This is a genomic window from Photobacterium sagamiensis (genome assembly GCF_050337085.1).
Taxonomy (GTDB): domain Bacteria; phylum Pseudomonadota; class Gammaproteobacteria; order Enterobacterales; family Vibrionaceae; genus Photobacterium; species Photobacterium sagamiensis.
Map to the genome: position 1 here is coordinate 1 of NZ_JAKJSP010000059.1, position 44075 is coordinate 44075.

Consider the following 44075-nt stretch of genomic DNA (forward strand, 5'->3'; position numbering starts at 1 on the left):
CTTTATGCCTCTATCCTAGAGGTGTCCCTGACTTCATCCTGAAGTGGTCCATTTGTCTTCCTGACCAGTAAGTATCCTACTTACTATTAACCAATCCTTCGGTTGTTCCCTTCACAGTCCATGTTCGATACATCATCCTGACATACCGGCCTCATCCTGAGACTGCCATAATCCTTGGCTATTTCCTGTTCCGTTCCGGTCAGTTCCTTCCGACACCAATAAGATTACCCTTTTTCCGATTCTGAACAAGGTAGGAAAATCGCCTTTCTGATAAACAGTTAAGAAAAAAGAATGCACGAAAAGCACAAGTTACTGATAATAAACAAGTAATCTATTTCACTTACCATAATGACCACCAATCAAGCCGAGTATCTCCTACGCCTTTGTAAGAGATCTCTTACAAGAGCGGCAGACATCAGGTCGACTTGTTGCTTGAATCCAGCCTCACTATACTTATCTAGAACCACTATTCACTCAAATGGCTGCCGTAACAAAAGCCAATGAATTCTCGCTGAACTCTGCAGCTTGAGGTGGTTTGGGTATAATATTAATTTGCTGAGGGAATAATAATGGAAACATTCAATCACAATTTATCAAGTCTTTTCAGTCAACTAGGGTTAAACAACTCAAAAGAATTTATTGAAAACTTCCTCACAGAACACCGTCTTGAACAACACGAAAAATTAATTGAAGCCAATTTTTTACAACCATCTCAGCAACGTTTTTTAAAAGAATCCCAGGAACAGGATGCAGACTGGTGTGAAGTCATTGATCAACTCGATGCTTTGCTACGAAAATAGCCCATATACATGTAGCCCACAGGGATCCAGGATAAAATGTCAGACATCACCCAAGCATTAGAACAGGTTATTACGTCACTTATCGCAGAAGGCAAAGAGCCCTCTGTCGCCTTAATCAAATCAAGACTGGCTGAGCCGCTGCCAATGCCTGTGATTATTAAAGCGCTGCAAGCATGGAAGAAAAATGCCAAAGTCCCGAATATTCAAAAAACAGAGCCGACACTCAATACCGAAGCGCGCATCAAACAGCTTGAACAGCAAGTCGCCGAACTAACCACCCGACTAGCGCGTTTAGAGAACAATTAAAACAAGGGCACTGAAAGGTGCCCCCTCTGTATAGCTGATGTTATCTAGCACCTAAACACAATGAAAATGATTGATTGCAACGGTCAAAGTCCGTCATCCCAGAAACCGCCAAACACTGAACTTGCTGGCTTTCTCAAAACTCATCAGGCGGTTATCAGGGATCCATCATGCACGGAAGGTTCAGTGGACTGTGGATCCCCGATAATCGCTACTGTAAATCCAATCGATAATGAAAAGATCAACATTAAGCGATTTCGAGGATGACGACTGTTTAGCTTCATCGATAAAGAATTAATATGCTCAATCAATCATAATTAATGAGTCAAGGTACTAGGTTGATATTATTGCAAGTCCCACAACAGGTTAGAGACAATTCGGCAGTCATCACATTTGAACTGGAAGATACCATATAGAGGTTCATCCAACCGCCAGTCGCCGCCCACCTGATATTGATAATAATACGTCGGTATTTTCATGATGTATTCGATACGGCCACGAAGATCCCAGCCTCGGCAGAACAGAGCGCTGTCAGCATCATAGACTTCATGCAAGATCGCATGTTCAGCCTTGCAACCACAACCCATTAAAATTTCATCACAGGCTTGCCACTCGATGGTGTGATTTTGTTGCGAATCATGCGTACTGATTTGCCTCAACTCTGGCAAATTTATGATCGAAGACTTCCAATAATGAGCGTTGCTATCAAGTGGCTTTTGCCCCTTTCCCACTTAGGGTATTGCTCACTCACATCCTGTTCATCTTGATTTTCAATACTTGAACTAATGTAGTGATGGTGATCGTTCGTGGCAGGCAGCTAGCTAGCTAACTAACTAGCTCAGTAACTCCCAATAACGAGCGTTGCGTAAAATTCTAGGTACTCTTTCTTGCTATAGCTCTTTGCTCGCTATCAGCAAAAGCGTGTGTCGATGCCTAAGTCGATTTCGTCCCCATATCAAGTTACAAGCAAGTTTCAGTATCACCAAGTAATTATGAGATTGAGATACATTTTAAGAATGCCGAACATCTTAGAATTAAGCGACTACCTCTAATCCCCGGAGGCCAAATTCACTATAACAATACAAAACGAACCGGTCGCGTTGGTTGGCCAATGCTATGGGATGGATGGTTCAAGTTACAAACCATCCTTGAAGGTTACCTGTTGATAAATTTTTTCTACATTATTTAGAGGACACCAGTTTCCACGGTAAAAGTCCGAACCCCTCCAGTTTCTAACACAATCAAACTGCCAGACTCTTTTGCAGCAAGATATCCTTCAGGCCTGCATGTCGCAGGTAACACATAGGCTCCCACCTTCTGATCCCCATTGTACAGAATCCAACGGGTGGCGAAGTTGAACTCAGATGAGTTGAATTTAGTGATTAACACCCTGCCATCTTCAAGTTCCATTTTAAATTCAAGATTCTCTGAGTATTTGCTCAAATCATCCATGAAATATACAATTTCAGGGTCATAAAATTCAGGTGTGTTGAGACAATTTATCGGAGTCGATGATTGCTTTAACGTCTGATTAAAATCAAGCCAACTTGGTGTTGGTTTAACATGTGCTGGAATGGATTCACGTAGCTGAATTGCGCGGTTAGGTATGTTTTGCGAGAGTGTCGCATTTTCAAAATATGCGGTGTTCATGTGGCACATATATTGTAGTGGCATTGGCACGCTGGCTAAGTTCTTAACCGTCATACAAATTTTAAAAAGTGATGAGTCCTGCGCCAAAGCCACACTTGGAGATGCTAAGTAATGGTCACCAAACCCCATTACATATTCATACTCTCCTTTAACAGACACTTTATCCCCATCAATTTCCAACCACGCTTTATCCATTGCGGCACAGGGCATTTCGCCATGGAGTGGGTGATCATCTTGTGGTGATGGGCAACCATTTCTAATTATTCCGGAGTGGAAAGCAAAGCATCCGTAAGTTTCAATAATGGTATTTTTAGCTTTGGGTTCGCTAAACATGTTCTCCATGCACATATCGATACCTTTGAAACGAGCATCCCAAATCATTTGTCCGACATAAGGTAAGACGATTAGGTAGCCTTGAGAGTTCTCAACTTTTAGGGCCTCCACGCCAGAGTTATATTTAAAAGCCGAAACTTTTACTCCATTTGTATCCAGCAGCATCTTTGTTTCACGAGTGAATAATTCTTTATAAAGCGGAAAATAAATCATTTGTGGAATCTCCAATTAGTAGCACCAAAGCGGTAACTTTGGTGCTTCTTTATTTAGTTTGTTACTGGTTCTGGGTTCGCTTCTTTTTTAACGGATAGCTCACCATAGAAATAAACACCCACGTATACAAAGCACAACATAGATACTAGGAAAGACATCTGCATACCAACTAAGTCAGCAATATAACCTTGGATAGCAGGAACAACCGCAGCGCCGACGATAGCCATAACAATCACAGCACCAGCGGTTTCGGTATATTCGTTATCAACCGTTTCCAAAGTGCCAGCATAAATGGTGGCCCAGCATGGTCCAAACAATACGCTGACAGCTACGGCAACATAAACTGCACTGAAGTCGCCGACTAAAGAAACATAAGCTAAGAATGCGGCTCCAATAATAGAGTAAGCAACCAGAACTTTATCTGGGGAGAATTTGGTCATCAGGATGTTTGCGACAAACTTACCGATAAAGAAGCAAACGAAGCTATATACCATAAAGTTCGATGCACCTCTTTCATTCATATCACTGAGTTCAAGTGCCAGTCGAATAGTGAAAGACCAAACCGCAACTTGCATGCCAACATATAGAAATTGAGCTACGATACCTTTCTTAAATCTTTTGTTAGTTGAAAGGTATTTAAGTGTTTCGCCAATTGAAGGTGCTTTCGTACCGGCTTTAGTTTGAACCTTACATTGTGGGTAGCTTGTCATTACAAAAAGGAACATCACCGCCAATAGAACAAATATGATGTAACGATAAGGTTCAAGCGTGTGCTGTAGCATCTCTAGCTTAAATGCATGAATTTGCTCTGGATTCATTAGAGCCATTTGTGCTTCTAAACTCGCACCGTCTTGGAAAATGAGATATTTACCTAAAAGAATGCCCGCAATAGCACCAATAGGGTAGAACGTCTGGCTAATATTTAGTCGAAGTGTTGCCAATTGACGAGGGCCGATCATAGAACTATATGTATTTGCAGCCGTTTCCAAAAAGCTCAAACCTATAGCTATGGCGAAAATAGCAGCCAAGAATATGGTATAAGTGGCCATGGTTGATGCTGGGAAGAACATCATACATCCACCAATATAAAGCGTGAGACCCGTAAGAATTGCAAATTTATACGAGGCTTTTTTAATGACTAAAGAAGCTGGAATGGCAATTAAAAAATAACCACCATAAAATGCACTTTGAACAAGTGCACTTGCAAAGTTACTTAATTCAAAGACCGTTTTAAATTGAGTGATTAATATATCATTCAGTGATGCTGCGCATCCCCAAAGCGGAAATAAACATGACAATAAAATAAATTGGAATATTGGTGTTTTATTGAGGTAGCCATCAGCTTCCTGTTGTGTATTATTCTTTATCATAATGTAATCCTTTCATTAGTAGGTAAACAGTATTACAAGATATATTTCTTCTGGAATTCATCAAATTGTTCGATACTTGGATAAGATGCCTGAGTGCCTTTTCCGGTCACACTGAAGCCAGCAAATACAGATGCCATTCCCATAGATAATTTAATGTTATTGGTTTTTGAATAGTAATGAGCAAAGCAGCCGATAAACGCATCTCCGGCTCCACTCGTGTCTTGGGATTTCACTTTCACTGGCTGAACTACATCAATGTCGCCCATGTTGTTCATCCAAAGTGAACCTTTCTCACCCATTGTCACGATCAGATTTTTCAAACCCTTGCGAAGAAGTATTTTTGCCGCGGCTTTAATGTTATCTAGAGTATCAACCGGCATGCCAACCAAAATTTCAAGTTCAGTTTCATTTGGAATAAAGAAATCACACTTACAGGCATACTCTAAATCTAGGTCCGGCAAGGCTGGGGCTGGGTTTAATAAAACGGGAATATTATGTTTATTTGCAAAATCAATTGCGTAATAAACGGTTTCTGTCGGGATTTCTAGCTGAAGTATTATCAAATTACACATTTTCAAAACTTCTGATGCTTTATCGATATCCGCTGGCAGCAAGAAGTCGTTTGCACCTTTGATGATCAAAATGCTATTTGAAGACGATGGGTTAACAAAGATTGGAGCAACTCCACTCGATGTTTGTGGCACTTTTTCTACATGGCGAGTATTAATGCCATACGATTGAAAGTTACGAATTGTGTTATCAGCAAACAAGTCATCACCGACCTTACTGACCATTGTTACGTTAGAACCCAATTTTGCGGCTGCGACAGCCTGATTTGCTCCTTTGCCACCACAACCCATTTTGAATGACGGCGCCGCAAGAGTTTCTCCTTCTTTTGGCATTCTGTCTGTGTAGGTGATCAAATCAACCATATTGGAACCAATTACTGCAATCGACATACTAGCCTCCTAATTAACGTTCGATGTTATGAAAGTAACATTAACATTGAAGTTGATGATGTTTTGTGACGTTATCGACATTAAAAGAATGCCGACCCCCTTCACAATCAGTGTTGAGGTGCGATTCATTGGGTGTTAGGATTCTAACATTGCGGCATTGTTAAACATTGAAGGAGCTAGAAATGAATAACATGATCGACCACACGTTGTTGCTATCAACAGCGACGACAAGTGATATTGAAACATTGTGTAAAGAAGCTGTAGAAAGCCATTTTTTTTCTGTTTGCGTGAACCCATGTCATGTTAAGGCAGCGTATCAAGCACTAGAAAATACGTCTGTTAAGGTATGTACAGTGATAGGATTCCCACTTGGCGCTAACACAACAAACACAAAGGAATTGGAGACCAAAGATGCGATTGCTAACGGAGCGTCAGAAATTGATATGGTCGTTAACATTGGTCACGTACTTGAGCATTCATATACGAAAGTGGAAGAAGAAATAACTGCGATCAAAGAAGCATGTACGCCTTATTTACTTAAGGTTATCTTTGAAACATGCTTACTGACCGATGAAGAGATAGAAACACTCTGCCGTATATGTAAAAAGATTGGTGTTGACTTCGTTAAAACGTCGACAGGGTTTTCTAATGGAGGCGCTACAGTTAAAGCTGTGTCGTTGATGCGTAAAACTGTTGGTAAGGAGATAGGTGTAAAGGCGTCTGGTGGAGTGAGAACGAAAGAACTTGCTGATGCCATGATTGAAGCAGGCGCTAACCGAATTGGCACAAGTGCCGGTGTGGCTATTGTCAACGGAACAGAACTAACTGGAAAAGAGTATTAGATGTTTGATATTATTCGCCCAATTGGTTTTGGGCGAATGTAAAGGAATAATATGGTTACAAAGCAGCTAGAGCGCCTAAGACGCATTGAAGCATTACTCGCTCACTCAGATCGAATCCACCTCAAAGAGGTTTCTAGAACGCTTGAAGTCTCGGAAATGACGGTGAGACGAGACCTAAACTCTGACGCTGGTAAACAAACTCCGCTCGACTATTACGGCGGCTATATAACATTAAAGACAAAAGTTCAGTACGAGCATAACCACCGGCCTCTGCAAGAATTTTCAAACGATGAAAATCAGTTAATTTCATCACTGGCATCCTCTATTGTTGAGGATGGTGATTTTGTGTTTTTTGATGATGGTAAAGAAATCCCTGATATTGTCTCCTCCATTTCAGAACAACTAACTTTCACTGGTGTTTGTCACTCACTACAAACATTCCTAGCTCTCAGAAATAAGCCAAACTGCAAAGCCATCCTTATCGGCGGAGCATATGATCCAACAACTGATTGCTTTGTCGTTGCTTCAGGCGATCCCTTTGAGAAATACGTTTTTAATAAAGCTTTCATCTCCGCATTAGGGATTGATAAAGAATTTGGCGCGACATGCAATCACATTAACAATGCAATTATAAAATCAGCGGTAATACGTAAATCAGTAAAAAAATATTTAGTAGTGGGCACAAGAGCTATAGGCGCGATTAAACCAGCTCAAATAGGCAACCTTCAGGACTTTGACTTTCTTGTCACCAACGATGAGATACCCAAAGATATAATAACAGCTTGCAAGCAAGCCAATCTGAGAATCTTGTAGCCAATCCGAAAAAAGCCTCGAAAGATGAGGCTTTTTACCATTATTATATAAATAACTATAGCTTGATAACACACTAATACTAAAAACGGCGGCACTGCTTGAAGAGTCTCCAGTTTCACATATCAAAACCTGCTTGAGTGTTACTCGTACGCTCGCTAATTCCCGATTGCGAGTGTTTCACCGTGTACGACTATGACAGTGGTAATGCAGTGGCATTAGGTGATTCGGGATACTTCTCTTTATCCGAAATGCCCGAGTTAAAGCATAAGCTCTAACGCGGTTTTGTTCCAAAGCTCTTCAGAGCAGCTATCAATAAAATCTATCGATAGCCACCTGTTTTACTGCTGTCGAGAATGTTTAATCCTTAAAATCCCACGACAGGTTAGTCACCAAACGGCATTCGTCGCATTTAAAATCAAATATCTCATGCAATGGCTCGTCCAGTGCCCAATTACCTCCGCAAACAGGGCAGACACGTGCTTGCTCTGATTCTTTACTTTCACCACCAACGCGATAGATATACAGGTAGGTAGGGATATCACTTACCACCTCCATACGGCGACATAAATCCCAACCTCGGCGAAACAGAGTGCTTTTACTGGAGCTGATTTCAAGCAACGTAGGGTGCTCAACCACTGAAGCATTCATTTGGAGTTGATCACAAGCGCTCCAGTCCTCCTGCCATTTGATCAATTGCTTCTGATCGCCATTTTCGAGTGAAGGTAACCGATATAGAGGTACAGGCTGGAAATGTTCACCACAGCGGATCGGTGAGCAGGTATGCAAGTGACTGGTGTATAAAATCTGCCAACTGGGCTTTTCACATTCATCACTGGGATCAGAATTCATATCTTCACCGATAACTTTCACTTTCGGTCGTAATAATCCAGATTTGCTTAGCTGGTCGAAAGCCAGTTTAACCTGAGGGCTATGGAAGTCAGGATGAAGACTGTTCGCCTCAGGGCAAACAACTCTGGCAACAAAATTGCCACCGTCCATCGCTATTGGGAGTTCACGACCAATAATTTGACCGCTGTAACGCAGGCAGTCCAAACAATAGTTGATCGCTTTTTCAACGGCCCCCAGAGAGGTGTCACAATAAACCTCAAAATCCAGTTCAGTTATATACATGGATCAGGCCTCTTTTACCACGGGCTCTAACTGACGCAGAAAGCTTGCGACATCTTCCGCCAGAACCTCAGGTATATTTTTGCCCAAGGTCTCCAATACCACCTGGCCGGTCATATTACAGATAGCGATGACTTTATCTTCTTTTTCTAATGCGCCGATAAATACGGTCGGTTTGAGTTTCAGGCGACGCTGGGTCACTAAGTGGCCAAGAATATTTTCCTGCAAACGCTGCACATCTTCATTACTGAATGCCTGAAGCAAGTCAAACTCTATATCGTGACCTTCCCCTTGGAACCTGGCAGTCATATCACCGCTAAACTGCGCACCGTAAAAAGCGGTAATATCCTCATGCAGACACAGCTCAATCCCTTTTTCTACCCCGGCAAGATCCCCCATCGGATTTCGGGCAACCGGAGTCCAGGTCACTTCGTAGCCATCATCGACCTTTACACATGGTGAGACCAAGCCGACCAAGTCACCACTTCGTGGAAAACCTTGACCGGCATCACACCATGCTTGCAAAAAACGGGTGGAAAATTCAGATAAAGCGACCGCAACCGGATGATTCATTCGCAACCTCACAAAAGATTAAGTAAACTTTGCCTATTCTAATCCAAGTGTGTCCAGGACAGTATGAGCAAATATCAAGACGCGAAAGAATTAGCCGGTTTAACCCTAGGTCAGGGTACGGAATACAAAGACCAGTATGATCCCTCTCTTCTTCAGCCTGTACCACGCAGCCTGAATCGTGATGATCTGGCACTTGGCGAAACATTGCCATTTACTGGTTATGACATCTGGACACTCTATGAGCTTTCATGGTTAAACAGCAAAGGCCTACCCCAGGTTGCCATTGGTGAAGTTCGCCTACCGGCCAGCAGCCCGAACCTGATTGAATCGAAGTCATTCAAGCTATATCTAAACAGCTTCAACCAAACTAAATTTGCAAGCTGGCAGGAAGTGGCTGATGCGCTTCAGAAAGATTTAACCCAGTGTGCCGATGAAGATGTCGATGTCACTATTCAACCTTTAGCCGATTTTGATGACCAGCCGATTGTCAATTTCAGTGGCGAATGTATCGATGATCAAGATATTGAAATTACCGATTATGAATTTGATGCCAGCTACCTTGAGGGTGCGGCTGAAGAAGAGGTTGTGACCGAGGAGCTAAATAGCCACCTTCTTAAGTCCAACTGTCTGATCACCAGCCAGCCCGACTGGGGCAGCGTAAAGATCTCATATAAAGGCAAGCGTATTAATCGCGAAAAACTGCTGCGCTATCTGGTTTCTTTCCGCAACCACAATGAATTCCACGAGCAATGCGTTGAGCGTATTTTTACGGATATCATGAAGTTCTGCCAGCCAGAATTACTGACCGTTTATGCACGTTATACCCGTCGTGGCGGATTAGATATCAACCCATACCGTACCAATCAAGGCAAAACGCCAAGCGATAACTTCCGCTTAGCTCGTCAGTAATTACCAGACGACGGGATTTGAGGCAATAAGTCCAGCAAAAACGTGTACTTTGCTGGACTTGATTCCCCAACCCAGTAATATTAGACCACTGTGTTTATTGTGGTTTAAGAGATAGTATGAGTTTTCGCCGTTGGCTGCTAAGTATAATAATTATCCTGATTGCTTCCTTTAGCGCGAATGCAAAAATCTATACTACGCCAATTCTGACTGACGCTAGTGAGCTATTACAAACCAGCCCGGAAAAATCTCTGGAAGCCGTCAATCGTTATTTAAGCCAACGTCGCTTAAGTGAGCCAAAAGAACCGTCGCGCGTTCATGTTAATGACGAAACCGACCATACGATTCGCACTCCCCTCAATACAATCAATGCGCTGCAGATCAAAGCGCAGGCATACTCGCTGTTAAACCAGCCAGAAAAAGCCATCAGTACCATTAAGTCAGCGGAAGCGTTGGCCACCAACAATGGGCTCACCTATACCATTTTTGAAACACGCCTTCTTCATGCCAAAATGTACTGGGACAACCTGAAAAACAGCGCCATTGCCCTCAACATGTTGGATCTGGTTGATAACGATATCAGTCAGTCGCAGCCGCTTAAACTCACCAAACAGATTAAAGTGCTGCAATATCAATCGTCGATGCAGCGTGCCGTCATCGAATCCGCTCTTGATAATAATGACCAGGCCGAAAAACTGTTTGCTCAAGCCAAACGTTTTTTGAATGATCTGGACGATCAGGAAGAGCTGATCACTTATCAACTCACGATAGGCCATCACTACCTGCAACAGAAGCACTACGATTTAGCGTTAGACCGCCTGCTTAGTGGTTACTGGCTGGCTGTAGAGAGCGAAAACAAAGCAAAAATAGCGCTCGCAAACTACGAGCTTGCAATGTTATTTGAACAGCGCAATGTCTTTGATAAAGCGTTGGAGCACGCCACCCAGGCGGGTGAATTTTTCGAGCATTTCCAACACACTCAGCCTCTGGCCAAAACATTAGCGCTTATTGCTTCCATCTATGAACAACAAAATCGTTACAACCTTGCTTTGGTGCATTATTTCAATGCATTAGATCAGGAGAATAAACTGCGGCATAATATTCGTTCAGCCCGCCTGCGACTGAGTATAGCCCGGGTCTATCTGCATCTATACAACTACCCGAAAGCAGAGCAGTATCTTCTGCAAGCCCGTCAACTTACTCAGCAAGCAGGCAATGAAACCATCCAGGCCGAAATCCAAATCCTGCAAGGCAAGCTTGAATTAGCCGAAGGTCGGCTCGAAGAGGCCATTTCAACGCTGCAAGCAGGTCTGATTTCAGCCAGTCGCACAGGACAACGGGAACTTCAGCTGCAAGGAGAGTCTATTCTTTCTGAGGCCTTCGAAAAACAGCATGACTACTACAATGCCTTGTTAAGCCAGCGACGATATGAGCAGCTTTTTGCCAGCCAGCAAGAAAGCCAGACCAAAAGTCATGTTGAGGTATTCAAGCAACAGCAACGGATGCTGGAGCGTTCTTTGCAGCTTGAAGAAATGGAACGTCAGCAATTTGAAAATGAAAAATCGATATACAAACAAAAAATAGTAAGTCTGTTTTTACTCAGCTTAATTGCGTTACTGATCATTTTTCTAATCCGCCGCCACCGGATAGTTAAGCAACTGCAAAAAAGACTGGGGGTTTTACGTACTGAATTCTATACCCACACTCGTAGTGGGTTACGCAACCTGCGGATGCTCAATGCACGCCTGTCAAATTCGCTGCAACAGAGCAGTGCTAACTTTGAACAATGGCATTTAGGTGAAATTATTAATGAGCCGCTGAGTGATCGCCTGCGATTTGCGTTATTTGAAGTCCCTTTTTTGAAGCACCTTTACCTGCAATACGGCTACCAGCACGGATTAGAAGTCGAGCGTCAATTTGGTGATTATCTGAAAGAGCAGGTCTGCAAGCCGGCACGTCTCTACCACTTTTCAGACGCGATGTTCCTGTATATAGAGCCTAACTCGCGCTTAAATACAGAGCCAAAACAGTTAGCGGATTCAATCCAGCAACTGGTCGATAACTTCCTGATTGAACGCCAACTCGATTCACGAGTTCGCATCGGTATGGCCGAATACCCCTTTTTGCCTCGTGCTTACACTGCCATCAATGATCAGGAGCTGATTGATATCCTGCTGATGGCCGCTAACGCTGCACGTCTTAACAGCCAGGTTGAGCAAGGTAGCCAATGGGTACACCTGAGTGCAATTGATGCCGCGCCGGCAGCGAGTTTCGCATGTGATAATATTCGTAAAGCCTGTATTCAGGGCATTGATAACGGACTGGTCAAAGTGCAGAGCTCATCGGCAAAAGAATTCAACTGGAACAATGATCACGATTCAGACAAAAATGTCATTTAAACTAATAGAGTTATCTATCATCACGCCGATAACAGCTAAACGGCAAGCTCGTTTTTTGTTAACATGAACCGAATACGCCTGAGTAAATGACTAATTAAAAAGGTTAATATTATGTTTTTGGGTAATTAATAAACAAAGTGAATGATATTAATGCCGTTGCTTCGGAAGTGAGTAAATTGAAGCAGCGCTTAGACCAAGCTCAATTGTCTTATCGCGATGCTTCGCTGAAGTCTCGCCGTGAGATTGTGATATTAAAACGCTTGATCACTCGTTTATCTGTCGCTTGTCGCGGACTGGACAATGAGCTTGACACTAAGCTGACTGAACTTCGCACTGAGCTCGACCAACCCAAAGACATCAGTAAACTCATTCCTCGCCTGGCTATTATTGAACGCTTAGTTACCCGGCAAGCCGGATTCACTGAAAAAGAAAACCATCGTCTCGAACAGCAGATCCACCAGAGTGGTGAAACGCTAAAACGGGTTCACGGTTTACCGGCTCAGCTGAAACGCGAACTGCGCAATATTCTCAGTGCAAAGTCTGACAGCCTCGCTCACAACCACCAACGTATTCTGCGCTTGCTGGAATTGTATGAGCGCTCTCTGAAGCTGATATCAACATCCAATGATAATCTGGTTCTTAAAGACACCCTAGATCATGATTTGCAGCTTCAGCTGACCAATGAACTACAGCATTTGATCACCGAGCTGGATTTTGACGGCGAATCCGGTGATAAACTGCTGACCATCCGTAACCGCTTATTGATCGGTGTACCACCACAGACATTGATTGAGTTGTCTCTGGAAGTCTTGCGCCTGGTACTTAATGGCACCCACCAGGAACGTCGTTCATCACAGAAATTCTTAGATTCGGTGAACAGCGATCTGGCGACACTGCAAAAAACCACCAATCAAAATGTTGGCCAGACATCCGCCTTATACGAACATCACGGCGAACTCACCACGGAACTGGCGACCGTCGTCAATACCGTCAAACAAGGCCTGCAAGATCAAAAAAACCTGGAAAACTGGCGCCCGACATTAAACGATCTGACGAAAGAGTTACAGACTCTGGTCGATCGCAACCGCGCGCTGGAAAAACGAGAAAAGATGCTGATTGAGCAGCTCAGTTATAACGAGAATAAAGTCACCACCTTGTTTGAGCAAACTCTGGATTACCGTCAGCGCCTCAATGATCAGGAACGTAAAATGTTTCTTGATCACCTGACCAAAGTCTATAACCGCGCAGCACTGAATGATCGCCTTGAACATGAGTATCGTCGCTGGCTCCGCTATCAGCATCCGTTATGCGTTGCATTGATAGATCTCGATGATTTCAAGGACATAAATGACAGTTACGGCCATTTGGCCGGTGATAAAGCATTAAAGATCATCGCCCGCACTATCCATCAGTGTCTGGAAGAAACCGACTTCATCGCCCGTTTTGACGGCGATGAATTTGTCGTGATCATGCCTGATGTTAATGAGGAGGAAAGGGTTAAACGTCTTAACAAGGTCCGCGAGTCGATTTCCCAATTGCCTTTCCGCTTCCGGGATCAGAATGTCACTATTTCAATATCGATTGGTGCCACCTTATTTGAAGGTAACGATACGCCAACCGATATCATTGAGCGTACTGAAAAAGCCCTCTACAGTGCTAAAAGTGCCGGCCGTAACCGCATGATCTGGATTTCATAACCGTAATACCAATTGGGATAAAACTAATTATCACTGATATCTGGTCAAATCCTTTATCCCTGTGTATGGTGAAAGTAACAGATTGATTGTTAACAGTCTGATAATAACCTTTATACCTATTTGATACTTATATCCATTGGTATTATATCTTCAGCAGACTCCTGCCACCGTCCAACTTGCCGCTATTTCGTTCTGGAGCAGATAGAAAGTACGCTATTACTGACAAAAAAATATAAGTATAAATGGCACTTTTAATAATGGTATTAGACATATAAGCAACACACTGAGTACAAATGCCGATTGGTATTATTCTAAGATTTTATCTTACGACGTAACCAACGCCGTTTCATCGTGACCAGGGAGGTAACTATGATTACTCATATCAGTCCAGTCGGAGCCATGGAGCTGCTTTCGCAACTCGAAGTCGATCGACTGAAAGCGACGGCATCCAGTGATCTGTATCGCTTGTATCGAAACTGTTCACTGGCAGTCTTAAACTCCGGCAGCCATACCGATAACTCAAAAGAACTGCTAGAGAAGCACAAAAGCTTTGATGTCAATGTCATGCGTCGTGAGCGTGGTATCAAGCTCGAACTGATCAATCCACCAGAACATGCCTTTGTTGATGGTCGTATTATCCGAGGTATACAGGAGCATATGTTTGCGGTACTGCGTGATATCGTCTACGTCAACATGCATGTACAGCAGCGCAATGACATCAACCTAACCAGCGCCATTCACATTACCAACTTTATATTCAGTATCTTACGTAACGCCCAGATGTTACATTCCGGCGAAGATCCTAATATCGTTGTATGCTGGGGCGGCCACTCGATCAATCCGGTCGAATATCAGTACACCCGAGAAGTGGGCCATGAACTGGGCTTGCGCGAACTGAATATCTGTACAGGCTGCGGCCCCGGTGCGATGGAAGGGCCAATGAAAGGCGCGGCTATCGGTCATGCTCAACAGCGTTATAGCAACAGTCGTTTTCTTGGCATGACCGAGCCGTCAATTATTGCCGCTGAACCACCGAATCCGATTGTTAACGAGTTAGTAATTTTTCCGGATATCGAAAAGCGTCTGGAAGGCTTTATCCGCATAGGGCACGGCATTATTATTTTCCCGGGCGGAGCAGGTACGGCAGAAGAGTTGCTCTATATTCTGGGGATTTTAATGCACCCGGAAAATGCCGATCAGCCAATGCCTTTAGTACTGACCGGACCAAAAGAAAGTGAAGCGTATTTCCGTACCCTTGATTCCTTCATCAAAGACACCTTAGGGGCAGAAGCCCAAAAACATTATCATATTATTATTGATGATCCGGAGAAAGTAGCCCAGGTCATGAAGGCATCAATGCCATTGATTAAAGAGCACCGTTTGGCAACTGGCGATGCTTACAGTTTTAATTGGTCACTGAAAATCCCACCTGAATTTCAGTTACCGTTTGAACCAACCCACGACTCAATGTCAACATTAGATCTACACACAAATCAACGTCCGGAACACCTTGCCGCCTCTTTACGACGCGCTTTTTCTGGCATTGTTGCCGGTAATGTGAAGGAAGAAGGGATCCGTGAAATTGAACGGAAAGGGCCATTTAAGATCAATGGTGATCTCACACTGATGAAACGTATGGACAAACTGTTGAAGCATTTCGTTGAACAACAACGGATGAAGCTACCTGGTACTCAGTATGAGCCTTGCTACGAGATCATCACTGCCCGGACAAACGGGAAATAATCCACACAGCGGTTACACTCTCTCGCACCTTGAGGTGGTTTGGGTATAGAATAAGGGCCTGTATCGGCCCTTATTCTTATCAAAGTCAGTCACTTTTATGTCTATCCATCTTGTTGTTATTGATGCCCTAAACCTTATTCGTCGTGTTCATGCAGCCCAACCCGGCGAGCCGGATGTACACAACACTGCCCGTGTTTGCTGCCAGGCATTAGGCAAGATCATTAAGAGCAGCACCCCTTCGCATATTGTGGCGGTATTTGACCATCATAGCGACGATCGGGGGTGGCGTGCCGAGCTCCTGCCTCACTACAAAGAAGGCCGCAAGCCGATGCCGCCTGAACTGGTTGAAGGTATGGAAGTGATACAGGATGCCTTTATGGCGATGGGGATCGACTCACTGTTATCAGATGGTGATGAAGCCGATGATTTAGTAGCCACTCTGGCACTGAAAGTCGCCGACAGAGGTGAGAATGTGACCATTATTTCAACCGATAAAGGCTACTGCCAGCTCTTGCGCCCGACATTATATGTGCGTGATTATTTCCAGCAGCGCTGGCTCGATAGCCCCTTTGTCGAAAAAGAGTATGGGGTTAAGCCAGAACAGCTTACCGACTACTGGGGCTTGGCAGGGATCAGCTCCAGTAAAATTCCCGGCATTCCCGGTATCGGCCCGAAAGCAGCCATAGAATTACTGTCACTCTACCCGAACCTTGATGCCATTATTGCCGCCGATGATCTGCAGCCTAAGTGGAAGAAAAAAGTCGATGAACACCATGATCTAGCAATCGCATCGAAACAAGTTTCCACGCTGAAAACAGATCTGCAGCTTGGCTTTAACCTGCAGGATATCCGCTACCGGCCACAACACTGATCATTACCGCTTTCATCAATATAAAAAAACGCCATCAGCGATGATGGCGTTTTTTGTATTTCAGCATTGTATATCCGAACTCACTTAACACTCGTTATACGAAATTCCCGCTTTAGCAAGAATAACGAGTATTGTTTAGTCTCAACATCAATGTGCAGAACGGTTGTCCAAACGCTGGATGTGTACCGTGATTTCTTCACGGTCATGATACAGGTGCTTCGCCTGCAGATTGAATTTCACACCATTTTGGATCAGGTAATGCTTCAGGTTTTCAATATCTTGCAGCACTTCATCGTAACGGCCTTTCATTGGCAGTTTCAGGTTGAAGATGGCTTCTTTCGCCCATGCCTTGATCAACCAATCACCCATCAGGTGAGCAACTCGTGCTGGTTTCTCAATCATGTCACAGACAATCCAGGTCACGTTCTTACGTGGCGGCTCAAACTTGAAACCATCCACTTCGTGGTGCTTAACCTGACCGGTATCCATCAGGCTCTGCGCCATCTGTCCGTTATCGATCGCATGTACAAACATCGAGCGCTTAACCAGCTGATACGTCCAGCCACCCGGGCAAGCACCCAGATCAACGCCCCACATACCGGAAGCCAGACGCTCATCCCACTCTTCGCGAGGAATAAATACGTGGAAAGCTTCTTCCAGTTTTAGCGTTGAACGGCTTGGCGCATCGGAAGGGAACTTAAGACGCGGAATACCCATAAAGAACTGCGAGTTGTTGTTGGATAGCGAGTAACCCACATAGCAGCAACCTGGTGCGATAAAACAGACATGAAGCACTGGCTTCCATCCATTATCTTTCGCATACAGCACTTCTTTTTTACGCATCGCCTGGCGTAGCGGCACCGTGAACTTACGGCAGAATTTCAACAGCTCTTTGGCTTCATTGGTATCTGGCGTTTCAATACGCAGATCACCACAACGAGGGAAATCTTTAACCGCTTCAAGGATCGGTGAAATACGATCGTCTTGAGGTAAATCCGTTAATAACGTTGTTGCCGCAAACATCTGGCGGGCAAAGATTAACGAAGAGAAAGGCTGTAGTTTAATGAATTTCTCGGCATCACCCTGCTGATGAAATTCAAACACCACGTAACCGGTATTGTTTTTCGTCCGAGGAAAACCATATAACTCCAGTTTGTTCGCTTTGTCTTGAACTTCACCGGCACATTCTTTTTCAAAGCCTGGACGACAGTACAATATAACTTGATTCACTTTGAACCCTCAAGCTGAACGCCAGGCAGCCACCGCAAGCGCTACCCAACCAATAATAAAACACGTGCCCCCCAGCGGAGTGATGGGGCCGAACCATTTAATTCCCGTCAACGCCAGCGCATACAGGCTGCCGCTAAAGAGCAAAATACCCACTGCAAAAAACAGGGCTGCGTATAATACCGCTTTTGTCGGCATAATGCGTGCCCATAATCCACATCCGACCAACGCGAGCGTGTGCCAGGCCTGATATTGTACCCCGGTTTGAAACACATCGAGTAAATAAGGTGGCAACTGAGCTTTCAGGCCGTGAGCGGCAAAGGCTCCCAACGCCACCATGACGGCACCGCTTAACGCTGCGAAAAGTAAGATAATTTTAACTGGCACCCACACATTCCTTAATAAAAGTAGCTAGCTGCTCTATCGCTAATTCGCGGTTTCCCTGCTCGGTATACCCCGACGCTTTTCGCGGCTTAAGGCTGTGGTCACCATCGGGTAAAAAACTGACAGAAACTGATTTTGCATACTGCCAACCTTCAACTTCAGCTCGGGTACCAAAGGTATCTCGCTCACCCTGCAGAATTAACGTCGGTAAAGTGGCGACTTTTAAATGCTCACCTCGAAAGTTCTCCGGCTTGCCGGGCGGGTGAAAAGGAAAACCTAAACACGCCACCCCCTGCACGTTCGCACTGCAGTTTTCCACATCCGGTGATCCAGCCGCAATGTCACTCACTATCAGGCTGGCCATTCGACCGCCCATGGATTTACCACCAATCACCAGTTTACCGTCAGCAAACTCATTGATGTACTTTTGGAAATCCAGCAACAGCTTAGGCTGGCGATCTGGCGGACGTTTTTTACCGTCTTCCCGGCGTTTGACCATGTAAGGGAAATCAAACCGTATAACGCGAATATCATGCTTTGCGACGCCTTGAGCAATAGCCGTCATATATTCGTGATCCATCCCGGCCCCGGCACCATGAGCAAATAAAAAGGTCGCTATCGCCTCTTCGCCTCGCTGGGGGCCGTCAATAAGGTATGTCGGTAATGCAGATGCTTGTTCAACATCAGGTCCCGTATTAGCCATCAGCAATGTCCTCTTGCTCGCTGGCTGCTTTTGCCAGTACCCAGTCACGGAAAGCCTGGATACGTCCGGTCTCCGCTTGTTTTTCCTGACACACTAAATAGAACGCGTTTTTACTCATCAGGATTTCATCAAATGGACATACCAGACGCCCGGCGTCTAATTCTGGTTGCGCTAACACATTATTTCCCAACGCAATGCCCTGACCGTGTACGGCGGCCTGAAGTACCATGGTTGAGTGGCTAAAAATCGGCCCATGGTTAACGTTCATACCGGAGAGTTCAAAATGGCGGACATAGCTTTTCCACTCTTTACGCGAGGTATCGTGCAACAAGGTGTGAAGCTTGAGATCATCGAGCGTTCGCAGCGGTTTGGATCCCGCGAGCAACATAGGCGAACAGACAGGCAGCAGGTATTCCTGATACAGTTTATCTGCCCGTAATCCCGGCCAATTACCACGGCCGTAATAAATCGCGACATCAACATCGTCTGTTAACGATCCTTCATCCAGATCAACGGCTTTAATTCGCACATCAATCTCGGGATGGTGCTCATTAAAATCAGCCAAACGTGGTACCAGCCACTGAATAGCAAAACTAGGAGGTAAACTAATGGTTAACGCCCCTTTTGCCCCCCGTTCAAGCACCTTATCTGTTGCATCTGAGATAGCAGAAAAAATGTCTTTTATATCGAGAAAATAGCTCTGCCCTTCCTCGGTCAGTAACAATGACCGGTTACGACGGCGGAATAATTTTAGCCCGAGAAACTCCTCAATGGCTTTAATCTGGTGGCTTACAGCCGCTTGTGTGACAAATAACTCTTCCGCTGCCCGAGTGAAACTCAAATGCCTGGCTGCAGCTTCAAAGACCTTTAGTGAATTGAGTGGTGGTAATCGTCTAGACATAGTTTTCCGGTACTGGCCAACACATTAGTTTTTTTAATGGTGAACATTATAAATTGTCCATTGTTCAAGTGCTATAGAAACCCTATGATTCTCTGCGCAACAAAGGCTTGAACATCTGATATTTTGCTCTCTAGCACTTATCGACAAGCCAATGCTGCGATGTTGTGTTTGCATATTGTCCGGGTTGTGCCGGACAGGTAGTCAATCTACCAATTTACTTCCTGTTTTTTTGACCTATCCGTCAAAGTTTTTATTGTTAGCACTGTGTCTCAACACAGTGCTTTTTTTTATTCCCGCCTTTCTGGCAACGACAAAATCACTTCTTGAGTATAATTATCTGGTGGAATAGGGATAATCACTTGCCCTCAACGCCAATAATTAGCATGATCGCCCCCTACAATTAACCCAATGTGACTCACCATGACTGCCCAATTTGATATCAACCAAATTTGCCCACAGTTTCCGGCTTTAGATCAAGACTGTAATGGTCAACCTCTGGTTTATCTTGATAGTGCCGCGACAGCCCAGAAGCCTCAGGTTGTCATTGAAACCATCCGGCAGTATTACAGTGGTCACAATGCCAATGTGCATCGTGGCAGTCATAGTCTGACGGCAACGGCGACAGCACAATTCGAACGCGCCCGCAGCACGGTGCAGCAATTTATCAATGCCCGCTTTAGCAACGAAATTATCTGGACCCGGGGTGCCACCGAAGCACTCAACCTCATAGCTCAGACCTATGCGCGCCAGAACCTGCAAGCCGGCGATGAAATTCTCGTGAGTGAACTGGAACATCACGCCAACATCGTGCCCTGGCAAATTGTCGCGGAGCAGACCGGGGCAAAGGTCGTCAAGATCCCAATGAAACCCGATTGCACGCTGGATATGGATGCCTTTCACCAGTGCTTAACCGACAACACCAAAATTGTCGCCGTCGCTCATATCACCAATGTGACAGGTACCCGTAATCCGATTGAACAAATCATAGCCGCAGCCCACCAGCAAGGTGCTGTCGTCGTCGTTGATGGCGCTCAGGGTATTGTTCATGAAACGGTTGATGTTCAGGCGATGGATGCCGACTTTTATGTCTTCTCCGGCCATAAACTCTATGCCCCTACCGGCATTGGCGTGCTCTATGGCAAGCAAGCCATTCTAGATGCCATGCCACCCTGGCACGGGGGCGGAAAAATGGTGGAAAAAGTCTCTTTTGCCGGCACCACATTTTCAGCCCTGCCGGGTAAGTTTGAAGCCGGTACCCCAAATATTGCGGGTAGCCTGGCACTGGCCACTGCGATTGACTGGTTGCAATCACTCGACCGGGAAGGTGCCGAACAACACATTCAGCGGTTACGGCAGAAGGCGATTGATGGCATCGCCGATATTGAAGATCTTCGTATTGTCGGCTTGCAACCCCATGCCAGCCTGTTTTCGTTTGTTGTCGAAGGCGTGCACCATCAAGACATTGCAACCTTATTGGATCAACAAGGTATCGCCCTGCGAGCAGGCCACCACTGTGCCCATCCGATGCTGGATGCACTAGGGCTAACAGGCACTCTGCGGGTATCATTAGCCCTGTATAACACAGAACAAGACATCGAGCGCTTTATTACTGCGCTCCACAAAGCATGTAGCTTGCTATAAGGACTCTCATGACAGAAGCGACACTACCTCAACACCCATTCGGTACTGACATTACGGCTGACGATATTGTGGCGCAGATGCAAGCCGCCAAAGGCTGGGAAGACAGATACCGCAATGTCATTCAGTTAGGTAAGAAATTACCGGCATTGCCTGAAGAGTTAAAACAAGATCAGTTAAAAGTCAGCGGTTGTGAGAGTCAGGTTTGGCTAACCCATGAAGCGCAAGGCAATTGCTTTCATTTCGCGGCAGACTCTGATGCTCGTATTGTTCGCGGTCTGATCACCTTGGTACTCGCCGCGTATGAAGGAAAAACCGCCGAGGAGATCCGTGAATTTGATATCGATACGTATTTTGACCAGCTCGGTCTGATTGCTCACCTCAGCCCATCACGAGGCAATGGTTTAAAAGCCATTGTCGAGCAGATAAAAGCGTTGGCGGAAGGCTAACGCTTCTGTAAAAGCAGAGAAAAGTAGAGAGTGGCGAGAAACTAGACTCTCGCTACTCGGATCTCACGTCTACTTGCTATGCTTCTCAATCAGTTTGGCAATGATGCGCGATACCGCGACAAAGCCAAAAGTGGCCGTTACGACAGTCGACGCTCCGAAGCCGCTGGCACAGTCCATACGTTTTGGTCCATCCGCCGTGGCTTTCACATTACACACCGAGCCATCAGCCTGCGGGTACTTCAGCTGCTCAGTCGAGAACACACAGTCGATACCAAATTTACGCTTCGGGTTCTTTGGGAAGTTATGATGACGACGCAAGGTATCACGCAGCTTCTTGGCTAATGGATCCTGAATGGTTTTCGTCAGATCAGTAATTTGAATTTGCGTCGGATCCAACTGGCCACCCGCACCACCGGTGGTGATCACTTTGAACTTATTACTCTTACAATACGCCAGCAATGCCGCCTTTGGTTTCATGCTGTCTATGGCATCAAGCACATAGTCAAAACGGCTGTCGATATATTCCGGGATGTTTTCCGGCGTAATGAAGTCATCAATCAGATTCACCTGGCATTCCGGGTTGATCAACTTGATACGCTCGGCCATCACTTCAATTTTACTCTGACCAACCGTACCCGTCATCGCATGGATCTGGCGGTTGATGTTGGTAACGCACACATCATCCATATCAATCAGAGTCAGCTCGCCAATACCTGAACGTGCCAGCGCTTCCGCAGCCCAAGAGCCTACACCACCAATACCGATCACACACACGTGTGCGGCACGCAGAATTTCAACGTCACTGTTGCCATACAAACGGCGGGTGCCGCCAAAACGCTGGTTGTAATTGTCTGAGGCTGGTTTTTCTAATTTACGCATAGTAATTCACGTATAACTTTTAGTCGTTCAGATAAAGAATGAGCGCGTTTTATACGCGCTCTGATCTTGATTGTCCAGTCTCCCCTGTTCCCGGCGAGCTATTAATTCATCGCCGCCGGAGACAGCCATGGGGCTTCCGTCTCGCTACCTTGTAAGCCCAGCTTCCATACCCGACCAAAATGTTTATAGTGGCCAGCATCAGTACCCGCCTGCGCCCCCATACCATGATACAGATCGAGGTGATTTTTCTTCACCGCGCCTCCCGTATCCAGCGCCATTAATAGCTTAAGAACATGCTGGCCGTTCCAGTTACCTTCGCTGTCGAGCTGAGGCACTTCTGCCAGCAACACGCTCCCCATTGGTAAATACTCACGATCCGCTGCGACCGATGCATGTGCTAACAGCGGGATACCGGCCGTTCCCATCACATCGAGACTCTCTTGTGGCAGAAAAAATACATAAGATGGGTTTTGCTCTAACAATTCACGCACGGTGGCTTCATCTTGCAAAGAAACCCATTCTTCAATCGCCTTTAGTGACATCTTCTCACGAGGTACTTCATCGCGCTCAATCAAAATGCGACCAATACTGACATAAGGGTGGTCGTTCTTGCCTTTATAGGCGAAATACTGCAACTCATTGTTATCATCAAAGTGAACAAAACCGCTGCCCTGTACTTCCATCATAAACACATCAAGCATCGATGCACTATAGCCAAGCTCCAGCCCTTGCCCTTCCAATGCCCCCTGATAGATCTCTGCGCGGGTCGGGCAAGTCTCATCACATTTCGGCATGCCGTAAACAGGGTAATGAAAAACCTCATCAGGCTGATGGCGTAATTCTATAATGGGTGAAAAATAACCGGTGAACAGTACATTGCCATTTTCATCACCGCCCCCCATTTGCGCAATCTGAATACCATATTGACCTAACTGGCTGGGATCGCCGCTCTGCTCCGCCCAATTGTCAATCTGACGGTATAGCGCCTGATATTTGCTTGTCATCGACGAAGATCGTGCTATCACCTGCGCCATCTGTTCAGCAAACATATTGTAATCACGCGGTTTATCTGACTCTACCGTAGGCACTTGATTCAAGACCTGATCAAAATTGCCATCTACATATTGCTGACCTCGATCAGTCGGCTTAGCGCACCCTGCCAAGCCAATAATTAACATTGCGATTGTAACTTTACGAAACACGGTAGAGACCTACTATAGTTTGAAAAAGAGCCTGACGGCTGAATATGTTTGATGTTAGCAAACACTCACCTGCAGGAAAGCGTTATCTTCATGAGAAATTAACACTTTGTGTAAGGCTTTGTGTCAAGGCTTTGTTTTATTTGCGGAATAAGGTGAATAGTAACGACAGAGAAAACAACACATTACTTACTGTGCTTCCCCCTAACGGCTAAAAGTGGAAATATAATGCGCGGGCTTTTGCCGAACCAGACTCTCAGATAAATAGGTATAAAGATAAATGTCATCACCCAGGCGATACTTTAACGTACTGCCATCCCACTCAAAGTGAGTACTTACCTGACGCCCGTGAATAAACACCCCTGCCGGGCGGATCTCAAAACGGTCTGCAACATACGGAGCCACTTCCTGCTCAACCCAGGTACCATAAATTTGAGCAACCGGCTCTGACTTGAATAAGTCTGCTTTAACCAGCCCTATTACCAGTGATGCCGCAAAGATAAGTCCCGTCGAAGTGAACAACACCAGACTGAGGCTTTGTAATGTTTGTAACTTCGCTTTTTTCATCGCCATTCATAGATCATTGATAACCTCGGTAATATACCGGATCCCCGCCACCTTTCAGGAAGATATTAACGACCGATATTCAATAACGGGATCTTGTAGCAAAAAAAAATATTTCGTTACTATCTGTACAATTGGGGAAATTCATTTATTTTTTATGAATAGTTACTTACGACATGGATGTAAAATATTGAAGCTTCGTAGTACCGCCCTGGTCAAAGGCTTTCGCCAATCGGCCCCATATTTGAATGCCCACATTGGCAAGACCATTGTTATCATGCTCGGTGGTGAGGCCATCGAAGATCGTAACTTTTCTAATATTGTCAATGATATCGCACTGCTAAACAGCCTTGGGCTGCGGATTGTGGTTGTTTACGGTGCCCGTCCCCAGATCTCACATTTATTAACCAGCCAAGGGTATCCAACCCCTTATCATAATGGTGTACGGGTTACCGACGAACGGGCCTTAGAACTGGTTAAGCAGGCCGCTGGACAGCTACAGCTCGATATCACAGCCCGTTTCTCGATGGGACTAAACAATACCCCAATGGCCGGCGCACAAATTAACGTCGTCAGTGGCAACTTCATTATCGCGCAGCCACTCGGTATTGATGAAGGCGTCGATTATTGTCATAGCGGCCGTATTCGCCGGATAGATGTTGATGGCATCCACCGCCAGTTAGATCAGCGTTCCATCGTCCTGCTCGGCCCTGTCGCCAGTTCGGTGACGGGTGAATGCTTCAATCTCACCTCGGAAGAAGTTGCCACTCAATTAGCGATTCGATTAAAGGCCGATAAGTTAATTGGCTTCTGCTCTGAACAAGGGGTGCTCAGCGATGAAGGTGAAGTGGCATCTGAGCTATTACCCAATGAAGCCGTAATGGCTTTACAGCGCCTGGTGGACGCCAATGACGATGATTGTGGTACGGCACGCTTTTTACGCGGGGCGATCACCGCATGTCATGCTGGCGTTCCTCGCAGCCACCTGATCAGCTATAAAGAAGATGGCGCTCTGATCCAGGAGCTGTTCTCACTTGACGGGATTGGTACCCAAATTGTGATGGCCAGTGCCGAAAAGGTCCGCACGGCGGGCATTGACGATATTGGCGGTATCTTAGAGCTCATTTATCCGCTGGAGCAAGGAGGGATCCTGGTACGCCGCTCCCGCGAACAGCTGGAGCAGGAAATTGAGCAATTTACCATTGTTGAACGTGACGGTCTGATCATCGGTTGTGCCGCGCTCTATCCTTTCCCGGAAGAGAAGATGGCCGAAATGGCCTGTGTGGCGGTGCATCCCGATTTCAGAGACGGCGATCGTGGCGCATTGCTGCTTAACCGGCTTCGCCTGCAAGCCAAAGAGCAAGGCTTAAAACACCTGTTTGTTTTAACCACACGCAGTCTGCACTGGTTCCGTGAACAGGGCTTTATTGAAACGGATGTCGAGCAGTTACCAATGGCGAAAAAAGCGCTGTATAACTTCCAGCGCAAGTCAAAGATCTTAACGTTAACACTCTGAGCGTCCCGGGTTTCTCGATAAAAAAAACAGCCAGCATACACTGCTGGCTTGTTGTTTTTTCGCCTGAAAATCAATTAGGCCAACAACTGCGCCAATCCGCTCGCCCGCTCTGTACGTAAGCGCACAGCTCGATTGACCACATCCTGCTGAGCAAAAAGATGCAGTTTTTCTTTGGCACGGGTAACGCCGGTATAGATCAACTCACGGGTCAATATCGGACTGAAATCTGCAGGCAGTACCATCAAGGTATCAGCAAACTCCGAGCCCTGAGATTTATGGATCGTCATTGCATATACCGTCTCATGCGCAGGCAGACGGCTAGGCAGCACGCTACGTATCGAGCCGTCAGGCATCTCAAAGTAAACCCGTAAATGCGGTTTCTCAGGAGTCACCTTATGATCAACCATCGCTATACCGATATCACCGTTATACAAGCCTAAGCCATGATCATTACGGGTGATCATAACCGGGCGCCCCGCATACCAGGTCTCATCCGTCGGGCGAATTTTTCCAATACGAACCAGTTCACGTTCAATACGTTGATTTAAGCCAACCACACCGAAATCACCTTCTCGCAATGCACACAATAACCGGACTTTAGAAAAGGCTTTCAGGACCTCTTTCGGGTCTTGTTTCTGCTCAATCGCATCTAAATAATCACGATAGAAAGTCACCGTCATATTAATCATGGTCTGGTAACTTTCAGCACTCAACGGGTAGTTATTGATATCTTTAAAGCCTTGTTGGCACACTTTTTCAACATCATATGGCTTGCCTTCGTTGATGGCTTTCGCCAGCTTACCAATGCCTGATTCGGCATGAAAACGGTAGCTTTTACGCAGCATACAGAGGCTATCAGCCACTTTACTGACGGCGCCAGCCTGGATCGGCGATAAATTAAACCCCGTCAGGTGGCTCAGCAGCCGGCCTTGTTCCTGGCTGTATCCCTGGTGCGAAAAGGCACAGATATCCCCGAGTACGGCCCCCGCCTCAACCGATGCCAGCTGATCCCGATCACCGAGCAAAATCAGTTTGGCATGCGGTGGCAGGGCGTCGAGCAAACGTGCCATCATAGGCAAATCCACCATTGAGGCTTCATCAACGACCAGTACATCAAGGTGCAGCGGATTATCCCGGTGATGACGGAAGTCGACCTGATTAGGCACCGAGCCTAACAAACGATGTATGGTACTGGACTGAGTCGGAATACGCTGACGCACTTCCGGCTCAACAGATAAAGACTGTACTGCCAGACCAATCGATTCGGTTAAACGGGCAGCGGCCTTACCCGTAGGGGCAACCAGTTTAATGTTTGGTACATGTAATTCACCGTCTGGGCTGGTGTGCTGTGCCTGCTTGACCAGCGCGGCCAATAACTTTGCTACTGTCGTGGTTTTACCCGTGCCCGGCCCCCCCGAAATAACCGAAAACTGACGAGTGATCGCCGTCGCAGCTGCGACTTTTTGCCAGTTAAGGCATGCACTCTGCGGAACGAGATCATCGAGTGGGTTCAGCTCTTCCGCTCTGCCGGCCGACAGCAACACCTGATCGATGGCCGCCCAGTCGAGTTGTTCGGCGTGCACAATATCTAGCTTATCGCACACTTCATTGTGGCGACTGTCAGCACAATCTGCTTGCCGGCCCCTCCCTCTCTTCAGCTGCTGCAATGCCTGATACAAATAGGTATAGGTACGCGGAAACAACTCATCCAACACGGTCGGCATGATTGCGGCCGGCTCAATAGATTGCGCGCTTTGATGAAGCTTCTCTGCCACCAGCTTTTCAAAATTCCAGTAGCGATGTAAGTACAACCGCCCCTGTTCGAGCACTAATGGGGTGGCCTGCCGGGCACCGAATTCCGACGCATCCGATACCGCAGGCAACGACTTCAGTTCCGCGGCCCATTGTTCAGGTGCCGGTAAGCCCTCTAACAACGCCGCCGAAACTCTGAGGGGTAAGCCAAACAGTGGGTGGTTATCGATTTTATTGAGCATCAGACACACATGCCCTTTGCCTAACTCATGGCTCACTAAGGCTGCCACCAACGCCAATAGCGAAGAATGTGGCTCGGGGGTACGCTGAGCCAGAAATTTAGCAAATTGATAATCTAACGGACGCAGCACACCTTGTTTGGTGAGATCTTCTAAACGCTTAAGCATCAATCTGCTCTCCATCAATTAACAGGTCTAATTCAGCCAGCAAGGATTGGGTCGGACGCGCATAAAAAATACCGCTGTCACTGCCGGCTTCAATACCGCGTAAGAAGAGGTAATAGACCCCGCCAAAATGCGTTTCATAGTCATAGTCAGGAATGCGGCTGCGCAGAAAACGCTGCAAGGCCAACGCATAAATCTGGTATTGCAGATCGTAGCGGTGATCGCGCATGGCCCCGATCAGCTGATCCCCCCGGTAGGCATTAGGATCATCGCCCAAATGATTCGATTTCCAGTCCAGCACGTAGTATTTGCCCTGATGTTCAAACACTAAGTCAATAAAACCTTTCAGCATCCCGCTCACGGTAGCAAAACCTAACTCACCGGCCCGGGCTGAGACACTATCATGCCTGGCAATCACTTTGTTCAGCATCGCGGAAGAGAGCAATTCAATCGGCAGCAAAAACTCCATCTCCGTTAAGCGCTGGGTGGCATTTTTATCAACCAACTTAAGATCATTGCCATCCAACGGGCAATAAAGGACATCTTCAATCAGCTTCTGCAACACTGGCAGCCAAGCCGCCTCGTAATTTTCCCGCAGCAGTAACTCAGTCAGGATAGTGACGGTTTCAGGGCTATCTACCGGTGCAGTGAAGTCAATTTCTTCAAATACGGTATGTAAAAACGTACCCGGACGCGCACCGCGGGGGAAGGTATAAATGGAGTACTCAGGCTCAAGCTCAATGATCGCCTCTTCACCGTCCTGCACTTTTTCTGCCGCAGAATCGATATCAAAACCGGGCAGATCCAAGCTGCTGTCGTGATAGGCCTGATGGCCCTGTTTGACCAGGCTGGAGTAACTGGTCATCCACCAGTTACGTTCAATTCTTGCGTTAAATTCACTAGGCTGCAGTGTCGGTGCATCCTGCTCGACCGGTTGCCATTTGCTATCCGGCAAAACTGGCGGCCCGGCCACTGTGATTGCAGACTGGCTTTCAGCCAGTTTAGCCAGGGCAAGCTCCAGAGCCGCGATACTGCCTTCCTGACCATTTTGCACCAAATGCCCCATGGCAGAATGGTGCAGGCCGGTAGGCTCTTTGGTACTGCGGCCATTACGGATCGGTGCCATGCCAACATAGCAACCGTAGACCGCTCGCGTTAGCGCTACGTAGATCAAGCGTAGATCTTCCGCCAGACGTTCTTTATCGGCTTTTTCTATCGAATCATCTTGCTTAGTAATATCAAGAACGGTGATATTTGCCTGTTCATCGTGATACTTCACTTCGCTTTTCTTATCGACTTCGCGATAGCTACAGACAAACGGCAGGAATACCAGATCGTATTCCAGCCCTTTCGATTTATGGATCGTGACGATCTGAACCAGGTTCCGCTCTGACTCCAAACGTAAAACCTGATCTTCTGCATTACCGTTAGGCTCGGCAATGTGTTCGGCTAACCAGCGTAGCAGACCGTAATCACTGTCTAAGGTCTGGCTGGCTTCCTGCAGCAATTCACCAATATGCAGTAAATCAGTCAGACGCCGCTCGCCGCCCTCTTCCGCTAACAAACGTTCAGCAATGGTCGATTTAGCCATCACACTGCGCAGCATTGGCATTACACCACGGGTTAACCACAATTTACGGTAGTCTTTAAATGCATTAACGGCCGTTTCCCACTCGGTTTCATCACTATTGAGCTTGTCTAAATCGACTGCCGTTAACGCAAAAAGACTGGAAGCTAACGCCGCACGCAATGCGCGATCATCTTCTGGTGTTAATACCGCCTGCAATAAACGCTGCATATCAGCGGCTTCAGGAGTGGAAAATACACTATCGCGATTCGATAAATAGACACTGGCAATACCCTGCTCAGCCAAGGCCTGACGTACCAGTTTGCCTTCATTGCCGGTTCTGACCAGAACAGCAACATCACTCGCCTGAATGGCTTTCTTGTGACCTTTATCCTGGAAAAAGGCACTACCTTGCTGGGATTGGGTGAGAACTTTCTGGATCTGGGCTGCCGTCGCCTCGGCCATCACTTGCTGATAACTGCCTTTAGTAACGGGTTTGCCATCCAGGCTATCCTGATGCCAGAAGGTCAGCGCATGCTGAGCCTGATTATCGAGCCACCAGCTACGTTCCGGCGCTTTGGGGCTATGGTTCACCGACAGGAACTGAATGTCCTGATCGTAAATAAACGGGCTATCCGGCTGTTCAAAGACCCGATTGACCGAGGCAATCATGTCAGCCGTTGAGCGCCAGTTAGTGCCCAGGGTGTAATGATCACTGACCTGACGACGCGCTTGAATATAAGTGAAAATATCAGCACCGCGAAAAGCATAGATCGCCTGCTTAGGATCGCCGATCATAAACAAACCACACTGCGCCTGCTCTGCACTTTCGGTGGTATAGATGTTGCTGAAAATACTGTACTGGAGGGGATCGGTATCCTGGAATTCATCAATCATCGCCACGGGATACTGGCTGCGAATGCGCTCAACCAGCAGATCGTCACGATCATTATCGATCGCCGCAGATAGCTGAGTCAGCAAGTCATCGAACGATAACCAGCCTTTGCGCTCTTTGGCTTTCGCAAGCAGGACGCGGCATTCTTCTATCGCGTGAGCCATTAGGGGATCGCGCAGATTGGCCGGGTTATCCAGCAGATCAGCAACAGCAACAAACACCTCATGCTCAGGGGCGTCACCTTTTGCCGTTTTTTCGATCAGGATCTGCTGATGGAAGCGATCAAGCTTATCCGGCAAATCATAGCCCAAGGTTGGCAATGCCGCCCACAGGCTCACCTGTTCTAACCAGGTCGGCAAACTCTTTTTGGTATAGCTGCGCTTGTTCACACCGGAATTGGCTATCAATGCTTCCAGATCCGCTTCATGTTCACGCCATAACGCTTTAAAACCTTCGATACGTTCGAGGTTTGTATTGTGCAATTCCGCCAGTGAATCGGTCATCGCCTCGACGCTTAACTTCACTGGCGCTCCGGTTAAACTGCCACCAATATCTTTCAGTAACGCCGTCGGCGAAGACCATACGTCTCGTACTTCAATCGCCAGGCTATGCGGCAAATGATAGAAATTACGACGCCAGTAGTCGGCCGCGACTAAACTTTTCAGCTGGCTTTCATCGGTCACGAATTCATTATTAAAACGGCTGCCCGACTCAAAGGCATTTTGGGTCAGCATTCGCTGACAGAAACCATGAATGGTATAGATCGCCGCTTCATCCATCTGACGCTCGGCCTGCAGTAAAATCTGCGCCGCCGTCTGATGATCGCTAATTTCCTCAAGCAACGGCTGGATCACCGGATCGTGACTGACACCCCGGCTAAATGCTAATCGGGCATCATGGATTCGGGCTCGAATGCGATCTCTTAATTCGGCGGTTGCCGCTTCGGTAAAGGTTACAACCAGAATTTTATCAACGGTCAGCTCGGTGGCATGTCGCGTTTCTGCACTGCCATGGCCCAGCAGCAAACGTAAATATAAGCTGGCAATCGTAAAGGTTTTACCTGTACCCGCAGAGGCTTCGATCAAACGAGCCCCATGCAGTGGAAAAGTCATTGGCTGCAGGGTTGCTGCACCGACTGATTTCGGCRTCAAATGTGTTCCCGAGTCTGACTGCGAATTACATTCGGAGTCTTGCGTTATTGCTTGAGTCATCAGACATCACCCAGTTTGATTCAGAGACCAGATACGTTAGTGACAATGATCACATTACTTTCGTGATCCAGTGCTGGTAACGGGTTTTCAGTATCTGGAATAACATTTTATTCTATTTATGTGAGAGTTTACTCACGGTTTACCGATCATAGTTTGGTTAGTATCACGGCCAGAAACTTGGTCTACCTCTGGACCTGTGGTCGTACAGCGAACACCCTACAAATAAGAATGATTTGCTGGCGACCACACTACACCCCTACGATTCTTCCACTGTTTCGCTATGTAAAACGGCAGCCTGTAATATTCGGCTCGCCATTTGTGACGCCTCATTCGCTAGTGTTTCGTTCCATTGCGGCCAAACCCGGGCAATATAATTGTCGGCCCCTTCGCCCGGATAGAGATAGCCGTCATTAAAGCAATCAGCCATCTTCTTGAGTGATTTTTCCAAGGTATCGGCATCATCTTTCCAGCTGCCGTCCCGGCCAATACACGCATTAATACCGGCAAGGGCCGTTTTCGGAAAATACGGTAACGGCTTATTCAAGCCCTGGTAATACAGACTCACCGCTTCTTTGAGGTAAGTATTTGCCTGCTCAGGTTCAACCTTAAGTAAGGTTAAATGATCATCGGTGCCAATCAGGTGAGTGATCTGGCTCTGGCCTCCCGCCGCCAGACAAAGGTGATCGAACCATGCGATTAATAAATCCTGCGCACGAATTTTGCCACTGCGATAACGCACCAGTCCGGCTTGATAACGCTGCTTGAGCCAGCCCTGCAACTGAATCTCTTGCCCTTCGATTTGAAAAGCAATATCCACTTCATGATCATCAAGCGGGCCCGCCAGTAACGGCAAAATTGAATCCGCCAGTGCAATCACCTCGATTCGTGTCGCTTCCAGCTCTAACTCGCCAAACGCCGCTACAGGGACATTTCCCGCCGCCTTCTGCTCTGCTGAAAATTGTCTGAATACGTCATCGTCATTTTGCTGATTCAGTTTGGCATCAAGCAACAACGCCAGTAATTGATCGCGCATCAAATAACTGTCTAAACCGTTAAGCACAAAGGGTTCATCGTCTTCCATCACGCCCATAGGCGGTTCAAAGAACACTTTTAAACGACGATTAAAGAAATAACGCACAGGTAAACGCCAGAATCGCTGTAGTTCAGCCAGATCCAGCACGCGGGTTTGCTCCGCGTCAAGTGACTCTTCATCAAGGGCTGCCAGCTGGAAATCTTTTCCTGCCTCTCCGCCGCGTAAGGCCGCGGGCAACCATTCCACCGCATAGCTGGTTTGCTCCCCCGTAAAGGCATCAGGGCTGAACGGGACTAACGGGTGGTGATGAATTAACTGAGCTTTTATTCGCTCCGCAGAAGCATCGACTGGGAGAGATTCATCACCAGCCACGCAATAACCTTGCTGACAATATTCCACCAGCTCACTGACCAGTACCGACGGCACTTTTTCACTGTTATCCTGAATCGAGCGGCCCACATAACTGATATAAAGGGTTTCCTGTGCCGATTGGATCGCTTCGAGGAACAGGTAGCGGTCATCATCACGACGAGAGCGGTCACCCGCTTTGGTGCGGCCATCCATTAAATCAAAGCCTTCCGGCGCAATATTTCGCGGGTAAGAGCCATCATTCATGCCCAGCAAGCAGACCGCCTTGAAAGGAATAGAGCGCATTGGCATCAGTGTACAGAAGTTAACCTGGCCCGCTAAGAAGCGCTGACTCACCCGCTCGCCCGATAGTTTATCTTGCAGGTACTGGGTCAGAACTGCGGGGGGGATCAATGTTTGATACCCGGCATCATCAAGCTGTTCATGTAAGCGATGTAGGCTGTCACGGATCGATTTAAGGATCAGTTCACCTTCCAGTTCGACCGCTAAGAAATCATCCAATAGCTGATTTAATCGCTCCGTCCAGGCAGTAACCGATTGCGGCTGCGCCAGCTGCTCACGGTAAGAAATCAGGCTATCAATAAAGCTCGCCAACTGACCGGCAAGCTCGGCATCTAATCCCTGTACCTGCTCGTAAGCCGAAATCCCCTCAAATAAACCGGCATCATGAGGCATGGCATAACCCAGCAACATACGCTGAATACCAAACAACCAGGTATTCTGATGTTGCTCCGGCAACTCAAACTGACAGGCTGTCTCTTTATCTAATCCCCAGCGTACACCGGCTTCTTCAATCCAGCGCTTAACTTGCTCAAAGCTATTACTGTCAAAACCAAACTTGCTCATCACCGCCGGCACTTCGAGCAATTCCAGTAATTCAGATGCGTGACAACGACTTTCAGGTAACGTTAGCAAACGCAGGAAAGCCAGCAGAACCGGGTTTTCCTGCTCCGCGGTTCGGTCAGATATGGAAAATGGAATGTAACGATTACCGGGCGCATTACCAAATACCGCCTGAATTGCAGGCCCGTAGGCATTGATATCGGCTACCATCACAATCACATCACGTGGCTTGAGGTTTTCATCAGCATCAAACATGGCGAGCAGTTTGTCATGCAACACTTCGACTTCCCGCATCGGGCTATGACAAGCGTGAATAGACAGGGAAGGGTCATTCGCAGCAACGGGCAACTTATGGTCGCTGGAATCTAAAATATCGTCATTTTGACGATTCTCTAAATTAAGAATATCGGCCTGGATTGAATGCAGCAGCGTATCTGTTTCAATATCCACAAACGCTTCAACTTCCCGGGCTTGCATCTCTGACAACAGATAGAGGTTATCCCGTCCCAGCTTGCCCATTGAAGCCAGCAGACTGTTGCCGACAACATCATTGTGCATATCATCATGTATATTGTCTTCAACGCTGCCTTTAAGCTGCTCGGCTAACTCGCCCTGCTCACTGTGATCATCTAACCATTTCACTTGTAAACGCTGCTTGGCGGCAAGTCGCGCCAGATATTTACGGTCACGGACATCGCCCCAGTAATAACGACAAGGGTTAGTAAACATCAGATGGACATCAATATGCTCGCCCATCGCGGCTAATGCATCAAGGTAGCGAGGGGGTAACGACGAGATACCAAAGACAAACAATCGTTTAGGAAACCCTTCAGGCAAGGTTCCGCTGTGAGTGTAATTCTCAAGTGTATCGATAAAATGCTCATACAAATTGGCACGATGATACGGCGATTGTTCTAATGTTAAGGTATGATCATACAATGCTTGCCACAAAATTGGCTGCCACGGATGTTCCCCCTCTAATTCAGAAACGACTTCACCCGCTTCCCACTGTTGGATCCACTCAGGGCGGTACACTAAGTACTGGTCAAAAATATCTGCGATTTTTTCTGCCAGCTGATAACTTTTCAGACTGTCTTGATCGTGTTCTAAATACCGTTTTAGCGGCTCAAACTCCGGCTTATCCAGCTGCTCAGGCAATACTTCCATCAACTTCCAGGTCATCGCTTCTTTATTGAAAGCACTGCGCTCGGGCACGTCAGCCAACACCTGAGTAAACATTTTCCAGATGTAGGTTGCTGGCAGAGGGAATTCGAGGTTTGCCGCGACACCAAATGATTTCGCCAGCTCCATCTTCAGCCATTGCGACATGCCGGGGCTTTGCACCAGAATTTGTTCTTGTTCGAATGGGTTATCAAGAGGATTGAGGCGGATCAGTTCAACCAGAAGCGATTTCAATAAATCCAGTTGGTTTGAGTGATAAACAGTAAACACGCAGATATCTCACAAAAAGAGAAAGTTACCCTGATTGTCTACCATGATCTTGTTAGCTGCAAACCTAAATTACAAATACAAAAAAGCCCGGCATAACCGGGCAAATCACACTCGCTAAACTTGTAATCTTTAAGCAATCCGCCTAAAAAGCTCGCCAGAACAGTACGGTACACATGAGACTGTACCAAGCGAGACCCGTACGACATTACGCGCTATGTGGAACAGGACTAAAAAGACGTGAAATCGGACGGTAGAAGGCTAAATAACGCAGCGCGACATAAGACACAACGGCCGTCGATACATACAGTTCAATAGTCGCAAGCTGGGAAACTTGATTAACATATTCTTGTGCTACTCCATTTGTTGCCATCCAAGCGGCGGTTTTGAACAGTGCTGTCGCACCAATCACCATTGGGAAGGTAAAAGCGGCATAACCTGGACTGAAGTCTAGGCGCAGCAATCGATAAAACGCCACATAGATAACAAACGTCATCAGTACCGCAATACCTGCCAATAAACCAATGATCACCGGCGATGGACTCTGCTCCACAGTGAGATATCCGGCAAGAGAAAGGCTTGCTGGTGCCGCCATTATCGCAATGGTTGGTTTCGCTGCATCGGGAATTTCGTGGCTAAAGATCAAACGATAAATCATGACCGGTAGCATCACCGCGTATACACCCATACCAAAAATCAACAAGCCTTCAGCGAGCGGACGCAAGACACCACCGGGAAAAGCGACATCCGCCACGATAATGCCAATGGGCGGAACAAACCAACTTGGCACCATATGGTGAAGTTTGAATTCAATCGCACGGTGATAAACGAATAACAGCAGGAAGATCATGTGCAGTATTACCGCAAATAGCCACATCGCTTGTGCAAAATAAGGGGCATACATACCCACGGTTTTTGATACCACCATGATTGCCATGGCAAACGTCGGTACAACGCTACCGACAACAGGGTGAGTCAGATCATTCCACAAGGATTTAGGATGGAAAATAAATTTCGTAATAAGGATCAGTAGCAGTACCGATGCGATGGCGGCTCCAGCCACTTGGCCCGTACCGTTTAGGTCTGCGACATTTTCCCAACACCAGCCAAGACTACCAATACCCAGTGCAAGGCCTGCCATTGGAATGGGGGCACCTGCGACTCTGTGTTTCGTTGCGTTAATCATTATATTTTCTCCGCACTCACCCCAAATATCATGTGTAGCGGTGTAACCGCTTTGGGCTGAAAGCATTAATCTCTGAACACCGGAAGAGTGTATAAAATTTGAAGCATTTATAATAATTGAATATATTTAACTGCACTTTCAGTTTTGCTTAACTTGTTTTTATTACCGATATTAACCAAAGAGATAAAATGAATATTGCGCTGAAGCAACTCAGGGTCTTTGTCACCGTTGCCCAAGAAAGAACGATCACTGCTGCCGCCGAAAAACTGTTTTTATCAAAGCCTGCAGTGAGCATGGCGTTAGCTGAGCTGGAAAGGCAGCTGGATCATAAGCTGTTTGATCGCAATAACAATCGTCTGATCATCAATGAACAAGGTAAGCGCTTGTTACCTTTAGCCGATGAACTGTTGGCTCGCAGCCACGCGATCGAAAACCTATTTGACCAGGCCGGACCGGTCACCGGAAAATTAAAAGTGGGATCCAGTGATACGGTCGGTAATCAGGTAACCCCTTTCCTGCTCCGCGATTTTCGTGCCAGCACCCAACATGCGGATCAGTCGCTGTTTATCTCCAATACGGCACAGATCTGCCACAAACTCAGTGAATTTGAACTTGATGTCGGTCTGGTTGAAGGCAAAGTACAGCAAGCCGATCTGATCACCAAGCCCTGGTTAGACGATGAAATGGTCGTGGTTTGCCATCCGGATCACCCGCTGACTCATATAGACAATTTACGGTTGTCAGATCTGGAAAACTCACAATGGATTCTGCGTGAGCCGGGATCGGGCACTCGTGAGTTTTTCCTTAATCGCATCTCACCGCGGCTGGAGGAGTGGCATCAGGCATTCGAACTCAATACCACTGAAGCGATCATTAACTGTGTGGCGGCCGGATTAGGGATCACTTGCTTATCAAGGCTCGCTATTCAGCACGCGGTCAATGACAAGCGACTGATCTTGCTGGATTTACCTATCGATATGCGCCGCCAGTACTGGTTGATCTACCACAAAGAAAAATACCAGAGCCCGTTATTGACCCTGTTTCTCGACTTTTGTCTGCAATGGCAGTTAAATCCGGCATAAAGAAGAACTACATTCGGTTATCACCAGAGCTGAAAGCAATGATCTGGCTGATCTGACACAGGGGACGGCCCGTTTCCTGCTGCCAGTCATTGAACGCCGCTTGCGTGGCCAAAAGCGATTTTTGCGTATCGCGGCCACCATCAATGATCCCGGTATTGCGTAAATAGGCTTCTACGTCGTGACTCAGAATAAAGGTATCTTTACCCATAACGCGTAGCGTATAGGGGCCGGTATTCCCCCCAAGGCGTTTACCATTACGTTTCAGATAACGCCACAACCCGATAATATCCTCTTGTGGCCAGTCAGCGACCATGGTGGCAAATGAACCATGTGCCAGAGCTGCTTCATGGATCATCTGAGCATTTTCCGGAATGGTCATGACCTTACCTAAATGACGAATAATGGCAGGATCCGTCGCTTTGCGTTCCCACATGTCATTCGGGATCAAGAGCATCTTCTCAATATCAAACTCAAAGAACACCTCTTCAAAATTTGGCCACTTATTGCGAACGACACGCCAGCTCATACCACACTGAAACACTTTCTGAGTAAATGCCGCCAGCCAGCGAGCATCAGAAATTGTATTTAATTCCTGACGACTCAAAGGGGTAGCGAGTAAACTCTCAAGCTCAGCCTCACCTCCCTTTCTTTCTGCTGCTCGGGCATAAATCTGAATAAATTTTTCTCTCACCATCACATTAACACGCTTATCACTGGACAGAAGCCTTTATGCTACTGTATAAACAGCCAGTAAATCAATTTCGGGAGAGGGTGACCATGGCTGTTATCGTCAAATATGTAGTTGAGCGCAACGGAGAAGAAAAGATGACTTTCGCCTCTAAATCCGAAGCCGACGCATACGACAAGATGCTGGATATGGCTGACGATATGTTTACTTTACTAAGCAAAAGTGAACTATTCGAAGATGAAGCTAAACAAGAAGAACTTTCACTGTTCTTAGCACAGAAACGTGAAGAAGTACTGGTTGCATTAGGGGCTAAAAAAGCGAAAGCTGCACCTAAGAAAAAAGTGGCAAAGCCTGAAGTGGTTGAAGATGAACCACAGGAAGATGCTGCTTAATCATCGTTGATGATGACGTCGTTAAGAATAGCGCCGTTTATAAGTACTTCAACATGAATAAACCTCCGAGCCGGAGGTTTTTTTATGCATGAAAAGTACGTTTTCAGCTAATACCAATTCCATTAATTATCTAACTATTCCCGGTCAAAGAGTGAAATTAGTCATAATCTCGTCATTTTTGACTGATTGCTTAGTCAGCCCTTCTATATCATGCCAACTGTCTTTATGATGGTTTTCTATTAATACTTAACGATGAGCTAATTATACAATCTGTCAGATTTACAGATTAGCTTTGAAATTTTTAGGAACGGAGACGATTGATAATGGCTAGCTTTTCACTTGCCTTAGGTACTGCGACTCAAAACCGCGATGGTAAAATCATTGAAGCCTTTTTCCCAACGCCGGCGCTTAACCCGTCAGAAGAACTGGTTAAAGCAGTCGCTGCCGTTGTAGATTACAAAGAAGGCAACCAGGCTATTGAAGTGACTCCTGCTCAGTGCGCAAGCCTTGCTACTGCATTCGAATCTGCAGGTGACGAGAAAAGCGCGCAGTTTGCAGCTAAAGCCGCTCTCTCTTCACAACCATTGATTCTGGTTATTCTTGCGACTGATTCTGCACCGGCATCTGTCGCTGAAGGCTTCCTGAAACTTCAGCTGATCTCTCACCGTTTAGTGCAGCCGCACGGCGTCGTGCTGGATGGTATTTTTGGTCTGTTGCACAATATCGCATGGACCAACCAAGGCCCTATCGATCTTCCAGAGCTGGCAGAACGCCAGATGGAAGCACGCCTGAACGGTGAAGTGCTAACCATCGACTGTGTCGATAAATTCCCGAAAATGGTTGATTACGTCGTACCTGCAGGTATTCGGGTTGCTGATACTTCACGTGTCCGCCTTGGCGCGCATGTCGGTGAAGGTACTACCGTTATGCACGAAGGCTTCATTAACTTCAATGCGGGCACTACAGGTGTAAGCATGGTTGAAGGCCGTATTTCTGCCGGCGTTATGGTTGGTGAAGGTTCTGATATCGGCGGTGGCGCCTCTATCATGGGTACCCTGAGTGGCGGTGGTAAGATGGTTGTTTCTATTGGTGAAAACAGCCTGCTGGGTGCCAATGCCGGTCTTGGTTTCCCACTCGGTGACCGTTGCACTATTGAATCTGGTTTGTATGTCACGGCGGGTTCGAAAGTACGTATGCTAGATGCCAGCGGCCAGGAAGTCGAAGTCGTGAAAGCACGCGATCTTGCCGGTAAATCAGATCTGCTATTTCGCCGCAACTCTGTAACCGGTCAAATCGAGTGCCTGACCAACAAGAGTGCAGTTGAGCTGAACAGTGAGCTACACAGCAACAACTAAGTTCAGACACTCAACGCTGAATAACAAAAAGGCTGCAATCGCAGCCTTTTTTAATATGATTATACCCAAACCCCCTCTGAATCTCGCATCTTGAGGTGGTTTGGGTATAGAGTGTCAGTAGCCGCGGTCAATCACACTGTAGCTACTCTTGCTTTCCTTTGATTTGATACATTCATTTAAGTAGCCCTGATTTATCACCGTCGAGACTTGTTGACGACCCGTACAGTAATCAAACCGGCCTTTCAAGTATCCCGCCCGATAAGTTTCGTACTCGGTCTCGGTTAATGCTCCCAACTCCGACAGGCGATTATTATTAAGCTCTCGGTAGCCCTGCTCTCCGTGGTAAGATCCTAATTGCAGCCACTCTTTATTCGCAGATAATTCTGCCTCATACCGAGCCGCACAACCAGACAGCACGATCAGGGCAACTAACATCGTTAACCTCAGCATACTAATTCCCCCTACCAATACGTTTATACTTAGTACTTGTTATTAAGTAAGTATGGCTCAAAGAATTAAACTGCGATGTTAATTTAGAGCCGCGGCCGCTTGTTTACCGCTTTCACTTTTCGCACCAACAGCAACCAACATTTGTCCGATAAAGGCAGCAACCAATAGCACCACACCTAAGTGCCAGGGCTGACTAAGACCCGATTTCAGCAACATACTGCTGATTAGCGAGGCTGACACCATCTGACAGGCTCCAGACAATGCTGAAACGGTTCCCGCACGGTTACCATAGGGAATTAATAACAGCGACTGTGCACATGGGAATGCCATACCATTTGCCATTGCCAGCAAAAAGTGTCCGGCACTGACCCACCCAGCAGAAACCGGGGCAATCATCAGTACCAGTCCGGCAAGTAAGTGGATCAATGGCGCTAACTGGAGGATTTTCTGGGTGCCAACAACAGGCCGAATTCGCTGGCAGATCACCCCGCCAGTCAGCATGCCAAAGGCAGGGATCATCGCCCAAAACGCGTATTGATCGGAACTCATCCCAATCTGAACCTGCATAATGAAAGGCATCAGAGAAATAGAGATCACAACCAGGGAGAAATTGATCCAGCCAATTCCGGCAAAACTCAGGAAGTGACGTTCACCCAGCAGAGTAAAATAAGAGAGAACAAGCTTACCAACGGATTGAGGACGTGAAGAGTGACTCAGAGTTTCGGTAAAAGTGAATACCAGCACCAGCCAAATCAACGCGATATAAACCAGCAATAACATAAATACTGCTAGCCACCCCCAGTAGTGGTTTACCATACCGCCAATAACTGGCGCGACGATAGGGGTAAAAGCAGCAACAATAGCAACCCAGGTCATCGCTTTCACCAGATTCTGATTTTGGTAGCTATCACGCATGGTTGCCCTGGCAAGCACCGCAACACTACCGGCTCCAAGCCCTTGCACAAAACGTCCGGCTAACAACCAGGAAAAACTATCTGCGTGGGTAACGGCCAGTACCAGCCCCAAAAGTGCAATAAGCAAACCGGAAAGCAAAACAGGACGTCGGCCAAATACATCCGATAAGGGACCATAAATAAGCTGTGACGGGCCAAAACCCAGTAAGTAGCCCGATACTAATAATTGAACCTGATCTGCACTCAGCTGAAGATCCTGTGCGATCCATGGTAAAGACGGAAAGACTAAGCCGAGACTCAGCTGACCAATACTGACGATCAAACAAGCCAATAATAAAGGTTTCCAGTTAAACCTTTCCATATATCCCCTTTTTATACCAATACCCGACTCTCCATTATGCACGTTACAGGTAAAACTATTAGCAGCAAGCACTTAAGGAATAGTTTCCTGTTAGGACGTAATCTGGGTTTTCATTAAAAAAGCAGCTTAGCCAAAGGCGTAAGCTGCTTATTTTAATATAATAAATAGTTAGATTTTACTGATCGTATAGGTTAACGGATTAGATACTGAAAACTTACTGCCTGATGTTTCAACATTGCCTTGCTTCATCGCAACAAGTACTTCTTTTTGTATTTTCACAACCGAGAAAAACCTCACAATCATAAAAACGATAAAGACAGGCATAATGATCTGGGTTATCGGGACTGATTGCAGCACAAAATCATTGATTAGCCAAATAGCCAGCATCAGCAGCATAATATAGAGGGAATTGGGCTTCAGTACGATCTTCACATCATCAGGCGTTTCTATTCGTTCGTAGAAAAACTTCATGGTCATTGCCTATCATCAAAAATTGCCCTAACCCTCTCACACTTATTCATCAGATGACAAGATCGGAATGCCCGGTTGAAGTTTTGAGTTGTAACAAAGGATAAAAGGAAGGTGGTTAGAGTAGCGAGAGGCGGGGCTCTAGGGGGGTCATAGTGCGCTGCACTACACCTTGTCATCCTCGAGGCTCGAGATTATCGGGGATCCATCGCTCGTTGATCCACTGTGGCTATGGATTCCCTATCTCGCTCGTGCCTCGCTGTAGGGAATGACGAGATTCTTGCTTGTGTTCAAACGTAAAAAAGCCCCAGTCGTTAGACTGAGGCTTTAATAAGTGGCGGAGTGGACGGGACTAGCCATTCCTTGAAACCAGCGCGCGCCCCCGGCGTGACAGGCCGCTAAGCTCTCCAATAAAAAGCCTAACCAACTGAACTACCACTCCGCGGTGTCTATTTACATTGCTACAAACGTAAAAAAGCCCAGTCTTTCGACTGGGCTTCTCTAATAAATGGCGGAGTGGACGGGACTTGCCATTCCTTGAAAYCAGCGCGCCCCCCGGCGTGAMAGGCCGCTAAGCTCTCCAATAAAWAGCCTAACCAACTGAACTACCACTCCGCGGTGTCTATTCACATTGTTTCAAACGTAAAAAAGCCCCAGTCGTTGGACTGAGGCTTTAATAAGTGGCGGAGTGGACGGGACTTGCTACTCCTTGAGATCAGCGCCCCCCGGCGTGACAGGCCGCTAAGCTCTCCAATAAAAAGCCTAACCAACTGAACTACCACTCCGCRGTGTCTATTCAGTKYTAATTTYCATTTWYTAYRGACGTAAAAAAGCCCTAATCTTTCGATTAGGGCTTCTTCAATAATGGCGGAGTGGACGGGACTCGAACCCGCGACCCCCGGCGTGACAGGCCGGTATTCTAACCAACTGAACTACCACTCCGCAGTGTCTATTCAGCATAAAGCWATTTGGMRCCTGGCGATGACCTACTCTCACATGGGGAGACCCCACACTACCATCGGCGCTACTATGTTTCACTTCTGAGTTCGGCATGGGATCAGGTGGGTCCATAGTGCTATGGTCGCCAAGCAAATTCTTTGTTTTCAGCAAAGCTGAAATATCAATCTTTATACAGTTCACGTTTATAGCAACGTAAACTTAAATTTGGCGCCTGGCGATGACCTACTCTCACATGGGGAGACCCCACACTACCATCGGCGCTACTGCGTTTCACTTCTGAGTTCGGCATGGGATCAGGTGGGGCCACAGCGCTATGGTCGCCAGACAAATTCTGTTTATTCCCGGCMWWMGCCGAAAATAGCAATCTTGGAAAGTTAACTAGTTTTTCAARTCGTTCTCAAACACCATTCAAGTGCTTATGGAGTCCAGTTAAAACCCCTTGGGTGTTGTATGGTTAAGCCTCACGGGCAATTAGTACAGGTTAGCTCAATGCCTCGCAGCACTTACACACCCTGCCTATCTACGTCGTAGTCTTCAACAACCCTTTAGGATACTTATAGTATCAGGGATGACTCATCTCAGGGCTCGCTTCCCGCTTAGATGCTTTCAGCGGTTATCGATTCCGAACTTAGCTAC

General features: G+C 46.7%; 35 protein-coding genes, 1 tRNA gene, 3 rRNA genes and 1 pseudogene. 15 read left to right on the top strand and 25 right to left on the bottom strand.

Annotated features, from left to right (window positions below):
- The first annotated feature begins 569 nt into the window (after nucleotides 1-569).
- Nucleotides 570-800 (top strand): DUF2789 domain-containing protein, encoded by a 231-nt coding sequence (locus tag L4D76_RS23480; protein ID WP_107285008.1) that lies wholly within the window; start codon nucleotides 570-572, stop codon nucleotides 798-800.
- A 36-nt stretch (nucleotides 801-836) separates the two neighbouring features.
- Complete coding sequence (locus L4D76_RS23485; protein ID WP_428443292.1) at nucleotides 837-1106, top strand: hypothetical protein; 270 nt, start codon at nucleotides 837-839, stop codon at nucleotides 1104-1106.
- 341 nt (nucleotides 1107-1447) lie between these two features.
- On the opposite strand, the pseudogene L4D76_RS23490 reads toward L4D76_RS23485, so the two are convergent.
- The 4 genes and pseudogenes from L4D76_RS23490 to rbsK all read right to left on the bottom strand — a co-directional run.
- A pseudogene (locus tag L4D76_RS23490) lies at nucleotides 1448-1783 on the bottom strand (DUF2310 family Zn-ribbon-containing protein); the annotation flags it as partial.
- A gap of 505 nt (nucleotides 1784-2288) precedes the next feature.
- On the bottom strand, nucleotides 2289-3299 hold the full coding sequence (locus L4D76_RS23495) for an aldose 1-epimerase family protein (protein ID WP_428443293.1): 1011 nt from the start codon (nucleotides 3297-3299) through the stop codon (nucleotides 2289-2291).
- Nucleotides 3300-3352: 53 nt separating this feature from the next.
- On the bottom strand, nucleotides 3353-4669 hold the full coding sequence (fucP, locus tag L4D76_RS23500; protein WP_428443294.1) for an L-fucose:H+ symporter permease: 1317 nt from the start codon (nucleotides 4667-4669) through the stop codon (nucleotides 3353-3355).
- A gap of 32 nt (nucleotides 4670-4701) precedes the next feature.
- Nucleotides 4702-5628 (bottom strand): ribokinase, encoded by a 927-nt coding sequence (gene rbsK / locus L4D76_RS23505; RefSeq protein ID WP_428443295.1) that lies wholly within the window; start codon nucleotides 5626-5628, stop codon nucleotides 4702-4704.
- A 182-nt stretch (nucleotides 5629-5810) separates the two neighbouring features.
- Here rbsK and deoC point away from each other — a divergent pair, with 182 nt between their 5' ends.
- A complete protein-coding gene (gene deoC, locus L4D76_RS23510) occupies nucleotides 5811-6470 on the top strand; it encodes a deoxyribose-phosphate aldolase (protein WP_428443296.1) in 660 nt (219 codons plus the stop codon).
- 51 nt (nucleotides 6471-6521) lie between these two features.
- Nucleotides 6522-7283 (top strand): DeoR family transcriptional regulator, encoded by a 762-nt coding sequence (locus L4D76_RS23515; protein ID WP_428443297.1) that lies wholly within the window; start codon nucleotides 6522-6524, stop codon nucleotides 7281-7283.
- Nucleotides 7284-7640: 357 nt separating this feature from the next.
- On the opposite strand, the gene L4D76_RS23520 is transcribed toward L4D76_RS23515, so the two are convergent.
- Both L4D76_RS23520 and syd read right to left on the bottom strand, forming a co-directional pair.
- A complete protein-coding gene (locus L4D76_RS23520; protein WP_428443298.1) occupies nucleotides 7641-8414 on the bottom strand; it encodes a Zn-ribbon-containing protein in 774 nt (257 codons plus the stop codon).
- A 3-nt stretch (nucleotides 8415-8417) separates the two neighbouring features.
- Entirely contained in the window at nucleotides 8418-8984 is a 567-nt protein-coding gene (syd, locus tag L4D76_RS23525; protein ID WP_428443299.1) for a SecY-interacting protein, read from the bottom strand.
- 63 nt (nucleotides 8985-9047) lie between these two features.
- Between syd and queF the strand changes: the two genes are divergently transcribed.
- The 5 genes from queF to xni all read left to right on the top strand — a co-directional run bounded on the left by queF (nucleotide 9048) and on the right by xni (nucleotide 16600).
- A complete protein-coding gene (gene queF, locus L4D76_RS23530; protein ID WP_428443300.1) occupies nucleotides 9048-9893 on the top strand; it encodes an NADPH-dependent 7-cyano-7-deazaguanine reductase QueF in 846 nt (281 codons plus the stop codon).
- Between the two features lie 116 nt (nucleotides 9894-10009).
- Nucleotides 10010-12289, top strand: coding sequence for a tetratricopeptide repeat protein (locus L4D76_RS23535; protein ID WP_428443301.1), 2280 nt, complete (start codon nucleotides 10010-10012; stop codon nucleotides 12287-12289).
- A 137-nt stretch (nucleotides 12290-12426) separates the two neighbouring features.
- Entirely contained in the window at nucleotides 12427-13986 is a 1560-nt protein-coding gene (locus L4D76_RS23540; RefSeq protein WP_428443302.1) for a GGDEF domain-containing protein, read from the top strand.
- A gap of 369 nt (nucleotides 13987-14355) precedes the next feature.
- Nucleotides 14356-15729, top strand: a complete 1374-nt coding sequence (ppnN, locus tag L4D76_RS23545; RefSeq protein ID WP_428443303.1) for a nucleotide 5'-monophosphate nucleosidase PpnN — start codon at nucleotides 14356-14358, stop codon at nucleotides 15727-15729.
- A gap of 97 nt (nucleotides 15730-15826) precedes the next feature.
- Nucleotides 15827-16600 carry a flap endonuclease Xni gene (xni, locus tag L4D76_RS23550; RefSeq protein ID WP_428443304.1) on the top strand — a complete coding sequence of 258 codons (774 nt, stop codon included), beginning with the start codon at nucleotides 15827-15829 and terminating at the stop codon, nucleotides 16598-16600.
- Between the two features lie 147 nt (nucleotides 16601-16747).
- Here the strand turns inward: xni and rlmM are convergent, their stop codons facing one another.
- From rlmM to L4D76_RS23570, 4 genes are read right to left on the bottom strand one after another with little or no spacing between them, the layout of a single operon-like run.
- Entirely contained in the window at nucleotides 16748-17830 is a 1083-nt protein-coding gene (gene rlmM / locus L4D76_RS23555; protein ID WP_428443305.1) for a 23S rRNA (cytidine(2498)-2'-O)-methyltransferase RlmM, read from the bottom strand.
- A 9-nt stretch (nucleotides 17831-17839) separates the two neighbouring features.
- Nucleotides 17840-18166: a DUF423 domain-containing protein gene (locus L4D76_RS23560; protein WP_428443324.1), complete on the bottom strand. Its 327-nt coding sequence runs from the start codon at nucleotides 18164-18166 to the stop codon at nucleotides 17840-17842.
- A gap of 37 nt (nucleotides 18167-18203) precedes the next feature.
- Nucleotides 18204-18914, bottom strand: coding sequence for an alpha/beta family hydrolase (locus L4D76_RS23565; RefSeq protein ID WP_428443306.1), 711 nt, complete (start codon nucleotides 18912-18914; stop codon nucleotides 18204-18206).
- Nucleotides 18907-19815 carry a transcriptional regulator GcvA gene (locus L4D76_RS23570; protein WP_428443307.1) on the bottom strand — a complete coding sequence of 303 codons (909 nt, stop codon included), beginning with the start codon at nucleotides 19813-19815 and terminating at the stop codon, nucleotides 18907-18909. The genes L4D76_RS23565 and L4D76_RS23570 overlap by 8 nt, the downstream gene beginning before the upstream one ends.
- Before the next feature lie 420 nt (nucleotides 19816-20235).
- Here L4D76_RS23570 and csdA point away from each other — a divergent pair, with 420 nt between their 5' ends.
- Both csdA and csdE read left to right on the top strand, forming a co-directional pair.
- Nucleotides 20236-21456, top strand: a complete 1221-nt coding sequence (gene csdA, locus L4D76_RS23575) for a cysteine desulfurase CsdA (RefSeq protein ID WP_428443308.1) — start codon at nucleotides 20236-20238, stop codon at nucleotides 21454-21456.
- 8 nt (nucleotides 21457-21464) lie between these two features.
- Entirely contained in the window at nucleotides 21465-21902 is a 438-nt protein-coding gene (csdE, locus tag L4D76_RS23580) for a cysteine desulfurase sulfur acceptor subunit CsdE (RefSeq protein WP_428443309.1), read from the top strand.
- A 69-nt stretch (nucleotides 21903-21971) separates the two neighbouring features.
- Here the strand turns inward: csdE and tcdA are convergent, their stop codons facing one another.
- From tcdA to L4D76_RS23595, 3 genes are all read right to left on the bottom strand, one after another.
- Nucleotides 21972-22781, bottom strand: a complete 810-nt coding sequence (gene tcdA, locus L4D76_RS23585; RefSeq protein WP_428443310.1) for a tRNA cyclic N6-threonylcarbamoyladenosine(37) synthase TcdA — start codon at nucleotides 22779-22781, stop codon at nucleotides 21972-21974.
- 101 nt (nucleotides 22782-22882) lie between these two features.
- Nucleotides 22883-23983: a murein transglycosylase A gene (mltA, locus tag L4D76_RS23590; protein ID WP_428443311.1), complete on the bottom strand. Its 1101-nt coding sequence runs from the start codon at nucleotides 23981-23983 to the stop codon at nucleotides 22883-22885.
- Between the two features lie 201 nt (nucleotides 23984-24184).
- Entirely contained in the window at nucleotides 24185-24553 is a 369-nt protein-coding gene (locus L4D76_RS23595) for a DUF2850 domain-containing protein (protein WP_428443312.1), read from the bottom strand.
- A 181-nt stretch (nucleotides 24554-24734) separates the two neighbouring features.
- Between L4D76_RS23595 and argA the strand changes: the two genes are divergently transcribed.
- A complete protein-coding gene (gene argA, locus L4D76_RS23600) occupies nucleotides 24735-26060 on the top strand; it encodes an amino-acid N-acetyltransferase (protein WP_428443313.1) in 1326 nt (441 codons plus the stop codon).
- A 74-nt stretch (nucleotides 26061-26134) separates the two neighbouring features.
- Here argA and recD read toward each other — a convergent pair whose 3' ends face one another.
- The 4 genes from recD to L4D76_RS23620 form a co-directional block, all read right to left on the bottom strand.
- The gene (recD, locus tag L4D76_RS23605) at nucleotides 26135-28219 is read right to left on the bottom strand and encodes an exodeoxyribonuclease V subunit alpha (RefSeq protein ID WP_428443314.1); all 2085 of its coding nucleotides are present in this window, start codon (nucleotides 28217-28219) and stop codon (nucleotides 26135-26137) included.
- Nucleotides 28212-31790, bottom strand: coding sequence for an exodeoxyribonuclease V subunit beta (gene recB, locus L4D76_RS23610; protein WP_428443325.1), 3579 nt, complete (start codon nucleotides 31788-31790; stop codon nucleotides 28212-28214). The genes recD and recB overlap by 8 nt, the downstream gene beginning before the upstream one ends.
- A 355-nt stretch (nucleotides 31791-32145) precedes the next feature.
- Nucleotides 32146-35586, bottom strand: coding sequence for an exodeoxyribonuclease V subunit gamma (recC, locus tag L4D76_RS23615; RefSeq protein ID WP_428443315.1), 3441 nt, complete (start codon nucleotides 35584-35586; stop codon nucleotides 32146-32148).
- Nucleotides 35587-35791: 205 nt separating this feature from the next.
- The gene (locus L4D76_RS23620; protein ID WP_428443316.1) at nucleotides 35792-36769 is read right to left on the bottom strand and encodes a TDT family transporter; all 978 of its coding nucleotides are present in this window, start codon (nucleotides 36767-36769) and stop codon (nucleotides 35792-35794) included.
- Nucleotides 36770-36957: 188 nt separating this feature from the next.
- Between L4D76_RS23620 and L4D76_RS23625 the strand changes: the two genes are divergently transcribed.
- A complete protein-coding gene (locus tag L4D76_RS23625) occupies nucleotides 36958-37851 on the top strand; it encodes a LysR substrate-binding domain-containing protein (protein WP_428443317.1) in 894 nt (297 codons plus the stop codon).
- Nucleotides 37852-37858: 7 nt separating this feature from the next.
- On the opposite strand, the gene L4D76_RS23630 is transcribed toward L4D76_RS23625, so the two are convergent.
- Nucleotides 37859-38545, bottom strand: a complete 687-nt coding sequence (locus tag L4D76_RS23630; RefSeq protein WP_428443318.1) for a DNA-3-methyladenine glycosylase I — start codon at nucleotides 38543-38545, stop codon at nucleotides 37859-37861.
- 83 nt (nucleotides 38546-38628) lie between these two features.
- On the opposite strand from L4D76_RS23630, the gene L4D76_RS23635 reads away from it, so the two are divergent.
- Together L4D76_RS23635 and dapD are read left to right on the top strand one after the other, a co-directional pair.
- Nucleotides 38629-38931, top strand: a complete 303-nt coding sequence (locus L4D76_RS23635) for a YebG family protein (RefSeq protein WP_428443319.1) — start codon at nucleotides 38629-38631, stop codon at nucleotides 38929-38931.
- Nucleotides 38932-39254: 323 nt separating this feature from the next.
- Nucleotides 39255-40286, top strand: coding sequence for a 2,3,4,5-tetrahydropyridine-2,6-dicarboxylate N-succinyltransferase (gene dapD / locus L4D76_RS23640; RefSeq protein WP_428443320.1), 1032 nt, complete (start codon nucleotides 39255-39257; stop codon nucleotides 40284-40286).
- Between the two features lie 114 nt (nucleotides 40287-40400).
- Here dapD and L4D76_RS23645 read toward each other — a convergent pair whose 3' ends face one another.
- The 7 genes from L4D76_RS23645 to L4D76_RS23675 form a co-directional block, all read right to left on the bottom strand.
- Complete coding sequence (locus L4D76_RS23645) at nucleotides 40401-40736, bottom strand: DUF2799 domain-containing protein (protein ID WP_428443321.1); 336 nt, start codon at nucleotides 40734-40736, stop codon at nucleotides 40401-40403.
- Between the two features lie 78 nt (nucleotides 40737-40814).
- The gene (locus L4D76_RS23650) at nucleotides 40815-42011 is read right to left on the bottom strand and encodes an MFS transporter (protein WP_428443322.1); all 1197 of its coding nucleotides are present in this window, start codon (nucleotides 42009-42011) and stop codon (nucleotides 40815-40817) included.
- A 168-nt stretch (nucleotides 42012-42179) separates the two neighbouring features.
- Entirely contained in the window at nucleotides 42180-42482 is a 303-nt protein-coding gene (locus tag L4D76_RS23655; RefSeq protein WP_428443323.1) for a hypothetical protein, read from the bottom strand.
- A gap of 862 nt (nucleotides 42483-43344) precedes the next feature.
- Nucleotides 43345-43421 (bottom strand) — tRNA-Asp (locus tag L4D76_RS23660).
- 31 nt (nucleotides 43422-43452) lie between these two features.
- A 5S ribosomal RNA gene (gene rrf / locus L4D76_RS23665) occupies nucleotides 43453-43568 on the bottom strand.
- A gap of 80 nt (nucleotides 43569-43648) precedes the next feature.
- Nucleotides 43649-43764 (bottom strand): 5S ribosomal RNA (rrf, locus tag L4D76_RS23670).
- 125 nt (nucleotides 43765-43889) lie between these two features.
- Nucleotides 43890-44075: ribosomal RNA gene (locus L4D76_RS23675) — 23S ribosomal RNA — on the bottom strand; the annotation flags it as partial.

Coding starts and splice junctions, on each gene's coding strand:
- L4D76_RS23480 (WP_107285008.1), top strand. CDS start 570: ATGGAAACATTCAATCACAATTTATCAAGTCTTTTCAGTCAACTAGGG.
- L4D76_RS23485 (WP_428443292.1), top strand. CDS start 837: ATGTCAGACATCACCCAAGCATTAGAACAGGTTATTACGTCACTTATC.
- L4D76_RS23495 (WP_428443293.1), bottom strand. CDS start 3,299: ATGATTTATTTTCCGCTTTATAAAGAATTATTCACTCGTGAAACAAAG.
- fucP (WP_428443294.1), bottom strand. CDS start 4,669: ATGATAAAGAATAATACACAACAGGAAGCTGATGGCTACCTCAATAAA.
- rbsK (WP_428443295.1), bottom strand. CDS start 5,628: ATGTCGATTGCAGTAATTGGTTCCAATATGGTTGATTTGATCACCTAC.
- deoC (WP_428443296.1), top strand. CDS start 5,811: ATGAATAACATGATCGACCACACGTTGTTGCTATCAACAGCGACGACA.
- L4D76_RS23515 (WP_428443297.1), top strand. CDS start 6,522: ATGGTTACAAAGCAGCTAGAGCGCCTAAGACGCATTGAAGCATTACTC.
- L4D76_RS23520 (WP_428443298.1), bottom strand. CDS start 8,414: ATGTATATAACTGAACTGGATTTTGAGGTTTATTGTGACACCTCTCTG.
- syd (WP_428443299.1), bottom strand. CDS start 8,984: ATGAATCATCCGGTTGCGGTCGCTTTATCTGAATTTTCCACCCGTTTT.
- queF (WP_428443300.1), top strand. CDS start 9,048: ATGAGCAAATATCAAGACGCGAAAGAATTAGCCGGTTTAACCCTAGGT.
- L4D76_RS23535 (WP_428443301.1), top strand. CDS start 10,010: ATGAGTTTTCGCCGTTGGCTGCTAAGTATAATAATTATCCTGATTGCT.
- ppnN (WP_428443303.1), top strand. CDS start 14,356: ATGATTACTCATATCAGTCCAGTCGGAGCCATGGAGCTGCTTTCGCAA.
- xni (WP_428443304.1), top strand. CDS start 15,827: ATGTCTATCCATCTTGTTGTTATTGATGCCCTAAACCTTATTCGTCGT.
- L4D76_RS23560 (WP_428443324.1), bottom strand. CDS start 18,166: ATGGTGGCGTTGGGAGCCTTTGCCGCTCACGGCCTGAAAGCTCAGTTG.
- L4D76_RS23565 (WP_428443306.1), bottom strand. CDS start 18,914: ATGGCTAATACGGGACCTGATGTTGAACAAGCATCTGCATTACCGACA.
- L4D76_RS23570 (WP_428443307.1), bottom strand. CDS start 19,815: ATGTCTAGACGATTACCACCACTCAATTCACTAAAGGTCTTTGAAGCT.
- csdA (WP_428443308.1), top strand. CDS start 20,236: ATGACTGCCCAATTTGATATCAACCAAATTTGCCCACAGTTTCCGGCT.
- csdE (WP_428443309.1), top strand. CDS start 21,465: ATGACAGAAGCGACACTACCTCAACACCCATTCGGTACTGACATTACG.
- tcdA (WP_428443310.1), bottom strand. CDS start 22,781: ATGCGTAAATTAGAAAAACCAGCCTCAGACAATTACAACCAGCGTTTT.
- L4D76_RS23595 (WP_428443312.1), bottom strand. CDS start 24,553: ATGGCGATGAAAAAAGCGAAGTTACAAACATTACAAAGCCTCAGTCTG.
- recD (WP_428443314.1), bottom strand. CDS start 28,219: ATGCTTAAGCGTTTAGAAGATCTCACCAAACAAGGTGTGCTGCGTCCG.
- recB (WP_428443325.1), bottom strand. CDS start 31,790: ATGACTTTTCCACTGCATGGGGCTCGTTTGATCGAAGCCTCTGCGGGT.
- L4D76_RS23620 (WP_428443316.1), bottom strand. CDS start 36,769: ATGATTAACGCAACGAAACACAGAGTCGCAGGTGCCCCCATTCCAATG.
- L4D76_RS23625 (WP_428443317.1), top strand. CDS start 36,958: ATGAATATTGCGCTGAAGCAACTCAGGGTCTTTGTCACCGTTGCCCAA.
- L4D76_RS23630 (WP_428443318.1), bottom strand. CDS start 38,545: ATGGTGAGAGAAAAATTTATTCAGATTTATGCCCGAGCAGCAGAAAGA.
- L4D76_RS23635 (WP_428443319.1), top strand. CDS start 38,629: ATGGCTGTTATCGTCAAATATGTAGTTGAGCGCAACGGAGAAGAAAAG.
- dapD (WP_428443320.1), top strand. CDS start 39,255: ATGGCTAGCTTTTCACTTGCCTTAGGTACTGCGACTCAAAACCGCGAT.
- L4D76_RS23645 (WP_428443321.1), bottom strand. CDS start 40,736: ATGCTGAGGTTAACGATGTTAGTTGCCCTGATCGTGCTGTCTGGTTGT.
- L4D76_RS23650 (WP_428443322.1), bottom strand. CDS start 42,011: ATGGAAAGGTTTAACTGGAAACCTTTATTATTGGCTTGTTTGATCGTC.
- L4D76_RS23655 (WP_428443323.1), bottom strand. CDS start 42,482: ATGAAGTTTTTCTACGAACGAATAGAAACGCCTGATGATGTGAAGATC.